The organism is Streptomyces sp. PsTaAH-137, assembly GCF_003259365.1.
Taxonomy (GTDB): domain Bacteria; phylum Actinomycetota; class Actinomycetes; order Streptomycetales; family Streptomycetaceae; genus Streptomyces.
In genome coordinates this window covers 227,651-280,957 of sequence record NZ_QLLY01000010.1, presented here as the reverse complement: position 1 = coordinate 280,957, position 53,307 = coordinate 227,651, and the positions used below count along the sequence as shown (strand labels likewise).

Genomic DNA, 53,307 nt, shown 5'->3' with positions numbered 1-53,307 from the left:
GAACACCTGGAGGACAACCCGGGTCCCACCCGACGGGTCGTCATCCGGGTCATGGTGCCGGACTTCTCCCAGCCGATGCGGGTGCCCTCGCGGGTGGGTGACGACGACAGGCCCCAGGACTCGCCCGAGTTCCGGGAGCGGGCCGAGCGCAAGTGTCAGGAGTACGACCAGATCCTGTCCGAACTGGCGCAGGGCCTCACCCGGATCGGGCGCATGGACGTGAGCTGTGAGTACCGCGTCTACCACGGTCCTCCGCTCCACAAGCTGTGCATCTTCAACCGCAAGCGCGTCCTGCACGGCCTCTACAACGTCTCGACCCGTATGCCCCTGCGTGGTCCGGAGTACTACGACCCCAAGGGCTTCGACACCGACCTCACCGTCCTCGCCGGGGACCGCGGCACCCAGGACGAGGCCGCCATCGCCATGTGGGTCAAGCACTTCGACGACCTGTGGAGACTGGTGGCCGAGGAGCCCGCATGGCGGCGGGCCGCCGCTGCCTGAGTCGGCGGGGCCGGGCCCGTACCCTCCTCCCCATGACCACCCCACCCCCTCCCTCCCTCCGCGAACTGAAGAAGCGGCGCACCCGCGAGACGCTCTCCGAGACCGCGATCCGGCTGTTCCTGGAGAGGGGGTACGACCAGGTGTCCGTGGCCGAGGTGGCTGCCGCCGCCGAGGTGTCCAAGCCGACCTTGTTCCGGTACTTCGCGGCCAAGGAGGACCTGGTCCTGCACCGGTTCGCCGATCACGAGGACGAGGCGGCCCGGGTCGTGGCCGGGCGGGCGGCGGGGGAGAGCGCGCTGGAGGCGTTGCGGCGGCACTTTCTGGCGGGGCTGGAGCGGCGGGACCCGGTGACCGGGCTGTGCGATCACCCGGCGGTGCTGGCCTATCAGCGGTTGTTGTACGGGACGCCGGCGCTGGTGGCGCGGTTGTACGGGTATCAGGAGCGGTCGGAGAAGGCGCTGGCCGCGGCGCTGGGCGGCCCGGAGTTCGAGGCGCGGCTCGCGGCCGGGCAGATCGTCGCCGTGCAGCGCGTGCTGGCGCAGGAGAACGGGCGGCGGATCGCGGCCGGGGAGTCGGCCGACGCGATCGAGGCGGACGCGGTGCGCGCCGCCGAGCTGGGGTTCGGGCAGCTGGCGCATGGCGTGACAGAGTAAAGAATGTAACCCGGTAACGTTTTTGGTTATCGTGGAGGGATGAGTGATGACTCCGCCCTCGGCCCGCTCGGCCCCCTCGACTCCTTGCTCGACTCCGAGCGCCGGTTCCACGACGCCTGCCGCGCCGCCCTCGCCGCCATGGTCGACGGCGCCGACGAGCAGGTCGTCATCGGGGAGAACGCCTCCGCCTCCGGTGCCGACGCCGAGGTGTTCGGGTATCAGCTGCGCAGCCGGGCCAAGGAGATGAAGGAGCTGCCGCCCGCGCCGTTGTTCTTCGGGCGGCTCGACTTCGGGGACGCCGGCGAGCACGCGCGGCAGAGCTATCACGTGGGGCGGCTGCGCATCACGGAGCATCCGGCCGCGCCGCCGCTCGTCGTGGACTGGCGGGCGCCGGTGTCACGGGCGTTCTACCAGGCGAGCGCCAAGGATCCACAGGGTGTGGATGTACGGCGCCGGTTCGGGTGGGCGCCGGGGAGCGTGGGGGATTCGGCGGATCTGACGAGCCTGGAGGACGAGCGGATCGGGGCCGGAGAGGCGGATTCCGGGAGCCGGATTCTGGCCGGGGAGATCGAGCGGCCGCGCGTCGGTCCGATGCGCGACATCGCCGCGACGATCCAGCCCGAGCAGGACGACCTGGTGCGGGAGGCGCCGGCCGCGTCCGTGTGCGTACAGGGCGCCCCAGGCACCGGCAAGACCGCCGTGGGGCTGCACCGGGCCGCGTACCTGCTCTATACGTTCCCGCAGCGCGTCCAGCGCGGAGGGCTGCTGGTCGTCGGGCCCAACCGGACCTTCCTCACCTACATCTCCGCGGTGCTGCCCGCGCTCGGTGAGAGCGGGGTGCGGCAGTCGACGGTGGAGGAGCTGGTGGGCTCGGAGGCGTTGACCGTACGGGCCGTCGACGACGAGGCCGCCGCCGTCGTCAAGCACGACGTGCGGATGGCCGAGGTGCTGCGGCGGGCGCTGTACGCGCGGGTCTCGGCGGCCGGGATCGTCGACGACCTCGCCGTCCCCGACCCGCAGGTCTCCTACCGGTGGCGGGTGCCCGCCGCCGAGTTGGTGCGCATCGTCGAAGGGGTGCGCGCCGAGGCGCCGCCGTACGCCGTCGGGCGCGAGCGGGTACGCAGCCGGGCCGTGCGCCACATCCAGGAACGCGCCGAGCGGCGGGCCGTCAACGTCAACCGCGCCTGGCTCCAGCGCATCGAACGGTCACGGCCCATGAGCGCCTACGTCGATGCCGTGTGGCCCCGGGTGCGGGCCGAGGAGGTCGTGCACCAAGTGCTCTCTGATCCGGCGGAGTTGGCGCGGGCCGCGGACGGGGTGCTCGATGCGGCGGAGCAGCGGGCGCTGGTGGGGGCGCGGGCGGCGCGGTCGTGGAAGTCCGCGCGGTGGTCGGCCGCCGATCTGGTGCTCGTCGACGAGGTCGCCGGGCTGCTCGGGCATCCCGAGGGGTACGGGCACATCGTCGTCGACGAGGCGCAGGATCTGTCCCCGATGCAGGCCCGGGTCATCGCGCGCCGGGCCGCCTTCGGTTCGCTGACCGTGCTCGGGGATCTGGCGCAGGGCACCACGCCGTGGGCGGCTCGGAGTTGGGGCGTTCTGCTCGGGCATCTCGGGCGGCCGGAGGCGCGGGTGGTGCCGTTGACCGTGGGGTTCCGGGTGCCGGCGGCCGTCGTCGAGCTGGCCAACCGGGTGCTGGAGCGGATCGACGTGGAGGTGCCGGCGGCGCGGTCGCTGCGCGGGGACGGGGAGTTGCGGGTGTGCGAGGTCGGGGATGTGGTGGGCGGGGTCGTGGACGCGGTGCGCAGGGCGCTCGGGTTCGCGGGGTCGGTCGGGGTGATCGCGGCCGAGGGGGATGTGGAGCGGGTCCGGGCGGGGCTTGTCGCCGCCGGGGTCGAGGTCGGCGGGGCCGATGAGTTGGGGGTACGGGTGGGGGTGCTGGGGGCCGGGGAGGCCAAGGGCCTTGAGTACGACCATGTGGTGGCCGTGGAACCCGCGGCGATCGTGGAGGCCGAGGCGCGGGGGCTTGAACGCCTGTACGTGGTCCTGACCCGGGCCGTGTCGCGTCTCGATGTGGTGCACGCGCGGGCGTTGCCGTTCGACTGAAGGTTGATGAGATGCCGCACGAAGTGCGCATCTCAGGGGCGCGGGGAACTGCGCGACCAGCCCCCACCCGCCCGCACCCGGCGACGAACCCGACCGACCCCTAACCCCGCTGTCGCGGCCGACGGGCGGGGGACGGGCCCGGGACCGGGGTGCTCAGGTGGCCGGCGGCCAGGTGCGTGATCAGGCGGAGGAACATCTCCCGGTCCTCCGGAGGAAACGCCGCGATGGCCTCCTCGTGCACCCCGTCCACGATCGCCTGACTCCGCGCGGCGACCTTGGCCCCCGCCTTCGTCACGGCGATGATCCGCGCCCGCCGGTCGGTGCTGGACGGCCGGCGTTCGGCCAGGCCCGCCTTCTCCAGGGCATCGACCGTGACGACCATCGTCGTCTTGTCCATGTCACCGATCTCGGCCAGCTGGTTCTGGGTGCGCTCCTCCTCCAGCGCGTGCACGAGCACGCAGTGCATCCGCGCCGTCAGACCGATCTCGGCGAGCGCCGCCGCCATCCGCGTACGCAGCACATGGCTGGTGTGGTCCAGGAGGTACGAGAGGTCGGGCCTGGTCCGGGTGGGGGCGGGCGTCATCGCGGTCATGCGGACAAGGGTAGTCCATCAATATTTTCAAGAAAGATAGTCTGCAACAGAACCATCTGCTACGGTCGTGTTGTCGTCGTCGCCCGGCAGGGGTGGCGGCCCGGCTCGGAGGGGGCCCTGTCGTGTCCGCCGTATCCACAGAGGTCGAGGAAGAAGTCGTAGGGGCAGTCCGCGACCGGCTGCGCAGTCGCTGGCTCGCTCTCGGCGTCATCGCCGCCGGGACCCTGATGATCATTCTCGACGGCTCCATCGTCACCGTCGCGCTGCCCGCGATCCAGCAGGACCTGGGCTTCTCGGCGACCACCCTGAGCTGGGTGGTGAACGCCTACCTGATCGCCTTCGGCAGCCTGCTGCTGCTCGCAGGACGGCTCGGCGACCTGGTCGGGCGGAAGCGGATGTTCCTTGCGGGGACCGTCGTCTTCACCGCCGCGTCGCTCCTGGCCGGGCTGGCCACGACGCCCGCCGTGCTGCTGGCGGCCCGCTTCCTTCAGGGGGTCGGCAGCGCCATGGCCGCGGCCGTCGGGCTCGGCATCCTCGTCACGCTCTTCAACGACCCGCGCGAACGGGCCAGAGCGATAGGCGTGTTCAGCTTCACCGGCGCCGCCGGGGCGTCGATCGGGCAGGTGCTGGGCGGCGTACTGACCGACGTGCTCGACTGGCACTGGATCTTCTTCATCAACCTGCCCGTCGGCGCCGCCGTCCTCGCCCTCGCCGTGCCCGCCCTGCCGGGGGATCGAGGGGCCGGACTGCGGGCGGGGGCGGATGTGTGGGGCGCCGCGCTGATCACCGTCGGTCTGATGCTGGCCATATTCGGAGTCGTCAACATCGAGACGTACGGGCTGAGTTCGGTACGGGCAGGGGGCGCCGTGGGTGCGGGGCTCGTGCTCGTCGCCGGGTTCTTCGTGCGGCAGGCCCGCGCCCGTACACCGCTGATGCCGCTGCGCGTCCTGCGCTCCCGCACCGTCGCCGGGGCCAACATCACGCAAGTCCTCACCCTCGCCGCGATGTTCGCCTTCCAGGTGCTGGCCGCGCTCTACATGCAGCGCGTCCTCGGCTACGGGGCTCTGGGCACCGGCCTCGCGATGCTGCCCGCCGCCGTACTGATCGGGGCCGTGTCGCTCGGTGTCTCGGCGCGGCTGGCGGCGCGGTTCGGGGAGCGGGCGGTGCAACTCGCGGGCCTCGTGCTGCTCGGCGGCGCGCTCGGCTACCTGGCCCGGGTTCCCGTCCACGGGCAGTACACGATCGATCTGCTGCCGGTGATGCTGCTGATATCCGGCGGCGGACTGGTGCTTCCGGCGCTCGCCGGGCTCGGCATGTCGGCCGCGAGCGAGGAGGACGCGGGGCTGGCCTCCGGTCTGTTCAACACCACGCAGCAGATCGGCATGGCGCTCGGCGTCGCCGTCCTGTCGACCCTCGCCGCGGCACGGACCGCCTCGCTCACCCGCGACGGCAGCGCCCGGGCCGTAGCGCTGACCGAGGGGTACCGGCTCGCGTTCGGGATCGGGGCCGGGCTGATCGCGGCGGCGTTCGTGGTGACGCTGGTCGTCCTGCGGCCGACGCGGACCGGGGCGCGGGGCGCGCACTGATCCCCGTACGGCGAGGGCACCCGCGCCCGTGTTGGGTTGTCGTTCGTCCGCGGCCCGGCGGCCGCTTCTCGCGCAGTTCCCCGCGCCCCTGAGGCATGCGCTGCGCGCAGCCTCCCCTTCAGAGGCTGCGCCTCTGTTGATGAGATGGCGCACGAAGTGCGCATCTCAGGGGCGCGGGGAACTGCGCGAGCAACCACGACGAGAGCTGCGGATGACGAACGACCCAGGGGCGCGGGGAACTGCGCGAGAAGTGCAGCCCCGCGCACCCCCATCAGCCGCCCTCACACCCCCACATACCGAGCCAGATGCTCCCCGGTCACAGTGGAGCGCTCCGTCACCAGATCGCCCGGTGTTCCCTCGAAGACGATGCGGCCGCCGTCGTGGCCGGCCCCCGGGCCCAGGTCGATGATCCAGTCGGCGTGGGCCATCACGGCGGGGTGGTGCTCGACCACGATCACCGTCGCGCCCGAGTCGACCAACCGGTCGAGGAGGCCGAGGAGTTGGTCGACGTCGGCCAGGTGCAGGCCGGTGGTCGGCTCGTCGATGACGTAGACGGTGCCCGCACCGGTGCCCTTGCCCGCCATGTGAGTAGCCAGCTTCAGCCGCTGCCGTTCACCCCCGGAGAGCGTGGTGAGGGGCTGGCCCAGGGTGAGGTAGCCGAGGCCGACGTCGGCGAGGCGGGTGAGGATCTTGTGGGCGGCCGGGGTGCGGGCCGGGCCGTCGGCGAAGAAGGCCTCGGCCTCCGCGACCGGCATGGCCAGCACCTCGCTGATGTCCCGCCCGCCGAACTTGTACTCGAGGACCGAGGAGTCGAACCGGCGCCCCTCGCAGTCCTCGCACGTCGACGTGACGCCCGCCATCATGGCCAGGTCGCTGAAGACGACCCCCGCGCCGTTGCAGGTGGGGCAGGCGCCCTCGGAGTTGGCGGAGAAGAGCGCGGGCTTCACGCCGTTCTCCTTCGCGAATGCCTTCCGGATCGGTTCCAGGAGGCCGGTGTACGTCGCCGGGTTGCTGCGGCGCGACCCGCGGATCGGGGTCTGGTCGACGGAGACGACACCCTCGGCGCCCTCCTGGAGCGGGACCGAGCCGTGGACGAGCGAGCTCTTTCCGGAGCCCGCCACGCCGGTGACGACGGTCAGGACGCCCAGCGGGATGTCGACGTTCACCTTCTGGAGGTTGTGGGTGTCGGCGCCGCGGATGGACAGCTTGCCGGTGGCGTCGCGCGGGGCCTCCTTGAGCGACCTGCGGTCGTCGATGTGCCGGCCCGTGGTCGTGCCGCTGGCCCGCAGGCCGTCCACGTCCCCCTCGAAACAGACCGTGCCGCCCGCCGTCCCCGCGCCCGGACCGAGATCGACCACGTGGTCGGCGATCGCGATGACCTGCGGCTTGTGCTCGACGACCAGAACCGTGTTGCCCTTGTCGCGCAGGCGAAGGAGCAAATTGTTCATGTTGCTGATGTCGTGCGGGTGCAGCCCCGTCGTCGGCTCGTCGAAGACGTAGGTGACGTCGGTGAGGGACGAGCCGAGGTGGCGGATCATCTTCACGCGCTGCGCCTCGCCGCCGGAGAGCGTGCCGGCCGGGCGGTCCAGGGAGAGATAGCCGAGGCCGATCTCCACGAACGAGTCCAGGCTCTGCTGGAGCGCTTCGAGGAGCGGGGCGACCGAGGGCTCCTTCAGGGTGCGGACCCACTCGGCGAGGTCCCGGATCTCCATCCGGCAGGCGTCCGCGATCGAGATCTTCTTGATCTTGCTCGAACGGGCCCCCTCGGCCAGCCGCGTCCCGTCGCACTCCGGGCAGACCGAGAAGGCCGTGGCCCGCTCGACGAACGCCCGTACATGCGGCTGGAGCGAGTCGATGTCCTTCGACAGCATCGACTTCTGGATCTTCGGGATCAGGCCCTCGTAGGTGAGGTTGATGCCCTCGACCTTGATCTTCGTAGGCTCTTTGTGGAGCAGGTCGTTCAGCTCGCGCTTGGTGTACTTGCTGATCGGCTTGTCCGGGTCGAAGAAGCCGCAGCCCCGGAAGATCCGTCCGTACCAGCCGTCCATCGTGTAGCCGGGGATGGTGAGCGCGCCCTCGTTGAGGGACTTGGAGTCGTCGTAGAGCTGGGTCAGGTCGATGTCGGAGACCGAGCCGCGGCCCTCGCACCGCGGACACATGCCGCCGAGCCGCTCGAACGTCGCCTTGACCGCCTTCTTGTTGCCGACGCTGATCGCGCCCGCGCCCTTGGCCGACGCCGTGTTGAAGGAGAACGCGCTCGGCGGCCCGATGTGCGGCTTGCCCAGCCGGCTGAACAGGATGCGCAGCATCGCGTGGGCGTCCGTCGCCGTGCCGACCGTGGACCGCGGATCCGAGCCCATCCGCTGCTGGTCCACGATGATCGCCGTCGTCAGACCGTCCAGGACGTCCACCTCGGGGCGGGACAGCGACGGCATGAAGCCCTGCACGAACGAGCTGTACGTCTCGTTGATCAGCCGCTGCGACTCGGCGGCGATGGTGTCGAAGACGAGCGAGCTCTTGCCCGAACCCGAGACGCCCGTGAACACCGTGAGGCGGCGCTTGGGGATCTCGATGCTGACGTCCTTGAGGTTGTTCTCGCGGGCGCCGTGCACACGGATCAGGTCGTGGCGGTCGGCGGCGGGCGGGGTCGCCGCTCTCTTCGCGGGGCTCATGGATCTGGTCTCTCCCTGTGTCCGGTCCGTGCGGGCGGGCTGGCGCGTCAGCTGTCCTGGAGTACACCCAGGACGTTGCCGTCGGCGTCGGTGAAGGTGGCCACCAGGCGGCCGCCGCCGACATCGTGCGCGGGCTCCTTCACAGTGCCACCCGCGGCGGTCACTTCGGCGAGCTTCGCCTCGATGTCCGATACGTGCCAGTAGGTCACCGGGGACGTCATGCCCTGCTGGGCGCCGTTCGGCACGAGCCCGATGTGCTGTCCCGCGACGTCGAAGCCGACGTAGTAGGCCTCGTCGACCTGCGGCGCGGTGCCGAGCAGCGCCGCGTACACCTCCTTGGCCTTCGCCACGTCGGAGACGGGGTGGAGGACGGTCTTGATGCCGTGGTTCGTCATGATTGCTCCTGTTTCAGTGACTGTACGAACGACGCTAGCCGTGGCCGCGCCCAGCCGCTTCTCGATTCCTGACCGCTTGCGTCACCGCAGGTCAAAGCCCTCGTGACGCGCTCTTGTCACGCACGTGCGGCCGCCGGTGTCCTTATGGGCATGACGACAGACATGACGAACGCCGCGGAGCCGCAGAAGGACCCCTTCCTCACGCACCGGAACCTGCTGTTCACGGTCGCCTACGAGATGCTCGGCTCGGCGGCCGACGCGGAGGACGTGGTGCAGGAGTCCTGGCTGCGCTGGTCCGGCGTCGACCGGGCGCGGGTGAGCGACCCGCGCGCGTACCTCGTACGGATCGTCACGCGGCAGTCCCTCAACCGGCTGCGCACCCTGTCGCGCCGCCGCGAGGGCTACGTCGGCGAGTGGCTGCCGGAACCGCTGCTGACCGGGCCGGACGTGGCCGAGGACGTCGAGCTGGCGGAGAGCGTGTCGATCGCCATGCTCACGGTCCTCGAAACCCTCGCACCGGCCGAGCGCGCGGTGTTCGTGCTCCGGGAGGTCTTCGACTTGCCGTACGAGGAGATCGCGGCGGCGGTCGGGAAGTCCGCGGCGACGGTGCGGCAGACCGCGCGGCGGGCCCGCACGCACGTGGCGGCGCGCAGGCCCCGGATGCGGGTGGAGCGGGCGGAGCAGCGGGAGGTCGTGGCGCGGTTCCTGGCCGCGCTGCGCACCGGGCGGCTCCAGGAGCTGATGGAGGTCATGGCGCCGGACGTGGTCATGATCACCGACGGGGGCGGGGTGGTGGCCGCGGCGCTGGCTCCGCTGCACGGCGCCGAGCTGGTCGCGGGGATCCTCGCGGGCGCGCACGGCAAGGTGACCGAACTCGACACCGCGCTCGTCCTCCTCAACGGCGAGCCCGCCGGACGCATCGACTTCGACGGGGTGCCGTCGACGGTCAGCCTCGCGGTGGAGGACGGCCGCGTCACCCGCATCTACGTGGTCCGAAACCCCGGCAAACTCACCCGCCTTGACACCCCGTCGGACCTCACGAGGTGACCGTTCGGTGTCGGGACGACAACATCGTTGACCGCGATGGACGCTCTCGTCTACCTTCAGCGGGGATCATGCCGTTGTGAGCATGACATAAGCACCACAAGCAGGGGGGACCTGTGCACTACTACACCGACGTGCTCAAGAAGTACGCGACGTTCCAGGGGCGGGCTCGTCGCCAGGAGTACTGGATGTTCGCGCTCTTCAACATCATCATCGCGCTCGTGCTGGTCATCCTGGCAGCGGTCACGAAGAGCACGGCCATCTACATCGTCTACGTCCTGTACATCCTGGCGACGCTGCTGCCCTCGCTCGGTGTCCTGGTCCGCCGACTGCACGACACGGGCCGCTCCGGCGGCTGGTTCTTCATCGCCTTGGTCCCGTTCGTCGGCGGCATCTGGCTCCTCGTCCTGACCGTCCTGGAGGGCACCCCGGGCGACAACGCCTACGGCCCGAACCCGAAGGGCCTGAGCGGCCCGCACCCGGGCTCGGGGGCCTACGCGGTCTGATCCCGGCGCGTCCGCTCGACGCGCGCCAAGTGCCCTGACCCGTCGCCGGGTCGGGGCACTTGTGCGTTCGCGCCCCCGGTGCCGCTGCGCCGTCAGGATGTCCGGTCCCGTCCCGGTCAGATGTGGAGTTCGGGCGGGAAGCCGGTCCAGCGCAGGTCGGGGGGCAGGTGGCCCATGTCGTTGTGGAACAGCACGGAGGACGGCCTGCCGGGGGCGTAGCGGATGACCGTCAGAGCCGCGTTGGCGTGGTTGAGGCCCATCCAGCGCCACTCGGGTGCGTCGAGGGCGGCCCGGACCAGCCATCCGATGAGGAAGGTGTGGGTGACGACCAGTTCGTGGCGGGGGTGATCTCCGTCGACCGGGCCGGTGAAGGCCGCGAGTGCTTCCCGGGCCAGTGCTGGACCCCGGTCGCGTTCCTCGTCGGGGACCTGGGCGAGGAAGCCGAGCATGGCGTCGGCCGAGTCCGGAGGCAGTTCCTCCTTCGCGGGTAGGTGGGGGATGTAGTCGCCGGCCGGTTCCGACTGGTGCAGGGGGACGGTCTCCAGTTGTGCGCCGATCAGCCGGGCCGTTTGCCGCGCCCGGGGCAGCGGGCCGTGGTGGATCGCCGAAAGCGGGGTGTTCCGGAGCCGTTCGCCGAGCAGGACGGCCTGGCGTCGGCCGTTTTCCGTCAGGGTCGTCTCGTCCTCCGACGCTTCGCCGTGCCGAGTGAGGTAGAGGTATCGAGTGGCTGTGCCTGTCATGTCCGAGGTCTCCGTCGCCATCCGTGATCTTGTGTGCCGGGATGGACGCCGGGCTCGATGTGCATGGTTCCGTCGTGGCCGCGTGAGGCGCCGGCTCACTTGCCCGCCGTGACCCAGCGCACTATTGCAAGCACCTGCTTGCAATAGTTAGCGCGAGTGCGGCAGTATCGGGGTATGGCATCGCTCAACGTCGGCAATCTCGGCGAGTATCTGCGCGAGCAGCGTCGCAGCGCGCAGTTGTCGCTTCGTCAGCTCGCCGATGCCGCCGGGGTGTCCAACCCGTACCTCAGTCAGATCGAGCGCGGGCTGCGCAAGCCGAGCGCGGAGGTGTTGCAGCAGGTCGCCAAGGCGCTGCGGATCTCCGCCGAGACGCTGTACGTGCGCGCCGGCATCCTCGACGCGGAGCGGGACCGGGACGAGATCGAGACACGTGCGGTGATTCTCGCCGACCCCTCGCTGGACGAGCGCCAGAAGCAAGTCCTGTTGCAGATCTACGAATCCTTCAGGAAAGAGAACGGGAACCACGACGGTGGACCCGACGACGGCGACGGTGCCGAGCCCTCAAGCAAGTAGTAGTTGATGTGATCCGGGAGGACCACGCCATGGCCATCAAGGACGACCTGCGCAAGACCTTCTCCGACCCGACCCCGCTCTACTTCGCCGCGGGCGCCGCCGAGTTGACGTTCCAGCAGGCGAAGAAGGTGCCGGGGCTCGTCGAGCAGCTGCGGGCCGAGGCGCCCGCGCGCTTCGAGGCCGTACGCAACACCGACCCCAAGGACGTGCAGGAGAAGGCGACCGGCCGCGCCAAGGAGGCGCAGGCCACGATCACCGCGAAGGTGAACGAGATCGTCGCCGGCCTCGACACCGACCTGAAGAAGTTCGGCGAGACGGCGCAGGAGTTCGCGCTGCGCGGTGTCGGCATCGCCGCCGAGGCCGCCGTCAAGGCGCGTGAGACCTACGAGAAGGTCGCCGAGCACGGCGAGGAGGCCGTGCGGAGCTGGCGCGGCGAGGCGGCCGACGAGATCGTCGAGATCGCCGGGACCGTCGAGCCCGACCCCGAGCCGGTGGTCACGGAGGCTCCGGCCGCCGCGGCCGAGAAGCCCGCGCCCGCGAAGAAGGCCCCCGCCGCCAAGAAGACGACGGTGAAGAAGGCCCCCGCGGCCAAGAAGCCCGCCTCCGGCGCCACGCCGCCGGCCAAGTAGGGCGTACGACGATGGGCCGGGCACGTATCGCGTGCCCGGCCCGTTGTGCGGGTACGGTGACCAGAATGACGGGGCGCCGCGGCGCAGGCAGGTCGATTCAGGTGGTGGCGTTGTGCTGATGCAGGGTTTCAACAGTTTCTTGTCGCTGCTGAACCTGGCGTTGATCGTCTTCAGCGGCTTCGCGCTGATCGACGCCGCGATCCGGCGTGAGGACGCCTTCCGGGCGGCCGACAAGAAGACCAAGCCGTTCTGGCTGATCATTCTCGCGCTGGCCTTCGTCGTGAACTGGATCTTCGGGATCCTGTCGTTCCTGCCGATCATCGGCCTCATCGCGACGATCGTGTACATGGTCGACGTGCGGCCCGCCGTCCGGCAGGTCAGCGGCGGTGGCGGCCGCAGGGGCGGCTCCAGCAGCGACGGCCCGTACGGGCCGTACAACGGCGGACGCTGACCCGCGCCCGCGCACGGAGCGCGGGGTCACCGGTCCAGCAGCAGTACCGCCACGTCGTCCGTCAGCTCGCCCCCGTTGAGCTCGCGCACCTCGTTCATCGCGGCCTCCAGCAGTTCCTCGCCGCGCAGGCCCTGCGCCTGCTGGCGGCGGATCATCTCCACCATGCCCTCCTGGCCAAGGCGCTGGTTCCCCTGGCCGATCCGGCCCTCGATCAGGCCGTCCGTGTAGAGCATCAGGTTCCAGGACGGGCCCAGCTCCACCTGCATCCGCGGCCAGCGGGCCTTCGGCAGCAGTCCGAGGGCCGGGCCGCTGTTCTCGTACGGGAGCAGGGTCGCCGGGCGGCCCGGGCTCGCGATCAGCGGCGACGGGTGGCCGGCCAGGCACAGTCCCGCGCGGCGGCCGTCCGGCGCGATGTCCACGGTGCACAGCGTCGCGAAGATCTCGTCGTCCGAGCGCTCGTGCTCCAGGACCCGCTGGAGGGTCGAGAGGAGTTCGTCGCCGCACAGTCCCGCGAAGGTCAGGGCCCGCCACGCGATGCGCAGCTGGACGCCGAGCGCCGCCGCGTCGGGGCCGTGGCCGCAGACGTCGCCGATCATCGCGTGGACCGTGCCGTCGGGTGTGCGGACCGTGTCGTAGAAGTCGCCGCCGAGCAGCGCGCGGGAGCGGCCGGGCCGGTAGCCGGACGCGAAGCGCAGGGACGATCCTTCGAGCAGCGGGGTCGGCAGCAGCCCGCGCTCCAGGCGGACGTTCTCCTGGGCGCGCAGCCGGGACTCGGTGAGCTTGCGCTGGGCCACGTCGCCGCGCTTGCGCTCGACGGCGTAGCGGATGGCGCGGCCGAGGAGCCTGCCGTCCAGTTCGTCCCGGAACAGATAGTCCTGGGCGCCCACCCGCACCGCCTCGGCGCCGCGCTCGGCGTCGCCCGACGCGGTCAGCGCCAGGACGGCGTGCCGGGGCGCGAGGCGCAGCACGTGCCGCAGCGTCTCCAGCTCGTCGCCGCCGCCGTCCCGGTCCGCCTTGGCGCCGGGCAGCGCGAGGTCGAGCAGGATGCAGTTGACGTCGTGCGTGAGCAGCCGCTCGGCCTCGGTGAGGTTGCGGGCGGTGCGGACGCGGATCGGCTTGCCCGCGGCGTCCGGTACCTCCGGGACGGTGAGGGACCCGGTCGGGTCGTCCTCGATGACCAGGAGCGTGAGGCCGGTGGTCGGGCCGGCGGTCTGGCTGCTGGTGTCCTCTGTGGCCATGGTGTCCGTGGTGTTCTCCGTGACATCCGTGGTGCCGAGGGCTCGGGTCGTGGTGCGGGTGCCGCTGATGGTGGTGCCGTGGTCTTTCGCGGCCGTGCGGCCGGTCGTGTCGTGGGCGGTCGTCCGGCCGGCCGGTCCGGCGGACGGTGTCGTGGACGCAGCTCGACCCTGACCGCCTTCCGCGGCCGGGATCGCTCTCTGCCGCGGTACGGGTACGGGCATCGCTAGGTTTCCTTCCCTCCCCCCGAGGGCGCGGTGGGACGAAGGTCCTCGAACCACCGACGGGGACCATAGCGTCAGCCGCCGCCCGAACGGAATGGTGAGCGGCAATCGGCCCCCGTCATATGCCGTGCCCGGGAGCGGAATTGGGCAGGTTCCGGCGCATGGGCGCCGGATGAGGAATGACGAAGATCACGTCGGAACGGTGGAACTGCGGTGAAGGAAGTGTGATCCGTCACGTGGGGTGCGCCACGCGGCCCCGGCGCCTCTCCGGTGCGGGCGCCCCGACGGTCCCGGCGCCTCCCGGACGCCGGTCCCGGCACCCCTGAGGGGCCCTCACGCGTCGGGCCGCACGACTCCCAGGATCGCCATCGACCCGGCGCCCGCCACCGTCACGGTCCGCCCGGGCCGCGGCGCGTGGATGATCGCGCCGTCTCCTATGTACATCCCGACGTGGCTGGCGTCGTCGTGGTAGATGATCAGGTCGCCGGGGCGCATGTCCTTGACGTCGATGTGCTTGAGCTGCTTCCACTGCTCCTGCGAGGTGCGCGGGATGCCGTGGCCCGCCGAGGCCCAGGCCTGCGAGGTGAGGCCCGAGCAGTCGTACGACTTCGGGCCCTCGGCGCCCCACACGTACGGCTTGCCGAGCTGGGCGGTGGCGAACTGGACCGCCTTCTTGCCCGCGGGCGTCGCCCTGCCGTTGATCTCCTTCAGGACGCCCGAGGAGAGCCAGGCCGTCTGCGCCTGCTGCTCGGCCTGCTCCTCCAGCTTGCGCAGCCGCTCGCGCTCCTTCTTCTCCAGCGTGCTTTCGAGCGTCTGCGCTTCCTCGATCTGCCGCTCGATCTTCTTCTTTGCCGCGGCCTTGTCCTTGGCGCCGGCGTCCAGCTCTTTCCACTTGGCGGAGGCGTCGTCGGCGTAGCGCGCCAGCTCGTCCTGGGTGTCGGCCAGTTGGGACAGCAGGTTCTTCGTGGCCTGCTGGCCCTGGTACATCCGGCCGGCGTTGTCGAGGAACTGCTGCGGGTTGCCCGAGAGCAGGAACTGGGTCTCGCGCGGGATGCCGCCGCTGCGGTACTGCTCGCGGGCGACCGCGCCCGCGCTGCTCTTGAGGCGGTCGAGCCGGTCCTGCCCGTCGGCGATCTTCTGGGCCAGCTTCACGATCGCGTCGGACTGCTTCTCGGCCTTCTCCTCCGCGGCGTTGTACTCGTCCGTCGCCACCGCCGCGTCGTGGTACAGCTTGTCGATCTTCGCGCGGACCGCTTCGAGGCCCTTGTTCTTCGGGGTCGTGGACGGCGACGGCGTGGGCGTCGGTGCCGCGTAGGCCGCGCAGGGCGCCGCCAGGACGGTCACGGCGCAGACCAGTGCCATGGCCGCCATCGTCGTCGTGCTCCGCCTGCTCATCCGCTTCGCCCCCACAGCCGAGACCGCCTCAGGCCCACCCCACGGTGAAACCTGATTTACCGTCAGTAACTTGTGCGCGTTCGGTGGATGGTGCCACGTGAGCGCCAAATCCGACAGACCCCGCACGGTGTGACGAACGACGTACCCGGATCGTTCCCGCCGCCCCCGTCAGTCCCGTATGCCCCCGACGGGCGCCAACGCACCCCACGCCACGGTGACTTCGCCCTGTCGCCAGCGTGCCGGGCCGTCCACCACCGGCCAGTCGGCGGTCAGGGCGCGGACCGTGCGGATCCAGCGCTGCCGGGCGCCGTACGAGGCGTAGGGGGCGGCCGCCGCCCAGGCCCGGTCGAAGTCGCGCAGGAAGGCGTGCACTGGTTCGCCGGGGACGTTGCGGTGGATCAGCGCCTTGGGGAGGCGCTCGGCGAGATCGGAGGGGGTGTGCAGGGAGCCGAGCCGGGTCGCGAAGGTCACCGTGCGCGGCCCCTCCGGGCCGAGCGCCACCCACACGTGCCGCCGCCCGATCTCGTCGCAGGTGCCCTCCACGAGCAGCCCGCCGGGCGCGAGCCGCCCGCACAGCCGTCGCCAGACGTCGGCGACCCGGTCCTCGTCGTACTGGCGCAGCACGTTCGCCGCGCGGATCAGGACGGGCGGCGACTCCAGCGGCACCTCGAAGCCGCCGTGCCGGAACTCCAGGCCCTCGCGCGCGTACGGCTTCGCGGCCGCGACCCGCGCCGGTTCGATCTCGATGCCGACCACGCGCGCGCGGGGCGCGGCCTCGCGCAGCCGGGCCAGCAGTTCCACGGCGGTCCAGGGGGCGGCCCCGTACCCGAGATCGACGGCCACCGGGTCGGCGGCCCGGCGCAGCGCGGCGCCGTGCGCGGCCGCGATCCAGCGGTCCATGCGGCGCAGCCGGTTGGGATTGGTGGTGCCTCGCGTCACCGTTCCTACGGGGCGGGACGGGGTACGCGGGGTCACAGGTACGAGGGTACGCGGCGCCGACACGCCGAGCCGCCACGCGGTCTCGTACGGTAATGATTCGGCAAAGTGGAAATGGAGGGCCGCGGTCCGATGTTGCCGCTCTTGGACGAGGGCCTGTGCCCTCTTTCCGCCGTGCCCGCAGCCGGGGCGCGGCGGCAGCCGCAGCGAAGCGGCAGCAGAGCCGCAACAAAGCCGCAGTAGAGCCGTAGAAGAGCCCTCCCAGGGCCGCCAGCAGGAGGACCGCACGTGAGTCAGTACGTGTCCAGGTTCCGCCGCACCGGAGCGGGTGCGGGCCCCGCCCGTCTGCGCTTCCCGGGCGCGCAGCGCCGTCCCCGCCGCGTCGCCATGCTCAGCGTCCACACCTCGCCCCTGCACCAGCCGGGCACGGGCGACGCGGGCGGCATGAACGTGTACATCGTGGAGCTGGCCAAGCGCCTCGCCGCGATCAACATCGAGGTCGAGATCTTCACCCGCGCCACCACCGGCGGCCTGCCGCCCGAGGTGGAGCTGGCGCCGGGCGTCCTCGTCCGGCACGTCGACGCGGGCCCCTACGAGGGCCTGGCCAAGGAGGACCTGCCCGCCCAGCTGTGCGCCTTCACGCACGGCGTCATGCAGGCCTGGGCGGGCCACCGGCCCGGCTACTACGACCTGGTCCACTCGCACTACTGGCTGTCCGGGCACGTCGGCTGGCTGGCCGCCGAGCGCTGGGGCGCCCCGCTGGTGCACGCCATGCACACCATGGCCAAGGTCAAGAACGCCGCGCTCGCCGAGGGCGACACCCCCGAGCCGGCCGCCCGCGTGATCGGCGAGACCCAGGTCGTGCGCGCCGCCGACCGGCTGATCGCCAACACGTCGGGCGAGGCCGACGAGCTGATCCACCACTACGAGGCCGACCCCGGCAAGGTCGCGATCGTCCACCCCGGGGTGAACCTGGACCGGTTCCGGGTCGCCGACGGCCGGGCCGCCGCCCGCGCCCGCCTCGGCCTGCCCCAGGACGCGCTGATCCCGCTCTTCGCGGGCCGTATCCAGCCGCTGAAGGCCCCCGACATCCTGCTCAGGGCCGTCGCGGTGCTGCTCGACGAGCGGCCCGAGCTGCGCACGCGCATGGTCGTGCCGGTCGTCGGCGGCCCGAGCGGCTCCGGCCTCGCCAAGCCCGCCGCGCTCCAGAAGCTCGCCGCCCAGCTGGGCATCTCGGACGTCGTGCGGTTCCACCCGCCGGTCGGCCAGGACCAGCTCGCGGACTGGTTCCGGGCCGCATCCCTGCTCGTCATGCCCTCCTACAGCGAGTCGTTCGGGCTCGTCGCCATAGAGGCGCAGGCGACCGGGACGCCGGTGCTCGCCGCGTCGGTGGGCGGACTGCCGGTGGCGGTGCGTGACGAGACGACCGGCTTCCTGGTCGACGGCCACGAACCGGCCGCCTACGCGCGCGTGCTGCGCGAATTCGCCGACCATCCCCACCTTGTGGACAGCATGGGCACCGCGGCGGCCCGGCACGCGCAGCACTTCGGCTGGGACACGGCCGCGGGGGCCACGGCCGACGTCTACACCGCCGCCATGCAGGAACACCGCCGTCACGTACTCTCGCACCATGGCTGACCAGCACCCGGCACCCGAGGCATCCGCGGCCGTCGAGGCGTTCCTGAAGGACGCCGAGCTGGAGTGGGAGAGCCCGGAGCCGGGCACGTACGTCGTCAAGCTGCCCGGCACCCGCAAGCTGTCCACGACGCTCTCGCTGCGCCTCGGCCGGCACAGCCTGTCCCTGAACGCCTTCGTGATCCGCCACCCGGACGAGAACGAGGCGGGCGTGCACCGCTGGCTCCTGGAGCGCAATCTGCGCCTGTACGGAGTCGGTTACGCCGTCGACCGGCTCGGCGACATCTATCTCACCGGCAAGCTGCCGCTCGCCGCCGTCACCCCCGACGAGCTGGACCGGCTCCTCGGCTCGGTCCTGGAGGCGTCCGACGGCGCCTTCAACACGCTCCTGGAGCTCGGTTTCGCGAGCGCGATCCGCCGGGAGTACGAGTGGCGGGTGGCGCGCGGCGAATCGACCCGCAACCTGGACGCGTTCACGCACCTGATCGAGCGTCCCGGCCCGGAGCGGCCGGCTAGCTGAGCGCCACCATGCGGACGACGGTGACCGTGAGGACGGTCCCGGAGACGTAGTAGAGGACTATCGCCCCGCCGACGGTCGCCTCGCGGCGGTCGCGCTCGCCCGCCACCGAGCAGGAGCCGTGCCCGTACGGGTCGTGGGCGAGGGTGCGGGTCATCTCGGCGCGGAAGGCGTCGGGGTTCGCCATCTTGACGAGGGTGTCGTCGGCGGGCGGTGCGTACGCGATGCGGCAGGGGCTGCGCCTGCGGCGGCGGCTCAAGCCGGGCCCCGCCTCTCCGCCTCGTCGCGGGCGAGCCGGGCCAGGATCGCGTCGGCCTCCGGGTCGGGCACCGCCTCCAGCATCCAGTGCCGCATGACGGCGTGGATCTCGTGGACCCCCGCGCCGTTGATGTCCTTGTCGAACTCCGTGCGGCGCTCGGGCGTGAGCGCCGCACGGATCGCCGGGATGCTGTTCGGGACGTCGACCTCGATCCCGCCCACGAGTGTTCTGGGCGGGTCGTCCGTTCCCGGGGAAATCCTGGGTGCTTCGGGCATGTTCGGGTACGTACCCGAACAAGTGCCGCTTCACGCGGGGGCGTTCTCCACGGCGACGGCCGACTCCGGCGCCGGGGCGACCTGTTGGACGGTTCCCTCGGTGTGCAGCCCGCGCATCAGCGCCCAGTACCCGCCCGCGGTGAGCGTGCCGAGCACGGCGCAGCCCGCCCACAGCCAGCCCGCGCCGGCGGAGTCGAGCACCCAGCCGCCGGCCAGCGGCGCGACGAGCGCGGCGGCGGACCAGGACATCGTGTAGACGCCCTGGTAGCGGCCGCGCCCCTCGGCGGGCGCGAGCCGGGCCACCAGCCCGGACTGGGTGGGGGCGTTCACCATCTCGCCCAGGGTCCACACCACGACGGTCAGCGCGTACGCGGCCAGCGACCCGGCGAAGGCGGTGAGCGCGAACCCGTAGCCGATGAGGAGCGAGGAGACCGCGAGCAGCCGGCCCGGGTCGCGCCGCTGGATGAACCGGGTCAGCGGGATCTGCAGGGCGACGATGACGACACCGTTCACGGCGGCGACGAGCCCGACGTCGGAGCTGCTGAACCCGTTCTCGCCCATCACGATCGGCAGGCCGACCGAGCTCTGCGTGAAGACGACCGCGACGAGGAACGACAGCCCCACCATCACCATGAATCGGCCGTCGCGCAGCACGGTGCCCATGGTGACCGCGGGCGCCGTGGAGATCTTCGGGCCGGGCTCGGGCCGCGACTCCTTCACCTTCACGAAGACGACACAGGCGCAGGCCAGCGTCATCCCGGCCTCGACGAGGAAGCCGAAGGTGTAGCTCTGCGCGACGAGGAAGCCCGCGTACACGGAGGAGATCGCGAAGCCCAGGTTGATCGCCCAGTAGTTGAGCGAGAAGGCGCGGACGCGATCGTGCGGCGGCACGATGTCGGCCATCATCGCCTGGATGGCGGGCCGCGAGGCGTTCGAGGCGAGGCCGAGCGCGAAACCGGTGGCGGCGATGGCGACCGGGTCGCGCACGAAGGCCAGGACGGCGACCGTCGCGGCGGTCGCGAGCTGCGCCCCGAGCAGGGTGGGCCGCCGCCCGAGCCGGTCGGCGAGCACGCCGCCCAGCACGGAGGCGATGACCCCGCCGGCCCCGATGAGCGAGGCGACCAGACCGGCGTACGCGGCCGAGAAACCGCGCGCGGCGGTCAGGTACAGGGCGAGGAAGGTGAGGACGAAGCCGCCGAGCCGGTTCACGAGGGTGCTGGTCCACAGCCACCAGAACTCGCGGGGGAGTCCGGCGACCGCCTCCTTGGAGGCACGTCTGAGCGCGGCGACTGACATGGGTGCGTCCCCCGGGGCAGAAGTAAGCGGTGCGGAAGGTTTGCACAACTTACGACCCGGGTAGCTTCGGGGGCCACTCAATTGACGGGGACCGTCAATCGGCGCGCGTGACAGCCGTCGATTAGGCTCGGCCCCATGGCCGACGCACCGTACAAGCTGATCCTCCTCCGCCACGGCGAGAGCGAGTGGAACGCGAAGAACCTGTTCACCGGATGGGTGGACGTCAATCTGAACGAGAAGGGCGAGAAGGAGGCGGTCCGCGGCGGTGAGCTGCTCAAGGACGCCGGCCTGCTCCCCGACGTGGTCCACACCTCGCTCCAGAAGCGCGCGATCCGCACGGCCCAGCTGGCGCTGGAGTCCGCGGACCGCCACTGGATCCCCGTCCACCGCTCCTGGCGGCTGAACGAGCGCCACTACGGCGCCCTCCAGGGCAAGGACAAGGCACAGACCCTCGCCGAGTTCGGCGAGGAGCAGTTCATGCTGTGGCGCCGCTCGTACGACACCCCGCCGCCGCCGCTCGACCGCGACGCCGAGTACTCCCAGTTCTCCGACCCGCGCTACGCGACGCTCCCGCCCGAGCTGCGCCCGCAGACGGAGTGCCTGAAGGACGTCGTCGTCCGCATGCTCCCGTACTGGTTCGACGGCATCGTCCCCGACCTGCTGACCGGCAGGACGGTCCTGGTCGCGGCCCACGGCAACTCGCTGCGCGCCCTGGTCAAGCACCTGGACGGCATCTCGGACGCGGACATCGCGGGCCTGAACATCCCGACGGGCATCCCGCTGGCCTACGAGCTCGACGCCGACTTCAACCCGGTGAAGCCGGGCGGCACGTACCTGGACCCGGACGCGGCCGCGGCGGCGATCGAGGCTGTGAAGAACCAGGGCAAGAAGAAGTAGACCCACAGCATCAGGCCTCCTACCAGCGCTTTCTTCGCCGGTAGGGGGCCTGATGTCATGTCTGGGCCCTGCGGCGATGTGCGTCGGCAGAGCTTTCCACCGGAGGTGGCATGCATGTCGGCGGACGGCACGCTCACTGGTGCGAACGCCGGTTGGATCGAAGCCCTGTTCTACGCCTCGCTCGTGGTGCTCGTGCTGGTTTCGAGCATGGTGCTCGCGCTCGCGGCCGTCCGCAGGAAGTGACCGACGTGAGTACGTCCGTAATCGGCGGGTTGCCCGCGTGCTCCAGGCGTCTTACAGCCCGAAGGCGCCGCCTTCGACGAGGATCAGCAGGCCGATGGCGATCAGGACCAGGGGCAGCAGGATGTGCCCCCAGCGGCTGAGGGCCTTGGCGATGACGGGGCGGGTGGCGAAGAAGCGGCCCGCGCAACACCACACGGCCACCAGGATCAGGAAGACGGTCGCGTACACGCTCATGCCGCCCACGCCCGCGGTGGCGAAGACGGGGACGTAGACGCCGATGTTGTCGCCGCCGTTGGCGAAGGTGACGGCGGCGACCTCCAGGGCCGTCGGGCCGCCCTCGGCCGACTGCTGCTCGTCGTCCTCGTCGTGGCGGTGCCTGAACGCCTGCCAGGCCGACTTGAGGCCGAGCTCCTGCCGCCGCTCGTCGTCCCCGGCCCTGCGCATTGACCCTCGACCTGGTGCAGGGGCCAGAGTGCCGGGTGTGGAGGACGACATGCGCAGTATCGGCGAGGTGGCCCGGGACAGCGGGCTCGGGGTGAGCGCGCTGCGGTTCTACGACCGGGCCGGGGTACTGGTTCCGGCCCGGGTCGATCCGGTGAGCGGGTACCGCTGGTACGCGCCCGGACAGCTCGACGAGGCGCGGGTGCTGGCGCGGCTGCGGCGGGCCGGGATGCCGCTGGCGGACATCCGGCTCGTGCTGGCCGGCTGGTCAGGGGCGGACGGCGATCTGGTGCGCAAGCTGCTCGACGCGCACCTGAGCCGTCTGGAGCGGGGCCTTTCCGACGCCCGTAGCGAGTTCTCCGCACTCCGCGCGCGACTCGATCACAGGGAGAACGTCATGACTTCGCTCCGCACCGCCGCTGTCCGGCTGGCCGTCGACGGGGGTGAGCTGGCCGCCGCGCTGGACGCGGTCCGGTTCGCCGCGGGCGGTGACCCGGAGCTGCCGATGCTCGGCGGGGTGCTGTTCGACATCGAGGACGGCCGACTGCGGATGGTGGCCACCGACCGGTACCGGATGGCCGTTGCGTCGGCCCCGGTCTCCGGGGCCGATCAGGGGCGGGTGCAGGTCGTCGTGCCCTCCCCGCTCGTCGATGCCATGCGGGCGCTGGCGGGGAGTGAGGGGCAAGGAGTGGTGCTCGTGGTCGACGGGGAGCGGGTGGTGCTGGAGGCCGGGGAGCGGCAGGTGGCCGGGCCGCGCCTCGCCCATGACTTTCCCGACTACCGCCGCCTCGTTCCCGGGGCCCCGCTCCACCGTGCCGTCGTCGAGGTGGCCGCCTTCCGGCAGCTGCTGGAGAACGGGCCCGTGCGGTCGGGAGAGGGCGCGGCGGACGGGATCAGTGTGCTCAGGGTGGGGGAGGACGGGGTGGTGGGCCTCTGCGGTGACGGAGACGGTGATGGTGAGGGTGGCGGTGAGGGTGGGGCGGAACTGGTGGGCGTCAACCGGGCGTTCAACCGGGCGTTCCTGAGGGAGGCGTTGGGCGCCGGGGGGCGGGAGCGGGTGGCTCTGGAGTTCGGTGCTCCCACGGCGCCGATCGCGATCCGGTGCCCCGAGGGTGACGAGGAGCCCTTCTCGATCCTGATGCCGGTGCGCCTGGAGGAGTAGCGGGACGGGCTACGCGGTGATCACCGCCACCCCGGTGCGGCCGCCGTCCACGTCCACCACGGTGCCGTGCACGAAGGACGCCTCGTCGCTCGCCAGCCAGAGAGCCGCGTGGGCGATGGCGTCCGGGGTGCCGACCGTGCCCGCCGGGGTGCCGTGCATCATCGCCTCGCCGGGGTGCGGGTCGGTGCCCTCGGGGGACGGCGGGAGGACGACGCCGGGGGAGACCGCGTTGACCCGGACGCCCTGCGGGCCGAACTCGGCGGACCAGGCGCGGGTCAGGGTCTCCATCGCGCCCTTCGTGGAGCTGTAGAGCGCGCCGAGCGGGACGGCGAGGCGCGTGATCCACGAGCCGAGGTTGATGATCGTGCCGCCGCCCGCGGCCGCCATGGCGGGGGCCACGGTGGCGGTCAGGAAGAAGGGGGCCTTCACGTTCACCCCGTAGACCCGGTCGAAGGTCTCCTCGGTGGTGTCGGCCGTGCCGGGCGCCGGGTAGACGCCGGCGTTGTTGACCAGGATGTCGATGCGGCCGCCCAGTGCGTCGGTGGCCCGGGCGGCCAGGTCGCGGGAGGCCTGCGGTGAGCCGTCGAGGTCCGCCGCCACGAAGTCGGCCCGGCCGCCCGCCGCGCGGATGCCGTCGACGACGACGGTGCCCCGGTCCGCGTTCCGTCCGGATACGACGACGTGGGCGCCCTCGGCCGCGAACACCTCGGCGATGGCCCGGCCGATGTTGCTCGTCGACCCCGTGACCAGCGCCGTCCTGCCGTTCAGCCGTCCACTCATGATGCGCTCCCTGATGATCGTGCTCGTGCTCGGTCGTGGTGACGGCCACCACGGTGCTCCGCATAAAATGGACCAGCAAGTCCAGAAGGTGGGAGCGAGCAGGGAGAGGCCGGTCGTGGGCGAGACGCTGACCGCGAAGGGGCGTGCCACCCGGGCACGGATCGTCGGGGGCGCGGCGGAGGTACTGCGCGAGCAGGGCGTCTCCGTCACGACGCTCGACGACATCCGGGCCCGCACCGGCACCAGCAAGAGCCAGCTCTTCCACTACTTCCCCGGCGGCAAGGACGAACTGCTGCTCGCCGTGGCCCGGTTCGAGGCCGACCGTGTGATCGAGGACCAGCAGCCGCATCTGGGCCGCCTCGACTCGTGGGAGTCCTGGCAGCGCTGGCGGGACGTGGTGGTGGAGCGCTACGAACTCCAGGGCGACCACTGCCCGCTGGGCGCGCTGTTCCTCCAGGTCGGACGGTCGAGTCCGGGCGCCCGGGCGATCGTCACGGAGCTGATGCGGCAGTGGCAGGCGGAGCTGGCCCGTGGCATCCGCGCCGTGCAGGCGGGCGGTCTGGTGCGGGCCTCCCTCGACGCCGACCGCACGGCCGGGGCGCTGCTCGCCGGGATCCAGGGCGGCGTGACGATCATGATGTCCACCGGTGACTCGACCCACCTCAGGGCCGCGCTCGACACCGGCATCGCCTACCTGCGCGGCCAGGGCTGACCTACGGCCGCCGCGGCACTCCGGCGACGGTGACATCCGGCACTGACAACCGGCCCTCGCGGCCCGCTCAGGCCGGCCCGTGCAGCCAGTCGGCGAGCGCCGCGAAGTCGTCGTCGGTGAGCCCCTTCGCCGGGTCGACGCGGTGCAGCAGGGCGGGGCCGGGATGCTGGGCCGCGACCCACTGGCGGTCCAGCGCCCCGATCTCGTCGTCCACCCAGACAAACGGGCGGTCCCCGGCCCACGCGACGAGGGCGGGGGTCTTGAAGTGCAGACCGCGCGGGACGCCGTGGGCCGGGGAGTCCGGCCACTCGATCACCGGCAGCGGCGGCAGCCCGATGCGCGGGGCGACCACCTCGTTCGCCTCGTGTTCCCAGGTCGTGGCCCAGACGAGCGTGCAGCCGAGCGCCAGCAGGCGCGGGCCGGTCGCCGGGTCGAGCCGGCCGAGCAGCGGATGGCCGGGCCCCGTCTCCGGAGCGGTACCGGCGGCGCCGGAGCCGAACGGGATCAAGGGGCCGTCGATGTCCAGGAAAAGCAGTGGGGGCTCGGGAGCGTGCGTCACGGAAGCACGGTACGTACGTCTGTCGGCTCCCGGGGCTGTCGGTCTGCCGTGGGCAACCCTTCCCGCCCCTCCCGAGTCCGATCCGCGTGGACAGTCTGCTGCGATTCCTGTTTCTGGTGCTGGTCCTCGCGCCGCTCCTGACGCCGTTCCTGGTGGTGGGGGCCGGGGCGGCGCTCGCGGTGCGGGGGTATCGGCTGATGATGCTCGGCACGCTGCGGTGGCATCCGCCGAGTGGCCGGACCTGTGTGCTGGTGCTGGTCATGGCGGGGTCGGCGGTGCTCGGCGCCTATGCGTGGGGGCTCATGTCCAGCTCCTCCCTTCTCGACCCGGAGCGGATCTGTGCCGACCGCGGTGTGCCGGGTGATCACGTGGTCACGCGGGCTTCGCTGCCCGTCAGTTCGCAGTGCGTGACCTCGGCGGGGCAGGGCACCGAACTCGTTCCCTGGTGGGTGAATCCGACCGTCTTCGTGGGGCTCGCGCTCCTCGGGCTTGCTCTCGGGGCGAGTGTCGATGCCGTGCGGCGCAAGGTGAGGCGGGCGAGGTAGGGCGAGCCGTGGCCCGGCCTCAGGGGCGGACGTGGCCCGCGATCTCCCGCGCGCACGCCTCCGCGCTCCTCGTCCCCGTATCCACCACCACGTCGTACGCCACCCCCGCATGCACCAGCTCCGCCTGCTTCGCGGCCATCCCCGTGATCCGGTCGCCCCGGGTCGCCTCCCGGCGGGCCGCCACCTCCGGGGCGCAGTGCACGCCGACCCAGAGGACGTTCAGGGCATGCGCCGCCAGGGCCCGGTGCCAGCGGGACCGGGAGGCCGGGCCGCCGAGGAAGACCTCGTCCACCACGATCCGCGCCCCGGCCGCCGCCATCGCCGCGACCCCCGTGATCCACGCGGCCTCCGCCGTGCGGAACTCGGGGCCCACGGTCACCGTTCCGTCCGCGCCGAACTCGATGCCCGCGTCCGCAGAGGGCAGCGCCGCCACGAACGTGTCGGTGCCCAGCGTCAGCCAGATGCCGGGCAGCACCTCCTGGAGGGCGCGCGCGATGCTGGTCTTGCCCGAGCTGGAGCCGCCGTTGAGGACGATCACGTGGGTCATCGGGGCACCGTAGCCGCATCAGGGGCCGGGCCCATGCCTGTGACATATGGGGAGGGAGATTCCCCGGTGACGTGTGGTGCGGCACGGCCGGATTCTCTGCTCGCGTGCGCCGTTGATGCGCCCGCCGGTCGGGGCATGCAATGGACGAGGCTCTCCGCCACGGAGGTCCACACAGGTCCATCGAGGAGGGAACCATGGCTGCCGAGTCCCCCAGGTCCGACCAGACACCCGAGACGTTCGTCGAAGTGAGCCGCCCCGTGCCGGAGCTGGTGCTGCTCGGCGCCTGCGGCTGCGGCTCCGGCTGCGGCTGCGGCTGCCAGTCCGGCGCGCCCTGCCAGTGCGGCGGCTGCTGCGGCTGACCGCTGACGGAGCGAGGGCCCGCACCCGTTCGACATCGACGGGTGCGGGCCCTCGCGCGCGTACGGCTCAGGCGCCCTCGTCCCCCGAGGTGGGCGCCGGCGTCGCACCCGCCGCCTGCACGTCGTCCGCGTGCTCGCCCGTCACCAGGTAGACGACACGCTTCGCGACGGCCACGGCGTGGTCCGCGTACCGCTCGTAGTACCGGCCGAGCAGCGTCACGTCGACCGCCGTCTCGATGCCGTGCTGCCACTTGTCGTCCAGCAGGTGCTGGAAGAGCGTGCGGTGCAGCAGGTCCATCTCGTCGTCGTCCTGCTCCAGCTGCATCGCCAGATCGACGTCCTTGGTGATGATCACCTCGGCCGCCTTCGCCATCAGGCGCTGCGCGAGCTGGCCCATCTCCAGGATGGTCGCGTGCAGGTCGTGCGGGACGGCCCGCTCGGGGAAGCGCAGCCGGGCCAGCTTGGCGACGTGCTGGGCCAGGTCGCCGCTGCGCTCCAGGTCGGCGCTCATGCGGAGCGAGGTGACGACGATCCGCAGGTCCGTGGCGACCGGCTGCTGCCGCGCCAGCAGGGCTATGGCCCGCGCCTCCAGCTCGTGCTGGAGATCGTCCACCTTCTGGTCGGCGGCGATCACGGTCTCGGCCAGCTTCAGATCGGCGTCGAGCATGGCCGTGGTGGCGCGCCCGATCGCCGACCCGACAAGACGGGCCATCTCGACCAGGCCCTCGCCGATCGAGTCAAGTTCCTCGTGGTACGCGTCACGCATACGACGTGCCTCTCTCAAGGATGGGGGTGGTGTCCCTGGGGACCGGGTCGGCCCCACGGTCCCACGTTCCGTGCCGTACGCGTCCGGATCCGGCACCTGAAATGAATCACCTCCGTACTGAAGGTGAACTCTGGGCGACGAGTGTTCGAGCGTCCACCCGGACGGCTGTGGAGGAACGGCTCGGCCCGCATAACCTGGAGACATGGACGTGAACGCGGCGGTCGCCGCAGCCTCAGCGATCGCCGGAGTGTGCACCGGTGCGATCGCGACGCTGGCGTTCCGCTGGAGCGAACGCGACCAGAAGCGCCCCACCCGCACTTCTCTGCACACGGACCCCGCCCTGCCGCCCGGCGTGGACACGGTTCTCTCCGTGCTGCGCTCGTCCGCCGTCGTCCTCGACGAGGCGGACAGCGTGGTCAAGGCCAGCTCCGCGGCGTACGCGCTCGGTCTCGTACGCGGCGGGAAGCTGGCCGTCGAGCCGATGCTCCAGATGGCCAGGGACACCCGGCGCGACGGCGAGATACGGCAGGTCGAGCTGGATCTGCCGCGCCGGGGCACCGGCCGCGGCGAGGCCCTCGCCGTCTCCGCCAGAGTGGCTCCGCTCGGCTCCCGGCTGGTGCTCCTCCTCGTCGAGGACCTGACAGAGGCCCGCCGCATCGAAGCGGTCCGCCGCGACTTCGTGGCGAATGTCAGCCATGAACTGAAGACCCCCGTCGGCGCCCTCTCGCTGCTCTCCGAGGCCGTCATGGACGCCTCCGACGACCCCGAGGCCGTCGAGCGCTTCGCCGGCCGGATGCAGATCGAGGCGACCCGCCTGACCAACCTGGTCCAGGAGCTCATCGACCTCTCCCGGGTGCAGAACGACGACCCGCTGGAGGACGCCGAGCCGGTCCGCGTCGACGAACTGGTCGCCGAGGCCATCGACCGCTGCCGGCAGCCGGCCGCCACCAAGCAGATCACCATGGCCGTCGGCGGTACCGCCGACGTCCGCGTCTGGGGCAACCGCGGGCAGCTCGCCGCCGCCCTCGGCAACCTGGTGGAGAACGCGGTCAACTACTCGCCCGCCCGCACCCGCGTCGGCATAGCCGCCCGCCGGGTGACCGCGCCCGGCGGCGATCTGATCGAGATAGCCGTCACCGACCAGGGCATCGGCATCTCGGACAGGGACAAGGACCGCATCTTCGAGCGCTTCTACCGGGTCGACCCGGCCCGCTCCCGCGCGACGGGCGGTACGGGCCTCGGCCTGGCCATCGTCAAGCACGTGGCCGCCTCCCACGGCGGAGAGGTCACCGTCTGGAGCTCGGAAGGCCAGGGCTCCACCTTCACGCTGCGGCTGCCGGAAGCGGCATCGACCCGCGGCTCCACCAACGCTTACCCCGAAGGCCCCGGAGACGTACGCGACGAAGACGACGCACACGGGCCCGACATCACAACCGCATACGAATCCATTCCTGCCGCCCCGGAGGTCCTTCCGTGACCCGAGTGCTCGTCGTAGAGGACGAGGAGTCCTTCTCCGACGCCCTGTCCTACATGCTCCGCAAGGAGGGCTTCGAGGTCGCCATCGCGGCCACCGGCCCCGACGGCCTGGACGAGTTCGAGCGCAACGGCGCCGACCTCGTCCTGCTCGACCTGATGCTGCCGGGCCTGCCCGGCACCGAGGTCTGCCGTCAGCTGCGCGGCCGTTCCAACGTCCCGGTGATCATGGTGACCGCCAAGGACAGCGAGATCGACAAGGTTGTCGGGCTCGAAATAGGAGCGGACGACTACGTCACCAAGCCCTTCTCGTCGCGCGAGCTGGTCGCCCGTATCCGGGCCGTCCTGCGCCGCCGCGGCGAGCCCGAGGAGGTCACCCCGCAGGCCCTGGAGGCGGGTCCGGTCCGGATGGACGTGGACCGGCACGTGGTGACCGTCTCCGGCTCCAAGGTCGACCTCCCGCTCAAGGAGTTCGACCTGCTGGAGATGCTGCTGCGCAACGCGGGCCGCGTGCTGACCCGTATGCAGCTCATCGACCGGGTCTGGGGCGCCGACTACGTGGGCGACACCAAGACCCTCGACGTCCACGTGAAGCGCCTGCGCGCCAAGATCGAGCCGGACCCGGGCGCCCCGCGCTACCTGGTCACGGTCCGTGGCCTCGGCTACAAGTTCGAGCCGTAGGCCGACAGGGTCCTGCGAAGCGCGTAACGCCCCGGGGGCGGATCCCAGCTGGGATCCGCCCCCGGGGCGTTACGGCGTGTTCTACGGGCTTCAGCGCCCCGCGGCCGACTCGGTGGCCGTCGCGGAGGCCGAGGAGGACGCGGACGACGACGCGGACGACGACGGCGAGGAGCCGGTGGACTCCGAGGCCGACGCCGAGGCGCTCGGCGTCTGCGGCGCCTCGGTCGGGCCCCACTTCTCGAAGTAGCTCTCGGCCGGGACCACGAACGCCTTCATCTTCACGTCACCGGCCTTGCTGAACGAGAACGTGATCGGCTGGGCGTTCCCGTCGAGGACGGCGGTGCGGCTGTTGGGCAGCTCGGCGGCGGCGTTGCCCTTGCCGCCGAGGACGACCGAGCCGCCGGCCGGGACGGTGATGGTCGAGCCGCCCTTGGCGCCGGTCAGGGTCGCGGTCTTGCCGACGCCGTCGACGGTGATGCCGTCGAGCGTCTGGTCGGACGAGCCGTTGTTGAAGAGGGTGGCGGTGACGACGGCCGGGCCCTTGGAGGTGCGGTCCGGCTGGGTGATCACGGTGGCGTTCTGCACCTTGATGTCACCGACCGAGGTCGCGGCGTTGTCCGGCTTCACCTCGAGCGTCTGCGCGTTGTGGCCGGCACCGCACGCGGCGAGCGAGGCGATCGAGAACGCGATGGCGGCGGCGGCGAGGGCGCCGCGTCGAAGGCTGCTGCTCACGGCGGCGGCTACTCCTTGAACGTGGGCGGGGCGAACGGCTTCACGGGATGTAAAGCCGTCCTAAGGGTCTGTCAGCGGCCTTAGATTACCGAGCCGTTCTCACGCCATCGCACCCGACCCGCCCCTAGTGGTCCACCGCTCGCCACCAGGCACCCCGTACGCACCGGACATCCCGTGTTCCTCACCGTCACCATTGGCCCCTTGTTCGTCATTCGTATAGGCCGCTGTCCAGCGGCGGGTGCGGATTTCCGGTAAGGAATGCATGGCGGTCCGGAAAAACGATCACCCGGGCACGGGAAACGCAGTGATCAATTCCGGATTCGGCTCGAACGGGGAGCGGTGCGCCCGAACGGAGTAGCGGAAGTTGCCCGCTCCGAACCTCACAAAACGGGACGTTCGACCCTTTGGACGCCTGTTCAGGTGCCTGTAACGTTCGCGTTTCTGCCTCGCCGGAGAGATGCTCCGACCTGCGAATACCCCGCTCCTCTTCCGTCCGCGGACCCCTTCGCAGCACGTTCCTGTTGTTGTTGTCAAGCCCCGAGATATGCCCTGACCTGCGAAAACGCCATTCAGAACCCGCGGTTTCCGTGTTACCCTGGATAGCCACGGAAGGGGTACCTGTCACATGACGTTCAAGGTTGGCGACACCGTGGTCTATCCCCATCACGGGGCCGCGCTGATCGAGGCTATCGAAACTCGCCAGATCAAAGGCGTGGACAAGACCTACTTGGTGCTGAAGGTCGCCCAGGGCGACTTGACGGTACGTGTGCCAGCGGACAATGCGGAGTTCGTCGGCGTGCGGGATGTGGTCGGTCAGGACGGGCTCGACCGGGTCTTCGAGGTACTGCGCGCGCCGTACGCCGAGGAGCCCACGAACTGGTCGCGCCGCTACAAGGCAAACCTGGAGAAGCTCGCCTCCGGTGATGTCATCAAGGTCGCGGAGGTTGTGCGTGACCTGTGGCGTCGTGAGCGTGAGCGCGGACTGTCCGCGGGTGAGAAGCGCATGCTCGCCAAGGCTCGCCAGATCCTGGTGAGCGAACTCGCTCTCGCGGAGAACACGAACGAGGACAAGGCCGAGGCCCTGCTCGACGAGGTTCTCGCGTCCTGACGCGCTGCTGCGCGGGATGAGCGCGTAAGAAAAAATGCCGTGGTGCCCGCTGACCCTCAAGGGAGTCGCCGGGCGCTGCGGCATGCTTGTATCCGCTCGCCCCGCCCGAGATCCGCGTCGATGCCCCGCGATGTGCCGTCCCCTGGTGTGCCGGGCCCGGGCAGCCGACTCGACCGGTGTCACGGAAGGGTCCGGTCAAGGCGTCGCGCCCGGCACGATGTGGCCATACCCACCACCCCCGAGCGTACAAACCTGAACGGAACCGATGTCTGACGAAACGCGTCCCGTTGTCGCCCGCGCACGCACCGCGGCCGTGATTCCGGCCGCCGGCCGGGGTGTACGCCTCGGCCCGGGCACCCCCAAGGCGCTGCGCGCGCTGAACGGCACCCCGATGCTGATCCACGCCGTCCGCGCCATGGCGGCCTCCCGGTCCGTCTCCCTCGTCGTGGTCGTCGCCCCGCCCGACGGCGCGGCCGAGGTGAAGAGCCTGCTCGCCGACCACGCGCTGCCCGAGCGGACCGACTTCGTCGTCGTGCCCGGCGGCGCGTCCCGCCAGGAGTCCGTGAAGCTGGGCCTCGACGCCCTGCCGGACGGCATCGACATCGTCCTCGTGCACGACGCGGCCCGGCCGCTGGTGCCGGTGGACACCGTCGACGCGGTCATCGAGGCCGTACGGGACGGGCAGCCGGCCGTCGTGCCCGCGCTGCCGCTCGCGGACACCGTCAAGGAGGTCGTGCCGACCACCGACGGCAGCCCCGAGCCGGTCGTCGCGACCCCGTCGCGGGCCAGGCTGCGCGCGGTGCAGACCCCGCAGGGCTTCGACCACGACACGCTCCGGCGGGCGCACGACACCGTCACCGAGGACGTGACCGACGACGCGAGCATGGTGGAGCAGCTGGGCCTCCAGGTCGTGCTCGTGCCCGGCCACGAGGAGGCGTTCAAGGTGACCCGGCCGCTGGACCTCGTGCTCGCCGAGGCCGTGCTCGCCCGCAGGAGGGCCAACGATGGGTTCTGACCAGCAGTCCTTCCAGCAGCAGCCGCTCCCGTACGCGCTGCCGCAGGTCGGCATCGGGACCGACATCCACGCCTTCGAGGAGGGGCGGGAGATGTGGTGCGCCGGGCTGAAGTGGGAGGCCCCCGACTACACGGGACCCGGGCTCGCCGGGCACTCCGACGCCGACGTCGTCGCGCACGCCGCCTGCAACGCGCTGTTCTCGGCCGCCGGGCTCGGCGACCTCGGGCAGCACTTCGGGACCGGGCGGCCCGAGTGGGCGGGGGCGAGCGGGCTCACGCTGCTCGCGGAGGCGGCCCGGATCGTGCGCGCGGCCGGTTTCGTGATCGGGAACGTCGCGGTGCAGGTCGTCGGTCCCCGGCCGAAGATCGGCAAGCGGCGCGAGGAGGCGCAGAAGGTGCTGTCCGAGGCGGCCGGAGCGCCGGTCTCCGTCTCGGGCGCGACCACCGACGGGCTCGGCTTCCCCGGGCGCGACGAGGGCCTGATGGCGGTGGCGACGGCGCTGGTGGCGCGGGCCGCGGGCTGACCCCCGTACCGTTATTGCACATGGCTTGCAGTTAGCATGTTCGGGCAGGTTGATCGGCTCGGACAGGTGAAGGCAGGCAATGGGCGACTACGTGATCCGCGTGGCCGGTGACGGCGATGTGGACGGTGCCCGGGCCGTCATGCTGGACACCGTGTACCGCGACCTGAAGTCGGGTTACGTGCCGCGCTGGCACGCCGACATCATCGACCCGGCCGCCCACTACCTGCGCCCGGAGCGCCGCACGCTGCTCGTCGTCGAGCACGTGCCCAGCGGCGAGATCGTCGCCACGGGCGGGGTGCGGGACCGCGGTCCGGCCGCCCCGCCCAACCCGCAGTGGGTCGCCGACCGCTTCCCGTCCGGCTCCACCGCCCAGCTGTGCCGCATCTACGTCCGCCCCGAGCACCGGCGCCACGGGCTCGCCCGCGCCCTGGTGCGGGAGCTGACCGCCTTCGTCGCGGGCGTCGGCGGCTACGACGCGATCTACCTGCACACCGACCCGGCCGTGACCGGCGCCGAACCGTTCTGGCGGGCGCTCGCGAGCGAGGTCTGCGACGAGCGCGAGCTGCCCGGCGGCGGACAGGGCATCGTCCACTTCGAACTGCCGCTGCCCGCCGCCGTGCCCGTGCCCGTCGGCTGATGCGCCGCCGTGGTTTTCTGCTCGCGGCGGCCGGGCTCGGTCTCACCAGCGCCTGCGGCTCCTTCACCGGCACCGCGCGCGGCGGCCGGCTCGGCGTCGACCTGGCCTTCGCGCCGACCCAGCGGTTCTCCCCGTACGGCGACGACGGGCTGCTGCTGAGCCGGCTCGCGGTCGTCGACGGGCTCACCCGGATGGACGCCGACGGCGTGATCCATCCGGCGCTGGCCGCGAAGTGGACCCGTACCACCGCCACCACCTGGGAGTTCACCCTGCGCGCCGCGCGTTTCCAGGACGGCCGGGACGTCACCGCTGCCGCCGTCGTGCGGTCCCTGACGGCCGCCGGGCGGGCGAAGGTGACCCCGCGCGTGCTCAGCGACGTGAAGCTGACCTCCGAGGCGGTGGGGGAGCGGACCGTGCGGATCACGTCCGGGGACGCCGATCCGCTGCTGCCCGCGCGCCTCGCCAACCCCTCTCTCGCCGTCTTCTCGCCCGCCGCGTACGGCACGGGCGGGAGCGTGGACCCCGTCGGGACCGCCACCGGACCGTTCGCCCTGACGAAGGTGAACGGGGCGGTGTCCGCGACGCTCGACCGGTTCGACGGGCACTGGCGCGGCCGGGCCGCCGCCCGCGGCCTCGACGTCACCTTCGTCGCCGACAACAACGCCCGCGCCAACGCGCTGCGTTCGGGCCAGATCGAGGTCGCCGAGTTCGTGCCCGCCGCCCAGGCGCTCGTCCTCGGCGACCGGGCCCGGCGGGTCGCCACCGTGCGCACCACGACCTTGTACCTGAACACCCGCGAGGGCCCCCTCGCAGACCCCGGACTGCGGGCCGCCGTCCGCGCGGGCGTCGACACCAGCGCCCTCGCGAGCAGCGTCTACGAGGGATACGCCGAGCGCGCCGACGGGCTGCTCGGCCCCGGGTTCGCCTGGGCCGACGGCAAGCAACTCCCGGTCACCGGGCGGGCCGCGGCCACGGCGCCGCGTGGGCGCACGCTCACCCTCGCCACGTACACCAACCGCGCCGAGCTGCCCGAGGCCGCCGCCGCGCTCGCGCAGCAGCTGAAGGGGGCCGGGTTCGGCGTGCGGCTCGTCGTCAAGGACTACGCGCGCCTGGAGGCCGGGGCACTGGCCGGCGACTACGACGCGTTCCTGATGTCCCGGTCGACCGCGCTCGACACCGGCGACCCGGTCTCGTACCTCGCCTCCGACTTCACCAGCGGCGGCAGCTTCAACATCTCGCAGCTGCGCGACGCCCGCGTGGACGCGGCCGTGCGCGACGCGGCGGGCCGCGAGGGCACCGCCCGCCACCGCGCCGTGCTCACCGCCGAGGCCGCCGTCCTGCGCACCGACGCCGTCGTGCCGATCGTCCACGAGGAACACCTCCAGGGCGTCGGCGCCGGGGTGCGCGGTGTCGTCCTCGACCCCTACGAGCGGCAGTTCATCGGCCTGGAGACACGCGCGTGATCCCTACGAGCCTCAAGGTGGCCGCGGGGCGGGTGGCCGCCGTGGGCGGGCTGCTCGCGCTCACCGCGCTGCTGCCCTGGCTGACCCGCACCGACCCGGCCCTGACCGTGCTGCACGCGCGGTACGGGGACGCGCCCACGACACCGAAGCAGCTCGCCGAGGTACGAGACCAGCTCGGCCTCGGCGACGGCCCCTTCACCTTCCTCGGGCAGTGGCTGCGCGGCCTCGCGCACGGGGACCTCGGCACGTCCTGGGTGACGGGCGCCGACGTCGGCGCGGACGTCGCCGCCGGGTTCTGGGTGTCCGTGTCGCTCATGGCGTACGCGATGGTGGTCGCCGCCCTCGTCGCGGCGGCGGTCTGTCTGCCCGCCCTGCGCCGCGGCCGGGCCGAGGCGCCGAACGGGGTGGTCGCCGGGGTGCTCGCCGCCCTTCCCGAGTTCCTGCTGGCCTCCGTCCTCGCGACGCTGTTCGCCGTCCGGTTCGGCTGGTTCCCCGCGCAGGGCTGGGCCTCGCCCGCCTCCGCCGTGCTGCCCGCGCTCGCCCTCGGGCTGCCCGCGGGCGCGGTCCTCGGACGGCTCGCGCAGGACGCGCTGCCCACCGCGTTCGCCGAATCCTGGGTACGCACCGCCCGCGCGAACGGCATGCCGCGCTCGCGCATCGCCGGGCACGCCGTGCGGCGCGCGCTGCCCGCCGTGCTGCCGCAGGCGGGGCTCACCGTGGTCGGCCTGACCGGGGCGGCGGCCGCCGTCGAAGCGGTGTTCGCCATCCCCGGCCTCGGCGGCACCGCCGTCGCCGCCGCGCTCGACCTCGATCTGCCGCTGCTCCAGGGCTGCCTCCTCGCCCTGCTCGCCCTCGGCGTCGTCGCGGCCGTCGCCGTCGAACTCGTCCGGCGCCGGCTCCTCGGCCCCGCCCTGCGCGCGGGCGCGCTGCCCGGAGCCGTCCCGGTCCGCGCGGGCCGCCGCTCGGCCACGTACGCGGCGCTCGTCCTCGGGGTCGCCCTGCTCGCCGTCATCGTCTGGGGCCTGACCCGCGACCCCCTCCAGGTCGAGCTGACCGCCCGCCTCGCCCCGCCGTCGGGCGCCCACCCCTTCGGCACCGACGCGCTCGGCCGCGATGTCCTGGCCCGGCTCGGGCACGGCGCGCTGCGCACCCTCGCCACGGCCGCCGCCGTGTGCGCCGCCTGCTGGGCCGTCGGCATCGCGCTCGGCCTCACCCGCTGGGCCAAGGGCCCGACCGAGGTCGCCAACGCGCTGCCCGCGATCCTCGCCGGGCTCCTGGTCACCGGCCTGTTCGGAGCGGGCCAGACCGGCGCGGCCGTCGCCGTCGCCGCCGTCGGCTGGGCGCCGCTGGCCGCGCACACCGCGGCCCTGGCCGAGACGGAACGGGCCTCCGGCCATGTCGAGGCCGCCGTCTCCGTGGGCGCGGGCCGCGCCCACATCCTGCGCCGCCACGTCCTGCCCGGCGTCCTCGCCCCGGTCACCCGCCACGCGGCCCTCCGCCTGGCCCCCACCACCCTCGCCCTCGCCTCCCTGAGCTTCCTCGGCCTCGGCACCCAGCCCCCCACCCCCGAGTGGGGCCGCCTCCTGATGGAAAACCTCCCGTACGCGGAACGGGCCCCCTGGGCGGTCCTGGCCCCGGCGACGGCGCTGGCCTGCGTCGGTGCCCTGGTCGCCCTGAAGGGGCGCGGGGAACTGCGCGAGCAACCACGACGGCGCAGTAGTCGCCCGCATGCAGAAGCTCCCACGGCGAGTGGGCCGTGAATCAGGCCCGCACCGACAAACTCCGCATCCGACAACTCCCGCCCTACCTGCGGATGCTCACCGCAACCCAACTCGCCTTCAACATCGGCTTCTACGCGGTGCTCCCCTACCTGGCCACCCACCTCACCGGCACCCTCGGCCTGGCCGGCTGGGCCGCCGGCCTCGTCCTCGGCCTGCGCACCTTCAGCCAGCAGGGCCTCTTCGTCGTCGGCGGCGCCCTCACCGACCGCTACGGCCCGCGCCCGGTGGTCCTGACCGGCTGCGCCCTGCGCATCGCGGGATTCCTCTGGCTCGGGTTCGCCGACAGCACGGCCACCGTCGTCGCGGCGGTGCTCCTCGTCGGGTTCGCCGCCGCGCTGTTCTCCCCGGCCGTCGAGTCGGAGACGGCCCGCGAGGCCGTCCGCCACGAAGCGGCCACCGGCATCCCGCGCGCCCAGGTCCTCGGCGTCTTCTCGGCGGCCGGGCAGGCGGGCGCCTTCCTCGGGCCGCTGCTCGGCACGGCCCTGCTGTTCGCGGGGTTCCGCGCGGCCTGCGTCGCGGGCGCGCTGGTCTTCGTCGGCGTCCTCGCCGGGCACGCCCGCTTCATGCCGCGCCGCGCCCGGGTCCCCGCCCGCGGTCTCACCGGCGCCGCCGCCGTCCTCGCCCGGCCGCGCTTCCTCGCCCTGTGCCTCGCGTACAGCGGCTACCTCATCGCGTACAACCAGCTCTACCTCGCACTGCCCGCCGAGGCCGTCCGCACGACCGGTTCGCAGGACGCGGTCGGGCCGCTGTTCGCGCTGTCGTCGCTGCTCGTCGTCTTCGTCCAGCTGCCGGTGACCCGCTGGTCGGCGGGGCGGCTCGCGCCGCGCACCGCGCTGACGGCGGGCCTCCTCCTGGTGGCCGCCGGGTTCGCGACGGTGGCCGCGACGGCCGGGCGGCTGCCGGGCCCGGGGTACGAGCTGCTGCCGCTCGGCGTCCTCGTCGTGCTGCTCACCTGCGGCCAGATGCTGCTGGTGCCGGCCGCGCGCGGGCTCGTACCCGATCTCGTCGACGCCCGTCATCTGGGCCTGGCCACCGGCGCGCTGTCCTCCGTCGCCGGGCTCGCCGTGCTCGGCGGGAGCGCCGCGACGGGCGCCCTGCTCACGCTGCCCGCGCCCGTGCTGTGGTCCGCCCTCGCGGCCGTGCCGCTGGCCTCGGCGGGGCTCGCCCGGTGGGTGACACCCGGCCGAAATACCGGGCCCGCCCGGTGTGTTGCCGCAGGATCGGGTACGCGTTCGCAGTCATACGAGAAGGAGTGAAGCCATGTCCGCCCAGCTCTCCGACGAGCTCAAGGCACTGCTCGACAGCAAGGTCTTCATCGGCGTCGCCACCATCCAGCCCGACGGGAGCCCGCAGGTCTCCCCGGTGTGGGCCAAGCGCGACGGCGACGACGTGCTGTTCTCCACGACGGTCGGCCGCCGCAAGGAGAAGAACCTGCGGCGCGACCCGCGGATCACGGTCCTCGTGCAGCCCGCCGACAACCCGTACGCCTACGCCGAGATCCGCGGCACCGTCGACATCACCACCGAGGGCGGCCAGGAACTCATCGACGAGCTGTCGGTGAAGTACACCGGGAAGAAGTACGCGGAGTTCAACCCGTCGTCCGCCGACGACGCGGAGCGGGTCGTGGTGCGGGTCCGGGCCCGGAAGGTCGTCGGGCGGGTCTGAGGCCGGTGGGGGTTCGCCTCTTTTGGGGGACTGCGTCCCAGCGCGCAGTTCCCCGCACCCCTTACGGGGCACGGCACCCCCCGCGGCCTACTACCCTGGAGGCGTGACTATTCGCCTGTACGACACCAGCGCCCGGCAGATCCGTGACTTCATCCCGCTCACGCCGGGCTGCGTCTCGATCTACCTCTGTGGTGCGACCGTGCAGGCCGCCCCGCACATCGGGCACATCAGGTCGGGGCTCAACTTCGACATCATGCGCCGCTGGTTCGCGTACCGCGGTTACGACGTCACGTTCATCCGCAACGTGACGGACATCGACGACAAGATCATCAAGAAGTCGGCCGAGCAGAACCGGCCGTGGTGGTCGATCGGGTACGAGAACGAGCGGGCGTTCAACGACGCCTACGCCGCGCTCGGCTGCCTGCCGCCGACGTACGAGCCGCGCGCCACCGGTCACGTCCCCGAGATGATCGAGATGATGCGCGGGCTCATCGAGCGCGGGCACGCCTACGAGGCCGACGGGAACGTGTACTTCGACGTGCGCTCCTTCCCCGGCTACCTGGAGCTGTCGAACCAGGAGCTCGACGGGCTGCGCCAGCCGCCCGAGGAGGGTGTCACCGGCAAGCGCGACCCGCGCGACTTCGCCATGTGGAAGGCGACCAAGCCGGGTGAGCCCAGCTGGGAGACGCCGTGGGGCCGCGGCCGTCCGGGCTGGCACCTGGAGTGCTCGGCGATGGCCCACAAGTACCTCGGCTCCGCCTTCGACATCCACGGCGGCGGCCTCGACCTGGTCTTCCCGCACCACGAGAACGAGATCGCGCAGGCCAAGGCCTACGGCGACGACTTCGCGCGGTACTGGGTGCACAACTACTGGGTCACCATGGCCGGCGAGAAGATGTCGAAGTCGCTGGGCAACAGCGTCCTCGTCTCCGAGATGGTCAAGCACTGGCGGCCGATCGTGCTCCGGTACTACCTGGGCACCCCGCACTACCGCTCGACCATCGAGTACAGCGAGGAGGCGCTGCGCGAGGCCGAGTCCGCGTTCGCGCGCATCGAGGGCTTCGTGCAGCGCGTCACCGAGCTGGCCGGCGGCACGGTCGCCCCGGCCGACGAGGTGCCGCCCGCCTTCGCCGAGGCGATGGACGACGACCTCGGCGTGCCGCAGGCGCTGGCCATCGTGCACACCGCCGTCCGGCAGGGGAACTCCGCGCTCGCCGCCGACGACAAGGAGACCGCCGTCGCCCGGCTCGCCGAGGTGCGGGCCATGCTCGGCGTCCTCGGCCTCGACCCGCTGGACGAGCAGTGGGCCGGTGAGCAGGGCCAGGGCGAGGACCTCCACGGCGTCGTCGACAGCCTCGTACGGCTGGTGCTCGACCAGCGCGAGGCCGCCCGCGGCCGCAAGGACTGGGCCACCGCCGACGCCATCCGCGACCGGCTCGGCCAGTCCGGGCTCGTCATCGAGGACAGCCCGCAGGGCCCGCGCTGGACGCTCGGTCCGCGCTGAGGCTCCCGTGAATGTGCCGCCCGAGCGCTCGGGCGGCACACTTCATATACGTACAGATATTCGTTGACGTAAGAGAACAGGTAGGTCATGGCCGTCAACAACAACCGCCGCATGTCCGGCAAGAAGGGCGCGCAGGTCGGCAGTGGCGGCCAGCGACGCAAGGGTCTCGAGGGCAAGGGCCCGACCCCGCCCGCCGAGATGCGCAAGAAGCACAAGAAGAACCGCATCGCGACGGCCCAGGCCAAGCGCGCCCAGGGCCGTCCGCAGAGCCGCACCGGTGGCCCGCGCGGCAAGGCGACCTCCGAGATGGTCGTCGGCCGCAACCCGGTCGTCGAGGCGCTGCGCGAGGGCGTGCCCGCGAGCACGCTCTACGTCCAGCAGTTCATCGACAACGACGAGCGGGTCCGCGAGGCGTTGCAGCTCGCCGGTGAGCGCGGTGGCATCCACCTGATGGAGGCGCCGCGGCCCGAGCTGGACCGGATGACCAACGGGCTGAACCACCAGGGGCTCGTGCTCCAGGTGCCGCCGTACGAGTACGCGCACCCGGAGGACCTCGTCGCCGCTGCCTTCGACGACGGCGAGGACCCGCTGATCGTCGCCCTCGACGGGGTGACGGACCCGCGCAACCTCGGTGCCGTCGTCCGCTCCGTCTCGGCCTTCGGCGGGCACGGGGTCGTCGTGCCCGAGCGGCGGGCCGCCGGGATGACCGCCGGGGCCTGGAAGACGTCCGCCGGTGCCGCCGCGCGTACGCCTGTGGCCCGGGCCACCAATCTGACCCGCACCCTGGAGCAGTACAAGAAGGCGGGCCTCGCCATCGTCGGGCTCGCCGCCGACGGGGAGCACACCGTGGGCGACCTCGCCGCGCTCGAGGGGCCGGTCGTCGTCGTGGTCGGCAGCGAGGGCAAGGGCCTTTCCCGGCTGGTCGGGGAGACCTGCGACTTCCGCGTCCGCATTCCCATGCCGGGTGGCACGGAGTCGTTGAACGCCGGTGTCGCGGCGGGCGTCGTCCTGTACGAGGCGGCTCGGCGCCGGGCCTGATCTTCTTCGGGTCTCGTCGTCGGGTTGCGGCTTTCGTCGTGGCCGGTCGCGCAGTTCCCCGCGCCCCTGAAGCGAGCTCCGCTCGCTCAGGGGCGCGGGGAGATGACCTTGACGGGGCCCGGACATTTTGGCGTGGTCAAGGCAGTGTCCTAAACACACATCACTCGGTTAGATGAGTGTGGACACCAGAACGCCCCGCACACCCTCGGGGGACCGCTCGTCGGGATTCGACGAAGGCCCCGCGCTGAGCATGGTGAAGGTTCCGTGCGACCCGGCGCAGGTCATCGTCAACCACGCTAGTTTCCGCGTGCAGCTCCCCACGGCGCAGAAGACGCAACTCCCGCGCATCGCCCGCCACTTGTCCGCCGTCGACGCGGCGACCGCGCGCATTCCCGTGATCACCGCCGCCGGTACGCCGGCGGCCCGGCGACGCCCGGTCGTCATGAGCGGCGGCGCCTTCGCCGCCGACGGCCTGCTGACCGGCGCGCGACGCCCCGGTGAGCCGGACGCGGGCGGTGCCACGCAGGTCATCCCGCGCATCGACGTCGACGACCTCTACGAGGGCGACCCGACCCAGGAAACACCCGTCGTCGAGCCCGGCGCCCGGATCCTGCCCCAGATGCGGCAGTCCGGCAGCGCCTTCGAGGACTCCGGCGAGCTCGACCAAGTCCGTTACCGAGGCGACGAGTTCGACGCCGACGACGGTGACGAGAGCGACACCGAGAGCACCGCCGCCCGCCGCTACGGGCCCGTCCGGCACGCCTACTACCCCGGCCGCCGGATGAACCTCGGCGTGGTGCTGCTCCCGCTCCGCGTCTTCCTCGGCTTCATCTCCATCTACGCGGGCATGGGCAAGCTCTGCGACCCCGTCTACTTCGACGGCGGCGAGCGCGGCTCCATGGTCAAGTGGCTCAATTCGCTGCACCCGTGGGCGCTCGCCGAGCCGCTGCGCGACTGGGCGCTCCAGCACCCGGTCGGCGCCGGACTCGCGATCGCCTTCTTCCAGGTCATCGTCGGCGTGCTGACGGTGCTCGGACTCTGGCAGCGGCTCGCCGCCGCCATCGGCGTGCTGCTCTCCGCCGCGATCCTCGTCACCGTCAGCTGGAAGACCGTCCCGGCCTACGACGCGCCGGACATCATCTATCTGGCCGCATGGTCGCCGCTGATCATCGCCGGCGCCCCGGTCTACTCCATCGACGGACACCTCGCCTCGCGTGCCTGGCGGCGGCTCGGCCCGCGCTCCACGCTCGGCGAGCTGCGCCGCTACGTCCTGCGCCGCGGCACGGTCGTCGCGACGGTCGTCATCGGCCTCACCCTGCTGATCGGCTCCCTGCTCGGCGGCGCCGTGCGCGACGCCGACCGGGTCACCGCCCCGGGCCCCGGCGACGCCCCGCACAACCAGCTGCCCGGCTCCCCGCTCCCCTCGGAGCCCGGCAGCACGAAGCAGCAGGAGCGCCGCTCGTCGAGCCCGTCGGCCTCCAACGCGCCGACGCAGGGCACCACGTCGAGCCCGACCGGTTCGCCCGGCGCCGCCCGAGAGAGCGGCAGCGCCAGCGGCACGACCAGCACGCCGACGCAGGGCGCCACGGCGGGCCAGGCCCCGCCGCAGCAGACGACCCCGCAGCAGCCGCCGAGCAGCACCGGCGGCGCGCCCACCAGCGGTGGCGGCGGCACGACCGGCGGCGGTACGACGGACGGCGGCTCGTCCTCCAGCGGCGGCGACGGTGGCGGCGGCGGTTCCGACTCCTCGGGCGGCAGCAAGCTCGTGGGCGGCCTGCTCGGCTGACCGTCTCTCCCGCCCGGTACGCCGATGGGGCCCCGCACGTACATCGTGCGGGGCCCCATCGACGTAGGAAGGCGTGGGAAGGCGTGGGAGGGCGCGGGAAAGGCGCTCAGCGGCCCTGTGCGGCCAACTCCTTCGCGGCCTCGGTGAGGTCCTTCGCCGTGTCGATCGCCCGCCAGTACGCGCCCTGCGGGATCGGGAAGCCCGCGAGGCGCTTGGCGCGGGCCAGGCGCGGGAACGTGGTGCGCTCGTGGTCGCCCGTGGTGGGCAGCAGCGAGGCGAACTCGGGGGAGAAGACGTAGACGCCCGCGTTGATCAGGTACGGGGACGGCGGGGCCTCGATGAAGTCGGTGATGTGGCCGAACGCGTTGGTCTCGACGGCGCCCCACGGGATGCGCGGCCGGGCCAGCGCGAGGGTCGCGGTGGCCTCCCGCTCGTGGTGGAAGTCGGCCATCTCGCGCAGCGAGAACCGGGTCCAGATGTCGCCGTTCGTCGCGTACCAGGGGCGGTCGGGGTGGGGCAGGTGCGCGGCCGCGTACTTCAGGCCGCCGCCGCGGCCGAGCGGCTCCGTTTCGACGACCGTCGTGACGCGCAGCGGCAGATCGGCCCCCGTCAGCCACTCCTCCAGGACCTCGGCGAGATGGCCGCAGGAGACGACGGCGTCCGTGACGCCCTCCTCGGCGAGCCAGGTCAGCTGGTGGCCGATGATCGGCGTGCCCGTGCCCGGGATCTCCACCATCGGCTTGGGGCGGTCGTCGGTGTACGGGCGCAGCCGCGAGCCCTGGCCGCCCGCCAGGACGACGGCCTGCGTGGGCCGGTGCGGATACGAGTGCGGGCCGTGCGCGGCGGGTTCAGCGGTCGTCATGACCGGAACCCTACGTGCGCACGGCCCGCGGAGTGACGGGGAACGTGGCGGTGGTCAGCCGTCCGTCAGGCCCGGAAGCCGGCCACGCCGGTGGCGAACGAGGTGTCGCAGACCGGCCGGGCGTACGACTGGGCGCGCGCCGGGCCGTAGGCCTGAACGGCGGCCCGTCCCAGGGACTTCGCGATCGACATGCAGTACTTGGCGAGCGAGGGCCGCTGGTCGATCTCCTGCTGGAGGTGGGTGAGTGCCGTCCCCGGGTCCTTCTCCTGCAGCTCGACCAGAAGACGGTCGCGCAGGACGTCCTGGGGGGCGCGCGACTTGGCGCGCGCTGACACGTCCTGTGAGGAAGCTGTGAGGACGGAGTCCGAAGAGCCTCCCGACCAGTTGACTCGGGTGACCGCGAGGGTTCCGGAGAGCACCAGCATCACCGGCAGGACGAACGCGAGCGTGCGGGCGGCGCGGCGGGCGGGGCCCCGGCCCCGGGCGCGGCGCGGCTTCTGGGTGTAGGTAGCAGAGTGCGTCACGCGAGTGAGCGTAGCGGTAGGTGATGATTTGGCGACATTTAGTCACTCGACCGAGGGACACGCAACTTGGTTTTGATGATGAGGTGTTGACGCACGGTGGTGAAATGTCCGAGTTGCCGGGGTATTTGTCGACAACGTGGCCGAACGCGCGGAAGGGCCCCGCACCGAAGTGCGGGGCCCTTCCGTGGACTTCTGCGCGATCAGTCGGTGAGGCGCTCGCCCGTGGAGGTCGAGAACACGTGGGTCTCGCCCGGACGGGGCACGACGTGCAGCTGGGCGCCCTTCTCGGGCACCTGGCGGCCGTTGACGCGGACGACGAGGTCCTTGTGCTCCCCGCCGACCTGCGCGGCACCGTAGACGTAACCGTCGGCGCCGAGCTCCTCGACGACGTTCACGGAGACGGCCAGGCCGGCCGGGGCGTCGCTGGCGTCCTTGGTGAGGGTCTTCGCGGCCTCGCCACCGTGCTCGACGATGTCGAAGTGCTCGGGGCGGACACCGACGGTGACCGTGGTGTCGCCCTTGTCGGCGGCGGCCTTGAGGGCCTCGCGGTTGACCGGGACGACCGAGTTGCCGAACTTCACGCCGCCGTCGGTGATCGGGACCTCGACCAGGTTCATGGCCGGGGAGCCGATGAAGCCGGCGACGAAGAGGTTGGCCGGGCGGTCGTACATGTTGCGCGGCGAGTCGACCTGCTGGAGCAGACCGTCCTTGAGGACCGCCACACGGTCGCCCATCGTCATGGCCTCGACCTGGTCGTGGGTGACGTAGACGGTGGTGATGCCGAGGCGGCGCTGGAGCGACGCGATCTGCGTACGGGTCGACACACGGAGCTTGGCGTCGAGGTTCGACAGCGGCTCGTCCATGAGGAAGACCTGCGGCTCACGCACGATGGCGCGGCCCATCGCGACACGCTGGCGCTGACCGCCGGAGAGGGCCTTCGGCTTGCGGTCCAGGTACTCGGTGAGGTCGAGGATCTTCGCGGCCTCCTCGACCTTCTGCCGGATCTCCGCCTTGTTCACGCCGGCGATCTTGAGCGCGAAACCCATGTTGTCGGCGACGGACATGTGCGGGTAGAGCGCGTAGTTCTGGAACACCATGGCGATGTCCCGGTCCTTCGGCGGCAGGTGCGTGACGTCGCGGTCACCGATGCGGATCGCTCCGCCGTTGACGTCCTCGAGACCCGCGAGCATGCGCAGGGAGGTCGACTTTCCGCAGCCGGAGGGACCGACGAGGACGAGGAACTCGCCGTCCTCGATCTCGATCTCCAGGCCGTCGACCGCGGGCTTGGTGGAACCCGGGTAGACGCGGGTCGCCTTGTCGAACGTGACAGAAGCCATGGCTGTGAAGCCCCCTTCACCGGCAGGAACGTGCCGGACGATCCGTTGTAAAGAAGGTGATCCCCGCCGGGCGGTCCCGGAGAGGTGTAGTCCACACGGGTGAACTGATCGGACCGTACCCGGCGGATGCCGGATCTGTCAGTAGTCCGGCACCTGTGAGATTCGTCGAAATTTTCGACAGCGACGGCTCCCGCTTTGGTTACACTGCTCGGGCTGCCTCCTTAGCTCAGCTGGTCAGAGCGCCGCTCTTGTAAAGCGAAGGTCGTCGGTTCGAATCCGACAGGGGGCTCGGTACCGAGCGGAGGAGGCGGGCCGCGGCTGTCGGCCGTGGCCCGCCTTCCCGTTCCGGGTTCCGTTTTCGCACGCTGCTCTCGGGGGAGATCACATGAAGCGCGTTCTCGCAGTCCTGGCCACCGTCGTCGTGCTCGCCGCGCCGCTGACCGCCTGCAGCAGCTCGAAGTCCGTCAGCGGCACGGTGGTCAGCAAGAACACCGACCGCGAGTGCTCGACGAAGAAGAAGAGCAAGAAGCGGACCCGAAGCTGCCACACGGAGTACGAACTCCAGGTCCGCACGAAGAGCGGCGACCAGGAAGAGGTCGACGTCAGCAGCAGCGACTACCGCGACTGCGTCGAGGGGTCGAAGTACCCCAAGTGCACCACCCGCTAGCAGTCCCGCCGACGGGCGCGGGCGTTCTGGACTCAGGGGGAGTCGATGGCCTCGATCATCATTCTGTTCGCCGTGCTGGCGCTGCTGGTCTGCGCGCTGATCTTCAAGCTGCTGAGCCGCTCGGGCGGGCACACCGAGAATGCCGACGGGCTGCGGATCGAGCAGGCAAGGCGGATGCAGGCGAGCGCCGACCGGACCACGTACAGCGCGGCGACCGTGCACAACATGCCGCCTTCGCTCCGGGGCGGGCCCAAGGGCTGACGCCCCGGAGCGAAAGCGGTCAGTGGCGGCCCGCCACCCGGTCCGCGATCTTCGCCAGGCGTGACGAGTCCCCGGTGTTCGTGGTCAGCTCGCGGCGGTCGGCCGCGTAGTACGTGGCGTACATGCCGTGCACACCCAGCCAGCGGAAGGGCTCCGGCTCCCACTTGCGGACCTTGTGGTTGACCCAGGGCAGCGTGGTCAGCTCGGTGGCGCCCGCCTGGCCCGAGTCCTGCTGGACCAGGTCGCGCAGGGTGCGGGCCGCCAGGTTGGCGGTGGCGACGCCCGAGCCGACGTAGCCGCCGGCCCAGCCCAGGCCCGTGGAGCGGTCCAGGGTGACCGTGGCGCACCAGTCGCGCGGGACGCCGAGGACGCCGGACCAGGCGTGGTCGACGCGGACCCCGGCGAGCTGCGGGAAGAAGCGGTGCAGGATCTCGGTCAGGGCCTCGACGGTCTGCGGCTGGGTGCGGCCGTCGTTGTCCGTCTTCGAGCCGTAGCGGTACGGGTAGCCGCGGCCGCCGAGCGCGATCCGGTCGTCGGCGGTGCGCTGCGCGTACATGTAGGCGTGCGCCATGTCGCCGAGCGTCTCGCGGCCCGCCCAGCCGATCGACTCCCACTGCTCCGCCGAGAGCGGCTCCGTGGCGATCATCGAGGAGTTCATGGGCAGCCAGGTGCGGCGCTGGCCCTTGAGCGAGGCCGTGAAGCCCTCCGTGCAGCGCAGCACGTACGGGGCGCGCACGGTGCCGTACGGCGTGATGGCGTGCTTGGGCTTGATCTCGGTGACCGGCGTCGACTCGTGGATGGTGACGCCGAGCGCCTCGACGGCCCGCGCCAGCCCCTTGACCAGCTTCACCGGGTGCAGGCGTGCGCCGTGCGGGGTCCAGGTGGAGCCGACCGCGCCCGCGACCCGGATCCGCTCCGCCGTCTCCCGGGCGCCGTGCAGCGTGCGGTCCTTCTCGCCGTACGTCAGCTCGGCCTCGTGGAACGCCTTCAGCCGGGACAACTGCGCCGGGGTGTAGGCGACTTCGAGTACGCCGCCGTGGTGGATGTCCGCGTCGATGGACTCGGCGCGTGCGGTGTCGACGACCTCGGTGACCGTCTCGTTCATCGCGTGCTGGAGCCGGACCGCCGCCTCGTGGCCGTGCAGCTTGGCGTAGCGGTCCCGGCCCGCGATGCCGTTGTAGAGCCAGCCGCCGTTGCGGCCGGAGGCGCCGTAGCCGCAGAACTTCTGCTCCAGGACCGTGATGCGCAGGAAGGGCGCGGCCTTCTTCAGGTAGTACGCCGTCCACAGCCCCGTGTAGCCGCCGCCGACGATCACGACATCGGCGCTCGCGTCGCCGGACAGGGGCTCGCGGCCGTCGGGGATGCCGTCGTCCGCGTACCAGAACGATATGCCGCCGTTGGCTGTGGTTCCGCCGTTCCCGCTGTTCACGCTGCTCATGCGGCGGGACGCTATCGCACGCGGGGGACGGCTGCCCAGGGCTGTCTCAGGAGCTGGTTCGGCGGCCCGACCGGGCCCGGCGCAGGACGTCCACCGGGTTCCATTCGGTGCCGGGGCGGTCGCGGGTGAGCGGGAAGCAGGCCAGGCCGATCAGGACCGAGGAGAAGTGTCCCAGGTCGGTGAAGGTGCGGCCGCTGATCAGCGGAGCGCCGTAGAAGACGAGGACCCCGGCCGCGTACAGGTACCGCCAGGGGCGCGCGAAACGGTACGTGAGGACGGCGACGACGCCCGCCAGCGCGTAACTCACCCCCACATCCAGGGTGTTCACCATCGATACGGGGGCGTGACCGTGCCGGATCGCCCACAGCAGGGCGCCCTCGCCGATGTAGGTGGCCCCGATGTGCGCGGTGGCGAGCACGAGCAGCCAGCGGCCGGTGCCGAGCCAGCGTTCGGCGGGGGCGTGGAAGAGCGTGTAGAGCACCGCGTACGGGAGCCAGCCGCTGCCGTCGATCCACAGCGCGCTCTGCACGAGGACACGGAAGGGGTGCGTCGACAGGGCGTGGATGTTGGTGGAGCGGGCGCCGAGGAACGCGTCGAGGGTGGCCGGCGCCATCTGGCGCATGACGATCGTCGTGACCAGCAGGATCGCCAGCCAGACGTAGGTGCCGGGGGCGCTGCGGAGCCAGTCCCGTACGGCGTGCCCGGCCCGGCGCGGAAAAGGGTGCATGGTCGATTCAGGCACGTCGGTAGGGTCGGGCGGGTGATCGACATTCCGGACGGGTTGGTGCAGTCGCAGTACGCCCACGCGGGGGAGGCCGGGCGGGCGTTCGTCGCGGCGCTGCCCGGGCGGGTGGAGGAGTTCGTCGAGCGGTGGGGGCTGCGGGTGGACGGGCCCGCCATGCACGGGATGGCGGCGCTGGTGCTGCCGGTGGTGCGGCGGGCCGACGGGGTGCCGGCCGTGGCGAAGTTCCAGGTCCTCGACGAGGAGACGGCAGGGGAGCCGGTCGCGCTGCGCGTGTGGGGCGGGGACGGGGCCGTCCGGCTGCTCGACCACGATCCCGGTACGGGCACGATGCTGCTCGAACGGCTCGACGCCGGGCGGATGTTGAGCGTCGTGGAGGACTCCCGGGAGGCCGTGACCGTCATCGCCGGGCTGCTGGCACGCCTCACGGCCGGGCCCGCGCCGGACGGGATGCGGCGGCTCTCCGACATCGCGGCGGGGATGCTCTTTGAGGTGCCGGGGGCGCTTGTGCGGATCGGGGATCCGGTGCGGCGGGGGATCGTGGCGGACTGTGCGGCGGCGCTGCGGGAGGTTGCCGATGACGGGTGCGGGGACCGGCTGCTGCACTGGGACCTGCACTTCGAGAACGTGCTCGCGCCGGTCGACGGGCGCGAGCCCTGGGTCGCCATCGACCCGAAGCCGCTCGCCGGTGATCCGGGGTTCGATCTGTGGCCCGCGCTGGACAACCGCTTCGAGGCCGGTGAGGTCCTGTGGCGGTTCGATGCGATGACGGACGCCTTGGGGCTCGACCGGGAGCGGGCTCGGGGGTGGACGCTGGGGCGGGTGGTGCAGAACGCGTTGTGGGATGTCGCGGACGGACGGGCGCTCGGGGCCGATGACCTGGAGATCGCGGGGCGGTTGTTGGGGCGGTGACGGGGGTTTGGGGGGCGGTGAGTGGTCGTCCGCTGGTCTCGTTGTGGCTGGTCGCGCAGTTCCCCGCGCCCCTGAAACGAGCTCCGCTCGTCCAGGGGAGGCGGCGCGAAGCGCCTGCCTCAGGGGCGCGGGGAACTGCGCGACCAGCCACGACGAGAGCCGCGGACGAACGACGTAATCTGCCCTGATGATCCGTACAGCAAGGGCCGACGACATCTCCGTCATTCACGCGATGATTCGCGAACTCGCCGCCTACGAGAAGGTGCCCGACGAAGCGCGGGCCAGTGAGGAGCAGTTGCGGGAAGCGTTGTTCGGGGAGCGGCCGGCGGCCTTCGCGCACGTGGCCGAGGACGCCGGTGGGGAGGTGGTCGGGTTCGCGTTGTGGTTCCTGAATTTCTCCACCTGGCGTGGAGTTCACGGGATTTACCTCGAAGATCTGTACGTCCGGCCGGAGGCCCGTGGTGGCGGTCACGGAAAGGCGCTGCTCACCGAACTCGCGCGGATCTGCGTCCAGCGCGGGTACGAGCGTCTGGAGTGGTCGGTGCTCAACTGGAACCAGCCCTCGATCGACTTCTACCGTGCGCTCGGCGCGCGGCCGCAGGACGAGTGGACGGTCTACCGGCTGACCGACGAGGCGCTGGCCGGGCTCGGCGGCTGACGCTCACGGTTCCAGGACCACCTTGCCCGTCGTACCCCGGGATTCCAGGGCGCGGTGGGCCGCGGCGGCCTCGGACAGCGGGAAACGGCTGACGGCCGGGGCCAGGACGGAGCGGGCCCCCAGGTCGAGGGCGGCGAGTTCCAGGGTGCGCATCGGGTTGGCGCCGCCCGCCCGCCGCATCATCTCGGGGCCGACCGTCCGCACCTGGGTGATGCCGCGCCGGTTCCGGTCCGCCTCGTCGAGGAGGACCGGAACCGCGGTGTCGTCCAGCCCTTGGGCGGACCAGCCGAAGATCAGGTGCTGCGCGCCGGGGCCGAGCAGGTCGAGCGCGGCGGCCGTGGTGGCGCCGCCGACCCCGTCGAAGAGGACCGTGACCCGCCGCTCGCCCAGGAACTCCCGTACGCGGGCGGGCCAGCCGGGATCGGTGTAGTCGACGGCGAGGTCCGCGCCGTTCGCCGCGACGAGGCCGGTCTTCGCCGGGCCACCGGCAAGGCCGACGACGGTGCCGCCCGCGTGCTTCACGTACTGCACGAGGAGCGTGCCGACGCCGCCCGCCGCCGCGGGGACCAGGGCGACGGTGTCCGGGGTGACGGTGGTGAACCCGAGGATGCCCAGGGCGGTGCGGCCGGTGCCGATCAGGGCCACCGCCCGTGCCGCGTCGAGCCCGGCCGGGATCTCGTGCAGGCGGGCCGCGTCGGTGACGGCGAGTTCGGCGTAACCGCCGGGGACCATGCCCAGGTGGGCGACGACCCGCTTGCCGAGCCAGGCGGGGTCGGTGTCCGCGCCGAGCGCCCCGACCGTGCCGGCCACCTCGCGGCCCGGGACCGTGGGCAGCGCGGGGAGTTCGGGGGCCGGGCCCCGGACGCCCTGCCGGAGGGCGGTGTCGAGCAGGTGCACACCGGCGGCCTCGACCGCGATGCGGACCTGGCCGGGGCCCGGTTCCGGGTCCTCGGTCTTCTCGTACGTGAGGTGCTCGGCCGGGCCGAAGGCGTGCAGGCGGATGGCGTGCATGGGCGCTCCCGTGGGTGGGCGGCCGCGTTCTGCGGTGCCGGGCGGCCAGTCTTCGACCTCAAGTTCTGTTGAGGTCAAGGCCGCCGTCCCGTTGTCAGTGGGGGAGTGCAGCATGGGGGCATGGCGACGGAACGGCGTGGTGCGGCGGCGAAGGTGAAGAGGGCGCGACGGCCGGAGGTGCGGCTGCCTCCGCTCGTGCCGTGGCAGGGCGCGGGCCTGGAGCCGGACGGGGACTACGACGGCGTGGAGTTCCGGGACGTGGACCTCGCCGGGCAGGAGGGGATCGGGGCGCGGTTCATGGACTGCGCGGTGGAGGGGTGCGCCTTCGACGAGACGGGGCTCGCGCGGGCCCGGATGATCGACTCGACGCTGACCGGGATCAGAGGCGTCGGCACCGATCTGTCGGAGGCGACGCTGCGGGACGTCGAGGTGGTCGACGCGCGGCTCGGCGGCGTGCAGTTGCACGGGTCCGTTCTGGAGCGGGTGGTGATCCGCGGCGGCAAGATCGACTACCTGAACCTGCGCAAGGCGAAGCTGAAGGACGTCGTCTTCGACGGATGCGTGCTGGTGGAGCCGGACTTCGGGGGAGCGCGCCTGGAGCGGGTGGAGTTCCCCGGGTGCGTGCTGAAGGGCGCGGATCTGACGGGCGTGACGCTGGCCGACGTCGACCTGCGCGACGCGGCCGAGCTGGGCATCGCGCGCGGGGTCGACCGGCTGGGCGGAGCCGTGATCTCGCACGGGCAGCTGTTCGATCTGGCCGGGGCGTTCGCGGCGCAGCTGGGGGTGCGGGTGATCTGAGGGCGGCGGGCGGCTACGGCAGGCGCGGGAAGCGGGCCTGGAGATCCCAGATCGCGGGGTTGTCCGCCAGGTCCTCGTGCATGTCGGTGAGGTCGGCGATCAGGTCGTGCAGGAAGTCGCGGGCCTCGCGGCGCAGGGCGGAGTGGGAGAAGGTCAGCGGGGGCTCGGCGCCGTCCATCCAGTCGGCCTCGATGTCGACCCAGCCGAAGCGGCGCTCGAAGAGCATCCGGTCGGTGGACTCGGTGAAGTCCAGTTCCGCGTACTGCGGGGTCGCCGAGCGGCTGCCGCGCGGGTCCTTGTCGAGCTGCTCGACGATGTCGCACAGCGCCCACGCGAAGTCCAGGACCGGCACCCATCCCCAGGCTGTGGACAGTTCCCGGTCGGCCTTGGTGTCGGCCAGGTACACGTCGCCGCAGAACAGGTCGTGGCGCAGCGCGTGGACGTCCGCGCGGCGGTAGTCCGTCTGCGGGGGGTCCGGGAAGCGGCGGGAGAGGGCGTAGCCGATGTCGAGCACGGGTCGATGGTGTCATGCCGGGCGGGGCCCGGCGGGCGCCGGTCAGGGCAGGAGGCGCTGCTCCTTCGCCACCGCCACGGCGCCCGCGCGGGTGTCGACGCCGAGCTTGTCGTAGATCCGGCCCAGGTGCGTCTTGACCGTGGCCTCGCTGATGAACAGGGCCTTGGCGATCTCCCGGTTGCCCAGGCCGTGGGCGAGCTGGGCGAGGATGTCGCGTTCGCGGTCGGTGAGGGTGGGGCGGGGTTTGCGCATGTTCGCCATCACGCGGGACGCCACCGGCGCCGACAGGGCCGTCCGGCCCTGGGCCGCCGCGTGGATCGCCGCGAAGAGTTCTTCGGGGCGCTCGGCCTTGAGGAGGTAGCCGGTGGCGCCGGCCTCGATGGCGCGGGTGATGTCGGCGTCGGTGTCGTAGGTGGTCAGGACCAGGACGTGCGGGGTGGGGGCCGGGCCTGTGGTGAGGCGGCGGGTGGTTTCCACTCCGTCGATGCCCGGGCCCAGCTGGAGGTCCATCAGGACGACGTCGGGGTGGAGTTTCGCCGTCAGCGCGATGGCTTCTTCACCGGTGCCCGCCTCGCCGATCACCTCGATGTTCTCGGCGCTGTCGAGCAGGGCCAGGAGGCCCGCTCTGACGACCACGTGATCGTCGCAGAGCAGGAGTCGGACCGGGGGTGTCATGTGGGGGCTCCTTGAGGTGAGTGGTCGTCTGCGGCTCTCGCCGTGGCTGGTCGCGCAGTTCCCCGCGCCCCTGAAAGCATCGGTCTCGTCGCCGGCTGCGGGCCGGTGGCCGCTTCTCGCGCAGTTCCCCGCGCCCCTGAGGCATGCGCTGCGCGCAGCCTCCCCTTGAGGCTGCGCTTCGCGCGCCTCCCGACGGACGCAGCCGGTGGCGCGCCTCTCCTGATGAGGCAGCGGTGGCGCGCCTCTGTTGATGAGATCGCGCACGAAGTGCGC

At 72.0% G+C, this 53,307-nt stretch carries 59 protein-coding genes and 1 tRNA gene (1 of these 60 running past the window's edge); 36 read left to right on the top strand and 24 right to left on the bottom strand.

What is annotated here, in order from left to right; genetic code table 11:
* The 3 genes in view from K377_RS23590 to K377_RS23580 are tightly spaced (at most 39 nt apart) and all read left to right on the top strand, a layout consistent with a single transcriptional unit that may run on beyond the window.
* Positions 1-501: the 3' portion of a hypothetical protein gene (locus tag K377_RS23590; protein ID WP_258395109.1), read on the top strand. Its footprint begins 306 nt before the window's first position; the window shows 501 of its 807 coding nt (coding positions 307-807); the start codon falls outside the window, past its left edge; the stop codon is at positions 499-501.
* 32 nt (positions 502-533) lie between these two features.
* Positions 534-1,154 carry a TetR/AcrR family transcriptional regulator gene (locus K377_RS23585; protein WP_111665544.1) on the top strand — a complete coding sequence of 207 codons (621 nt, stop codon included), beginning with the start codon at positions 534-536 and terminating at the stop codon, positions 1,152-1,154.
* A gap of 39 nt (positions 1,155-1,193) precedes the next feature.
* The gene (locus tag K377_RS23580; RefSeq protein WP_111665458.1) at positions 1,194-3,257 is read left to right on the top strand and encodes an AAA family ATPase; all 2,064 of its coding nucleotides are present in this window, start codon (positions 1,194-1,196) and stop codon (positions 3,255-3,257) included.
* A 100-nt stretch (positions 3,258-3,357) separates the two neighbouring features.
* Here K377_RS23580 and K377_RS23575 read toward each other — a convergent pair whose 3' ends face one another.
* Positions 3,358-3,849 (bottom strand): MarR family winged helix-turn-helix transcriptional regulator, encoded by a 492-nt coding sequence (locus K377_RS23575; protein WP_111665457.1) that lies wholly within the window; start codon positions 3,847-3,849, stop codon positions 3,358-3,360.
* 122 nt (positions 3,850-3,971) lie between these two features.
* Here K377_RS23575 and K377_RS23570 point away from each other — a divergent pair, with 122 nt between their 5' ends.
* Positions 3,972-5,435 carry an MFS transporter gene (locus tag K377_RS23570; protein WP_258395108.1) on the top strand — a complete coding sequence of 488 codons (1,464 nt, stop codon included), beginning with the start codon at positions 3,972-3,974 and terminating at the stop codon, positions 5,433-5,435.
* Positions 5,436-5,716: 281 nt separating this feature from the next.
* Here K377_RS23570 and K377_RS23565 read toward each other — a convergent pair whose 3' ends face one another.
* Together K377_RS23565 and K377_RS23560 are read right to left on the bottom strand one after the other, a co-directional pair.
* Positions 5,717-8,107, bottom strand: a complete 2,391-nt coding sequence (locus K377_RS23565) for an excinuclease ABC subunit UvrA (protein ID WP_111665456.1) — start codon at positions 8,105-8,107, stop codon at positions 5,717-5,719.
* A 47-nt stretch (positions 8,108-8,154) separates the two neighbouring features.
* Complete coding sequence (locus K377_RS23560) at positions 8,155-8,502, bottom strand: VOC family protein (RefSeq protein WP_111665455.1); 348 nt, start codon at positions 8,500-8,502, stop codon at positions 8,155-8,157.
* A gap of 150 nt (positions 8,503-8,652) precedes the next feature.
* On the opposite strand from K377_RS23560, the gene K377_RS23555 reads away from it, so the two are divergent.
* Together K377_RS23555 and K377_RS23550 are read left to right on the top strand one after the other, a co-directional pair.
* A complete protein-coding gene (locus K377_RS23555) occupies positions 8,653-9,549 on the top strand; it encodes an RNA polymerase sigma-70 factor (RefSeq protein ID WP_237551648.1) in 897 nt (298 codons plus the stop codon).
* Positions 9,550-9,662: 113 nt separating this feature from the next.
* A complete protein-coding gene (locus K377_RS23550; protein WP_111665453.1) occupies positions 9,663-10,052 on the top strand; it encodes a DUF805 domain-containing protein in 390 nt (129 codons plus the stop codon).
* Between the two features lie 116 nt (positions 10,053-10,168).
* On the opposite strand, the gene K377_RS23545 is transcribed toward K377_RS23550, so the two are convergent.
* Complete coding sequence (locus tag K377_RS23545) at positions 10,169-10,792, bottom strand: histidine phosphatase family protein (RefSeq protein ID WP_111665542.1); 624 nt, start codon at positions 10,790-10,792, stop codon at positions 10,169-10,171.
* Positions 10,793-10,966: 174 nt separating this feature from the next.
* Here K377_RS23545 and K377_RS23540 point away from each other — a divergent pair, with 174 nt between their 5' ends.
* The 3 genes from K377_RS23540 to K377_RS23530 all read left to right on the top strand — a co-directional run bounded on the left by K377_RS23540 (position 10,967) and on the right by K377_RS23530 (position 12,445).
* Positions 10,967-11,365: a helix-turn-helix domain-containing protein gene (locus K377_RS23540; protein WP_111665452.1), complete on the top strand. Its 399-nt coding sequence runs from the start codon at positions 10,967-10,969 to the stop codon at positions 11,363-11,365.
* Positions 11,366-11,394: 29 nt separating this feature from the next.
* Positions 11,395-11,994: a hypothetical protein gene (locus tag K377_RS23535; protein ID WP_111665451.1), complete on the top strand. Its 600-nt coding sequence runs from the start codon at positions 11,395-11,397 to the stop codon at positions 11,992-11,994.
* Positions 11,995-12,106: 112 nt separating this feature from the next.
* On the top strand, positions 12,107-12,445 hold the full coding sequence (locus tag K377_RS23530) for a DUF2516 family protein (RefSeq protein WP_111665450.1): 339 nt from the start codon (positions 12,107-12,109) through the stop codon (positions 12,443-12,445).
* A gap of 26 nt (positions 12,446-12,471) precedes the next feature.
* Here K377_RS23530 and K377_RS23525 read toward each other — a convergent pair whose 3' ends face one another.
* From K377_RS23525 to K377_RS23515, 3 genes are all read right to left on the bottom strand, one after another.
* Positions 12,472-13,905 (bottom strand): fused response regulator/phosphatase, encoded by a 1,434-nt coding sequence (locus K377_RS23525; protein ID WP_111665449.1) that lies wholly within the window; start codon positions 13,903-13,905, stop codon positions 12,472-12,474.
* A gap of 333 nt (positions 13,906-14,238) precedes the next feature.
* Complete coding sequence (locus tag K377_RS23520; protein WP_111665448.1) at positions 14,239-15,300, bottom strand: C40 family peptidase; 1,062 nt, start codon at positions 15,298-15,300, stop codon at positions 14,239-14,241.
* A 168-nt stretch (positions 15,301-15,468) separates the two neighbouring features.
* Positions 15,469-16,275: a trans-aconitate 2-methyltransferase gene (locus K377_RS23515; protein WP_161195085.1), complete on the bottom strand. Its 807-nt coding sequence runs from the start codon at positions 16,273-16,275 to the stop codon at positions 15,469-15,471.
* A 249-nt stretch (positions 16,276-16,524) separates the two neighbouring features.
* On the opposite strand from K377_RS23515, the gene mshA reads away from it, so the two are divergent.
* Positions 16,525-17,874, top strand: a complete 1,350-nt coding sequence (gene mshA / locus K377_RS23510; protein WP_111665446.1) for a D-inositol-3-phosphate glycosyltransferase — start codon at positions 16,525-16,527, stop codon at positions 17,872-17,874.
* The gene (locus K377_RS23505; RefSeq protein WP_111665445.1) at positions 17,867-18,391 is read left to right on the top strand and encodes a YbjN domain-containing protein; all 525 of its coding nucleotides are present in this window, start codon (positions 17,867-17,869) and stop codon (positions 18,389-18,391) included. Before mshA ends, K377_RS23505 begins: the two co-directional genes overlap by 8 nt.
* Here the strand turns inward: K377_RS23505 and K377_RS23500 are convergent.
* From K377_RS23500 to K377_RS23490, 3 genes are all read right to left on the bottom strand, one after another.
* Complete coding sequence (locus K377_RS23500) at positions 18,384-18,575, bottom strand: hypothetical protein (protein WP_111665541.1); 192 nt, start codon at positions 18,573-18,575, stop codon at positions 18,384-18,386. The two genes, K377_RS23505 and K377_RS23500, sit on opposite strands and share 8 nt — an antisense overlap.
* A gap of 68 nt (positions 18,576-18,643) precedes the next feature.
* Complete coding sequence (locus tag K377_RS23495) at positions 18,644-18,922, bottom strand: hypothetical protein (RefSeq protein ID WP_111665444.1); 279 nt, start codon at positions 18,920-18,922, stop codon at positions 18,644-18,646.
* Between the two features lie 30 nt (positions 18,923-18,952).
* Positions 18,953-20,218: an MFS transporter gene (locus tag K377_RS23490; RefSeq protein WP_111665443.1), complete on the bottom strand. Its 1,266-nt coding sequence runs from the start codon at positions 20,216-20,218 to the stop codon at positions 18,953-18,955.
* Positions 20,219-20,353: 135 nt separating this feature from the next.
* On the opposite strand from K377_RS23490, the gene K377_RS23485 reads away from it, so the two are divergent.
* Positions 20,354-21,115, top strand: a complete 762-nt coding sequence (locus K377_RS23485; RefSeq protein ID WP_111665442.1) for a phosphoglyceromutase — start codon at positions 20,354-20,356, stop codon at positions 21,113-21,115.
* Between the two features lie 114 nt (positions 21,116-21,229).
* Positions 21,230-21,358, top strand: a complete 129-nt coding sequence (locus tag K377_RS42370; RefSeq protein WP_258395107.1) for a hypothetical protein — start codon at positions 21,230-21,232, stop codon at positions 21,356-21,358.
* A gap of 51 nt (positions 21,359-21,409) precedes the next feature.
* Here K377_RS42370 and K377_RS23480 read toward each other — a convergent pair whose 3' ends face one another.
* Positions 21,410-21,802: a cadmium resistance transporter gene (locus K377_RS23480; protein WP_237551647.1), complete on the bottom strand. Its 393-nt coding sequence runs from the start codon at positions 21,800-21,802 to the stop codon at positions 21,410-21,412.
* A gap of 49 nt (positions 21,803-21,851) precedes the next feature.
* On the opposite strand from K377_RS23480, the gene K377_RS23475 reads away from it, so the two are divergent.
* Entirely contained in the window at positions 21,852-22,961 is a 1,110-nt protein-coding gene (locus K377_RS23475; protein WP_111665540.1) for a MerR family transcriptional regulator, read from the top strand.
* 9 nt (positions 22,962-22,970) lie between these two features.
* Here K377_RS23475 and K377_RS23470 read toward each other — a convergent pair whose 3' ends face one another.
* Complete coding sequence (locus K377_RS23470) at positions 22,971-23,741, bottom strand: SDR family NAD(P)-dependent oxidoreductase (RefSeq protein WP_111665441.1); 771 nt, start codon at positions 23,739-23,741, stop codon at positions 22,971-22,973.
* 67 nt (positions 23,742-23,808) lie between these two features.
* Between K377_RS23470 and K377_RS23465 the strand changes: the two genes are divergently transcribed.
* Positions 23,809-24,453 carry a TetR/AcrR family transcriptional regulator gene (locus K377_RS23465; protein WP_111665440.1) on the top strand — a complete coding sequence of 215 codons (645 nt, stop codon included), beginning with the start codon at positions 23,809-23,811 and terminating at the stop codon, positions 24,451-24,453.
* Positions 24,454-24,520: 67 nt separating this feature from the next.
* Here K377_RS23465 and K377_RS23460 read toward each other — a convergent pair whose 3' ends face one another.
* Positions 24,521-25,012: an HAD domain-containing protein gene (locus K377_RS23460; RefSeq protein ID WP_111665439.1), complete on the bottom strand. Its 492-nt coding sequence runs from the start codon at positions 25,010-25,012 to the stop codon at positions 24,521-24,523.
* Between the two features lie 86 nt (positions 25,013-25,098).
* Between K377_RS23460 and K377_RS23455 the strand changes: the two genes are divergently transcribed.
* Positions 25,099-25,557 (top strand): hypothetical protein, encoded by a 459-nt coding sequence (locus K377_RS23455; RefSeq protein ID WP_258395106.1) that lies wholly within the window; start codon positions 25,099-25,101, stop codon positions 25,555-25,557.
* A 19-nt stretch (positions 25,558-25,576) separates the two neighbouring features.
* Here K377_RS23455 and K377_RS23450 read toward each other — a convergent pair whose 3' ends face one another.
* A complete protein-coding gene (locus K377_RS23450) occupies positions 25,577-26,104 on the bottom strand; it encodes a chloramphenicol phosphotransferase CPT family protein (protein WP_111665438.1) in 528 nt (175 codons plus the stop codon).
* 194 nt (positions 26,105-26,298) lie between these two features.
* Here K377_RS23450 and K377_RS41740 point away from each other — a divergent pair, with 194 nt between their 5' ends.
* Positions 26,299-26,463: a hypothetical protein gene (locus tag K377_RS41740; protein ID WP_181512624.1), complete on the top strand. Its 165-nt coding sequence runs from the start codon at positions 26,299-26,301 to the stop codon at positions 26,461-26,463.
* A 67-nt stretch (positions 26,464-26,530) separates the two neighbouring features.
* Here K377_RS41740 and phoU read toward each other — a convergent pair whose 3' ends face one another.
* The gene (gene phoU / locus K377_RS23445; protein ID WP_111665437.1) at positions 26,531-27,229 is read right to left on the bottom strand and encodes a phosphate signaling complex protein PhoU; all 699 of its coding nucleotides are present in this window, start codon (positions 27,227-27,229) and stop codon (positions 26,531-26,533) included.
* Positions 27,230-27,431: 202 nt separating this feature from the next.
* On the opposite strand from phoU, the gene K377_RS23440 reads away from it, so the two are divergent.
* Together K377_RS23440 and K377_RS23435 are read left to right on the top strand one after the other, a co-directional pair.
* Positions 27,432-28,706 (top strand): cell wall metabolism sensor histidine kinase WalK, encoded by a 1,275-nt coding sequence (locus K377_RS23440; RefSeq protein WP_111665436.1) that lies wholly within the window; start codon positions 27,432-27,434, stop codon positions 28,704-28,706.
* Positions 28,703-29,383 carry a response regulator transcription factor gene (locus tag K377_RS23435; protein WP_111665435.1) on the top strand — a complete coding sequence of 227 codons (681 nt, stop codon included), beginning with the start codon at positions 28,703-28,705 and terminating at the stop codon, positions 29,381-29,383. The genes K377_RS23440 and K377_RS23435 overlap by 4 nt, the downstream gene beginning before the upstream one ends.
* Before the next feature lie 90 nt (positions 29,384-29,473).
* Here K377_RS23435 and K377_RS23430 read toward each other — a convergent pair whose 3' ends face one another.
* Positions 29,474-30,115, bottom strand: coding sequence for a DUF461 domain-containing protein (locus K377_RS23430; protein WP_111665434.1), 642 nt, complete (start codon positions 30,113-30,115; stop codon positions 29,474-29,476).
* Between the two features lie 625 nt (positions 30,116-30,740).
* Here K377_RS23430 and K377_RS23420 point away from each other — a divergent pair.
* From K377_RS23420 to K377_RS23370, 11 genes are all read left to right on the top strand, one after another.
* Positions 30,741-31,223 carry a CarD family transcriptional regulator gene (locus tag K377_RS23420; protein WP_003953493.1) on the top strand — a complete coding sequence of 161 codons (483 nt, stop codon included), beginning with the start codon at positions 30,741-30,743 and terminating at the stop codon, positions 31,221-31,223.
* Positions 31,224-31,488: 265 nt separating this feature from the next.
* Positions 31,489-32,238: a 2-C-methyl-D-erythritol 4-phosphate cytidylyltransferase gene (gene ispD, locus K377_RS23415; RefSeq protein WP_111665433.1), complete on the top strand. Its 750-nt coding sequence runs from the start codon at positions 31,489-31,491 to the stop codon at positions 32,236-32,238.
* On the top strand, positions 32,228-32,761 hold the full coding sequence (ispF, locus tag K377_RS23410; RefSeq protein WP_111665432.1) for a 2-C-methyl-D-erythritol 2,4-cyclodiphosphate synthase: 534 nt from the start codon (positions 32,228-32,230) through the stop codon (positions 32,759-32,761). Before ispD ends, ispF begins: the two co-directional genes overlap by 11 nt.
* A gap of 79 nt (positions 32,762-32,840) precedes the next feature.
* Positions 32,841-33,398, top strand: coding sequence for a GNAT family N-acetyltransferase (locus K377_RS23405; protein WP_111665431.1), 558 nt, complete (start codon positions 32,841-32,843; stop codon positions 33,396-33,398).
* Positions 33,398-34,861: an ABC transporter substrate-binding protein gene (locus K377_RS23400; protein WP_111665430.1), complete on the top strand. Its 1,464-nt coding sequence runs from the start codon at positions 33,398-33,400 to the stop codon at positions 34,859-34,861. The genes K377_RS23405 and K377_RS23400 overlap by 1 nt, the downstream gene beginning before the upstream one ends.
* Entirely contained in the window at positions 34,858-36,621 is a 1,764-nt protein-coding gene (locus K377_RS23395; protein WP_258395105.1) for an ABC transporter permease subunit, read from the top strand. The genes K377_RS23400 and K377_RS23395 overlap by 4 nt, the downstream gene beginning before the upstream one ends.
* A gap of 53 nt (positions 36,622-36,674) precedes the next feature.
* The gene (locus K377_RS23390; RefSeq protein WP_111665537.1) at positions 36,675-37,898 is read left to right on the top strand and encodes an MFS transporter; all 1,224 of its coding nucleotides are present in this window, start codon (positions 36,675-36,677) and stop codon (positions 37,896-37,898) included.
* Between the two features lie 4 nt (positions 37,899-37,902).
* On the top strand, positions 37,903-38,307 hold the full coding sequence (locus K377_RS23385) for a PPOX class F420-dependent oxidoreductase (RefSeq protein ID WP_111665429.1): 405 nt from the start codon (positions 37,903-37,905) through the stop codon (positions 38,305-38,307).
* 103 nt (positions 38,308-38,410) lie between these two features.
* A complete protein-coding gene (gene cysS, locus K377_RS23380) occupies positions 38,411-39,811 on the top strand; it encodes a cysteine--tRNA ligase (RefSeq protein WP_111665428.1) in 1,401 nt (466 codons plus the stop codon).
* Positions 39,812-39,898: 87 nt separating this feature from the next.
* A complete protein-coding gene (gene rlmB / locus K377_RS23375; RefSeq protein WP_111665427.1) occupies positions 39,899-40,849 on the top strand; it encodes a 23S rRNA (guanosine(2251)-2'-O)-methyltransferase RlmB in 951 nt (316 codons plus the stop codon).
* 172 nt (positions 40,850-41,021) lie between these two features.
* On the top strand, positions 41,022-42,635 hold the full coding sequence (locus tag K377_RS23370; RefSeq protein WP_202455305.1) for a DoxX family protein: 1,614 nt from the start codon (positions 41,022-41,024) through the stop codon (positions 42,633-42,635).
* A 106-nt stretch (positions 42,636-42,741) separates the two neighbouring features.
* Here K377_RS23370 and K377_RS23365 read toward each other — a convergent pair whose 3' ends face one another.
* The 3 genes from K377_RS23365 to K377_RS23355 all read right to left on the bottom strand — a co-directional run bounded on the left by K377_RS23365 (position 42,742) and on the right by K377_RS23355 (position 45,358).
* Positions 42,742-43,497, bottom strand: coding sequence for a nucleotidyltransferase family protein (locus K377_RS23365; protein ID WP_111665425.1), 756 nt, complete (start codon positions 43,495-43,497; stop codon positions 42,742-42,744).
* A gap of 65 nt (positions 43,498-43,562) precedes the next feature.
* Positions 43,563-44,021: a hypothetical protein gene (locus K377_RS23360; protein WP_111665424.1), complete on the bottom strand. Its 459-nt coding sequence runs from the start codon at positions 44,019-44,021 to the stop codon at positions 43,563-43,565.
* Between the two features lie 200 nt (positions 44,022-44,221).
* Positions 44,222-45,358, bottom strand: a complete 1,137-nt coding sequence (locus K377_RS23355) for an ABC transporter ATP-binding protein (RefSeq protein WP_111665423.1) — start codon at positions 45,356-45,358, stop codon at positions 44,222-44,224.
* Between the two features lie 215 nt (positions 45,359-45,573).
* On the opposite strand from K377_RS23355, the gene K377_RS23350 reads away from it, so the two are divergent.
* The 3 genes from K377_RS23350 to K377_RS23340 all read left to right on the top strand — a co-directional run bounded on the left by K377_RS23350 (position 45,574) and on the right by K377_RS23340 (position 46,286).
* Positions 45,574-45,647: transfer RNA gene (locus tag K377_RS23350), tRNA-Thr, on the top strand.
* Between the two features lie 96 nt (positions 45,648-45,743).
* Complete coding sequence (locus K377_RS23345; RefSeq protein WP_111665422.1) at positions 45,744-46,025, top strand: DUF2500 family protein; 282 nt, start codon at positions 45,744-45,746, stop codon at positions 46,023-46,025.
* 45 nt (positions 46,026-46,070) lie between these two features.
* The gene (locus tag K377_RS23340; RefSeq protein ID WP_111665421.1) at positions 46,071-46,286 is read left to right on the top strand and encodes a hypothetical protein; all 216 of its coding nucleotides are present in this window, start codon (positions 46,071-46,073) and stop codon (positions 46,284-46,286) included.
* Positions 46,287-46,305: 19 nt separating this feature from the next.
* On the opposite strand, the gene K377_RS23335 is transcribed toward K377_RS23340, so the two are convergent.
* A complete protein-coding gene (locus K377_RS23335) occupies positions 46,306-47,724 on the bottom strand; it encodes an FAD-binding oxidoreductase (RefSeq protein ID WP_111665420.1) in 1,419 nt (472 codons plus the stop codon).
* A gap of 46 nt (positions 47,725-47,770) precedes the next feature.
* Positions 47,771-48,451, bottom strand: a complete 681-nt coding sequence (locus K377_RS23330; RefSeq protein WP_111665419.1) for a rhomboid-like protein — start codon at positions 48,449-48,451, stop codon at positions 47,771-47,773.
* A gap of 33 nt (positions 48,452-48,484) precedes the next feature.
* Here K377_RS23330 and K377_RS23325 point away from each other — a divergent pair, with 33 nt between their 5' ends.
* Entirely contained in the window at positions 48,485-49,378 is an 894-nt protein-coding gene (locus K377_RS23325) for an aminoglycoside phosphotransferase family protein (protein WP_111665536.1), read from the top strand.
* A 187-nt stretch (positions 49,379-49,565) separates the two neighbouring features.
* Positions 49,566-50,036: a GNAT family N-acetyltransferase gene (locus K377_RS23320; protein WP_111665418.1), complete on the top strand. Its 471-nt coding sequence runs from the start codon at positions 49,566-49,568 to the stop codon at positions 50,034-50,036.
* A gap of 3 nt (positions 50,037-50,039) precedes the next feature.
* On the opposite strand, the gene K377_RS23315 is transcribed toward K377_RS23320, so the two are convergent.
* Positions 50,040-51,047, bottom strand: coding sequence for a zinc-binding dehydrogenase (locus tag K377_RS23315; protein WP_111665417.1), 1,008 nt, complete (start codon positions 51,045-51,047; stop codon positions 50,040-50,042).
* A 120-nt stretch (positions 51,048-51,167) separates the two neighbouring features.
* Here K377_RS23315 and K377_RS23310 point away from each other — a divergent pair, with 120 nt between their 5' ends.
* Entirely contained in the window at positions 51,168-51,845 is a 678-nt protein-coding gene (locus K377_RS23310) for a pentapeptide repeat-containing protein (RefSeq protein ID WP_111665416.1), read from the top strand.
* A gap of 13 nt (positions 51,846-51,858) precedes the next feature.
* Here K377_RS23310 and K377_RS23305 read toward each other — a convergent pair whose 3' ends face one another.
* Together K377_RS23305 and K377_RS23300 are read right to left on the bottom strand one after the other, a co-directional pair.
* Positions 51,859-52,359: a hypothetical protein gene (locus K377_RS23305; protein WP_111665415.1), complete on the bottom strand. Its 501-nt coding sequence runs from the start codon at positions 52,357-52,359 to the stop codon at positions 51,859-51,861.
* A gap of 42 nt (positions 52,360-52,401) precedes the next feature.
* Positions 52,402-53,034, bottom strand: a complete 633-nt coding sequence (locus K377_RS23300) for a response regulator transcription factor (RefSeq protein ID WP_111665414.1) — start codon at positions 53,032-53,034, stop codon at positions 52,402-52,404.
* Between the last annotated feature and the right edge of the window lie 273 nt (positions 53,035-53,307).

What these genes read in the sequence shown, in the direction of transcription:
- K377_RS23470 (WP_111665441.1), bottom strand. Translation starts at nt 23,741, where the DNA reads ATGAGTGGACGGCTGAACGGCAGGACGGCGCTGGTCACGGGGTCGACG.
- K377_RS23330 (WP_111665419.1), bottom strand. Translation starts at nt 48,451, where the DNA reads ATGCACCCTTTTCCGCGCCGGGCCGGGCACGCCGTACGGGACTGGCTC.
- phoU (WP_111665437.1), bottom strand. Translation starts at nt 27,229, where the DNA reads ATGCGTGACGCGTACCACGAGGAACTTGACTCGATCGGCGAGGGCCTG.
- K377_RS42370 (WP_258395107.1), top strand. Translation starts at nt 21,230, where the DNA reads ATGTCGGCGGACGGCACGCTCACTGGTGCGAACGCCGGTTGGATCGAA.
- K377_RS23560 (WP_111665455.1), bottom strand. Translation starts at nt 8,502, where the DNA reads ATGACGAACCACGGCATCAAGACCGTCCTCCACCCCGTCTCCGACGTG.
- K377_RS23490 (WP_111665443.1), bottom strand. Translation starts at nt 20,218, where the DNA reads ATGTCAGTCGCCGCGCTCAGACGTGCCTCCAAGGAGGCGGTCGCCGGA.
- K377_RS23340 (WP_111665421.1), top strand. Translation starts at nt 46,071, where the DNA reads ATGGCCTCGATCATCATTCTGTTCGCCGTGCTGGCGCTGCTGGTCTGC.
- K377_RS23545 (WP_111665542.1), bottom strand. Translation starts at nt 10,792, where the DNA reads ATGACAGGCACAGCCACTCGATACCTCTACCTCACTCGGCACGGCGAA.
- K377_RS23345 (WP_111665422.1), top strand. Translation starts at nt 45,744, where the DNA reads ATGAAGCGCGTTCTCGCAGTCCTGGCCACCGTCGTCGTGCTCGCCGCG.
- K377_RS23485 (WP_111665442.1), top strand. Translation starts at nt 20,354, where the DNA reads ATGGCCGACGCACCGTACAAGCTGATCCTCCTCCGCCACGGCGAGAGC.
- K377_RS23385 (WP_111665429.1), top strand. Translation starts at nt 37,903, where the DNA reads ATGTCCGCCCAGCTCTCCGACGAGCTCAAGGCACTGCTCGACAGCAAG.
- K377_RS23525 (WP_111665449.1), bottom strand. Translation starts at nt 13,905, where the DNA reads ATGCCCGTACCCGTACCGCGGCAGAGAGCGATCCCGGCCGCGGAAGGC.
- K377_RS23505 (WP_111665445.1), top strand. Translation starts at nt 17,867, where the DNA reads ATGGCTGACCAGCACCCGGCACCCGAGGCATCCGCGGCCGTCGAGGCG.
- K377_RS23315 (WP_111665417.1), bottom strand. Translation starts at nt 51,047, where the DNA reads ATGCACGCCATCCGCCTGCACGCCTTCGGCCCGGCCGAGCACCTCACG.
- K377_RS23575 (WP_111665457.1), bottom strand. Translation starts at nt 3,849, where the DNA reads ATGACCGCGATGACGCCCGCCCCCACCCGGACCAGGCCCGACCTCTCG.
- K377_RS41740 (WP_181512624.1), top strand. Translation starts at nt 26,299, where the DNA reads ATGGCTGCCGAGTCCCCCAGGTCCGACCAGACACCCGAGACGTTCGTC.
- K377_RS23370 (WP_202455305.1), top strand. Translation starts at nt 41,022, where the DNA reads ATGAGTGTGGACACCAGAACGCCCCGCACACCCTCGGGGGACCGCTCG.
- ispF (WP_111665432.1), top strand. Translation starts at nt 32,228, where the DNA reads ATGGGTTCTGACCAGCAGTCCTTCCAGCAGCAGCCGCTCCCGTACGCG.
- K377_RS23335 (WP_111665420.1), bottom strand. Translation starts at nt 47,724, where the DNA reads ATGAGCAGCGTGAACAGCGGGAACGGCGGAACCACAGCCAACGGCGGC.
- K377_RS23585 (WP_111665544.1), top strand. Translation starts at nt 534, where the DNA reads ATGACCACCCCACCCCCTCCCTCCCTCCGCGAACTGAAGAAGCGGCGC.
- K377_RS23540 (WP_111665452.1), top strand. Translation starts at nt 10,967, where the DNA reads ATGGCATCGCTCAACGTCGGCAATCTCGGCGAGTATCTGCGCGAGCAG.
- K377_RS23465 (WP_111665440.1), top strand. Translation starts at nt 23,809, where the DNA reads ATGGACCAGCAAGTCCAGAAGGTGGGAGCGAGCAGGGAGAGGCCGGTC.
- K377_RS23475 (WP_111665540.1), top strand. Translation starts at nt 21,852, where the DNA reads ATGCGCAGTATCGGCGAGGTGGCCCGGGACAGCGGGCTCGGGGTGAGC.
- K377_RS23400 (WP_111665430.1), top strand. Translation starts at nt 33,398, where the DNA reads ATGCGCCGCCGTGGTTTTCTGCTCGCGGCGGCCGGGCTCGGTCTCACC.
- K377_RS23300 (WP_111665414.1), bottom strand. Translation starts at nt 53,034, where the DNA reads ATGACACCCCCGGTCCGACTCCTGCTCTGCGACGATCACGTGGTCGTC.
- K377_RS23440 (WP_111665436.1), top strand. Translation starts at nt 27,432, where the DNA reads ATGGACGTGAACGCGGCGGTCGCCGCAGCCTCAGCGATCGCCGGAGTG.
- K377_RS23365 (WP_111665425.1), bottom strand. Translation starts at nt 43,497, where the DNA reads ATGACGACCGCTGAACCCGCCGCGCACGGCCCGCACTCGTATCCGCAC.
- K377_RS23555 (WP_237551648.1), top strand. Translation starts at nt 8,653, where the DNA reads ATGACGACAGACATGACGAACGCCGCGGAGCCGCAGAAGGACCCCTTC.
- K377_RS23450 (WP_111665438.1), bottom strand. Translation starts at nt 26,104, where the DNA reads ATGACCCACGTGATCGTCCTCAACGGCGGCTCCAGCTCGGGCAAGACC.
- K377_RS23565 (WP_111665456.1), bottom strand. Translation starts at nt 8,107, where the DNA reads ATGAGCCCCGCGAAGAGAGCGGCGACCCCGCCCGCCGCCGACCGCCAC.
- K377_RS23580 (WP_111665458.1), top strand. Translation starts at nt 1,194, where the DNA reads ATGAGTGATGACTCCGCCCTCGGCCCGCTCGGCCCCCTCGACTCCTTG.
- K377_RS23390 (WP_111665537.1), top strand. Translation starts at nt 36,675, where the DNA reads ATGCTCACCGCAACCCAACTCGCCTTCAACATCGGCTTCTACGCGGTG.
- K377_RS23520 (WP_111665448.1), bottom strand. Translation starts at nt 15,300, where the DNA reads ATGAGCAGGCGGAGCACGACGACGATGGCGGCCATGGCACTGGTCTGC.
- K377_RS23500 (WP_111665541.1), bottom strand. Translation starts at nt 18,575, where the DNA reads ATGGCGAACCCCGACGCCTTCCGCGCCGAGATGACCCGCACCCTCGCC.
- K377_RS23420 (WP_003953493.1), top strand. Translation starts at nt 30,741, where the DNA reads ATGACGTTCAAGGTTGGCGACACCGTGGTCTATCCCCATCACGGGGCC.
- K377_RS23480 (WP_237551647.1), bottom strand. Translation starts at nt 21,802, where the DNA reads ATGCGCAGGGCCGGGGACGACGAGCGGCGGCAGGAGCTCGGCCTCAAG.
- K377_RS23495 (WP_111665444.1), bottom strand. Translation starts at nt 18,922, where the DNA reads ATGCCCGAAGCACCCAGGATTTCCCCGGGAACGGACGACCCGCCCAGA.
- ispD (WP_111665433.1), top strand. Translation starts at nt 31,489, where the DNA reads ATGTCTGACGAAACGCGTCCCGTTGTCGCCCGCGCACGCACCGCGGCC.
- K377_RS23320 (WP_111665418.1), top strand. Translation starts at nt 49,566, where the DNA reads ATGATCCGTACAGCAAGGGCCGACGACATCTCCGTCATTCACGCGATG.
- K377_RS23355 (WP_111665423.1), bottom strand. Translation starts at nt 45,358, where the DNA reads ATGGCTTCTGTCACGTTCGACAAGGCGACCCGCGTCTACCCGGGTTCC.
- K377_RS23405 (WP_111665431.1), top strand. Translation starts at nt 32,841, where the DNA reads ATGGGCGACTACGTGATCCGCGTGGCCGGTGACGGCGATGTGGACGGT.
- K377_RS23535 (WP_111665451.1), top strand. Translation starts at nt 11,395, where the DNA reads ATGGCCATCAAGGACGACCTGCGCAAGACCTTCTCCGACCCGACCCCG.
- rlmB (WP_111665427.1), top strand. Translation starts at nt 39,899, where the DNA reads ATGGCCGTCAACAACAACCGCCGCATGTCCGGCAAGAAGGGCGCGCAG.
- K377_RS23310 (WP_111665416.1), top strand. Translation starts at nt 51,168, where the DNA reads ATGGCGACGGAACGGCGTGGTGCGGCGGCGAAGGTGAAGAGGGCGCGA.